This window comes from Paenibacillus sp. p3-SID867 (assembly GCF_025142895.1).
Taxonomy (GTDB): domain Bacteria; phylum Bacillota; class Bacilli; order Paenibacillales; family Paenibacillaceae; genus Paenibacillus_AQ.
Window position 1 is genome coordinate 57,672 of sequence record NZ_JAMBDM010000003.1, and the last position, 57,671, is coordinate 115,342.

At 49.8% G+C, this 57,671-nt stretch carries 50 protein-coding genes (2 of these 50 cut by a window edge); 49 read left to right on the top strand and 1 reads right to left on the bottom strand.

Annotated features, from left to right (window positions below; all coding sequences use genetic code 11):
- The 26 genes from rseP to M4D81_RS06570 form a co-directional block, all read left to right on the top strand.
- A protein-coding gene (gene rseP / locus M4D81_RS06445; protein WP_397376666.1) for an RIP metalloprotease RseP crosses the window boundary here: on the top strand, nt 1–698 show its 3' portion. The gene continues 571 nt to the left of window position 1, outside the view; 698 of the gene's 1,269 nt are visible here — the last part of the coding sequence; its start codon lies off the left edge, out of view; it ends in the stop codon at nt 696–698.
- 222 nt (nt 699–920) lie between these two features.
- On the top strand, nt 921–2,378 hold the full coding sequence (gene proS, locus M4D81_RS06450; protein ID WP_260065162.1) for a proline--tRNA ligase: 1,458 nt from the start codon (nt 921–923) through the stop codon (nt 2,376–2,378).
- A gap of 255 nt (nt 2,379–2,633) precedes the next feature.
- Complete coding sequence (locus M4D81_RS06455; protein ID WP_260065163.1) at nt 2,634–6,950, top strand: PolC-type DNA polymerase III; 4,317 nt, start codon at nt 2,634–2,636, stop codon at nt 6,948–6,950.
- Nucleotides 6,951–7,129: 179 nt separating this feature from the next.
- The gene (gene rimP, locus M4D81_RS06460; protein ID WP_194543551.1) at nt 7,130–7,591 is read left to right on the top strand and encodes a ribosome maturation factor RimP; all 462 of its coding nucleotides are present in this window, start codon (nt 7,130–7,132) and stop codon (nt 7,589–7,591) included.
- A gap of 32 nt (nt 7,592–7,623) precedes the next feature.
- Complete coding sequence (nusA, locus tag M4D81_RS06465; protein ID WP_071220118.1) at nt 7,624–8,721, top strand: transcription termination factor NusA; 1,098 nt, start codon at nt 7,624–7,626, stop codon at nt 8,719–8,721.
- A 25-nt stretch (nt 8,722–8,746) separates the two neighbouring features.
- Nucleotides 8,747–9,058 (top strand): RNase P modulator RnpM, encoded by a 312-nt coding sequence (gene rnpM, locus M4D81_RS06470; protein ID WP_053492673.1) that lies wholly within the window; start codon nt 8,747–8,749, stop codon nt 9,056–9,058.
- On the top strand, nt 9,051–9,374 hold the full coding sequence (locus M4D81_RS06475) for a YlxQ family RNA-binding protein (protein WP_181469797.1): 324 nt from the start codon (nt 9,051–9,053) through the stop codon (nt 9,372–9,374). The genes rnpM and M4D81_RS06475 overlap by 8 nt, the downstream gene beginning before the upstream one ends.
- Nucleotides 9,367–12,027, top strand: coding sequence for a translation initiation factor IF-2 (gene infB, locus M4D81_RS06480; RefSeq protein WP_216531887.1), 2,661 nt, complete (start codon nt 9,367–9,369; stop codon nt 12,025–12,027). The genes M4D81_RS06475 and infB overlap by 8 nt, the downstream gene beginning before the upstream one ends.
- A gap of 19 nt (nt 12,028–12,046) precedes the next feature.
- Complete coding sequence (gene rbfA, locus M4D81_RS06485) at nt 12,047–12,400, top strand: 30S ribosome-binding factor RbfA (RefSeq protein ID WP_071220121.1); 354 nt, start codon at nt 12,047–12,049, stop codon at nt 12,398–12,400.
- Nucleotides 12,401–12,430: 30 nt separating this feature from the next.
- Nucleotides 12,431–13,408 (top strand): DHH family phosphoesterase, encoded by a 978-nt coding sequence (locus tag M4D81_RS06490; protein ID WP_260065167.1) that lies wholly within the window; start codon nt 12,431–12,433, stop codon nt 13,406–13,408.
- Entirely contained in the window at nt 13,405–14,316 is a 912-nt protein-coding gene (gene truB / locus M4D81_RS06495) for a tRNA pseudouridine(55) synthase TruB (RefSeq protein WP_071220123.1), read from the top strand. The genes M4D81_RS06490 and truB overlap by 4 nt, the downstream gene beginning before the upstream one ends.
- Nucleotides 14,317–14,351: 35 nt before the next feature.
- On the top strand, nt 14,352–15,305 hold the full coding sequence (locus tag M4D81_RS06500; RefSeq protein WP_071220124.1) for a bifunctional riboflavin kinase/FAD synthetase: 954 nt from the start codon (nt 14,352–14,354) through the stop codon (nt 15,303–15,305).
- 165 nt (nt 15,306–15,470) lie between these two features.
- On the top strand, nt 15,471–15,740 hold the full coding sequence (gene rpsO / locus M4D81_RS06505) for a 30S ribosomal protein S15 (protein ID WP_006211281.1): 270 nt from the start codon (nt 15,471–15,473) through the stop codon (nt 15,738–15,740).
- A gap of 409 nt (nt 15,741–16,149) precedes the next feature.
- Nucleotides 16,150–18,255, top strand: coding sequence for a polyribonucleotide nucleotidyltransferase (gene pnp, locus M4D81_RS06510; RefSeq protein ID WP_113058664.1), 2,106 nt, complete (start codon nt 16,150–16,152; stop codon nt 18,253–18,255).
- 155 nt (nt 18,256–18,410) lie between these two features.
- A complete protein-coding gene (locus tag M4D81_RS06515) occupies nt 18,411–19,406 on the top strand; it encodes a polysaccharide deacetylase family protein (RefSeq protein ID WP_260065168.1) in 996 nt (331 codons plus the stop codon).
- Nucleotides 19,407–19,497: 91 nt separating this feature from the next.
- On the top strand, nt 19,498–20,766 hold the full coding sequence (locus M4D81_RS06520; protein WP_260065169.1) for a M16 family metallopeptidase: 1,269 nt from the start codon (nt 19,498–19,500) through the stop codon (nt 20,764–20,766).
- On the top strand, nt 20,741–21,187 hold the full coding sequence (gene dut / locus M4D81_RS06525) for a dUTP diphosphatase (RefSeq protein WP_181469793.1): 447 nt from the start codon (nt 20,741–20,743) through the stop codon (nt 21,185–21,187). Before M4D81_RS06520 ends, dut begins: the two co-directional genes overlap by 26 nt.
- A 239-nt stretch (nt 21,188–21,426) precedes the next feature.
- Nucleotides 21,427–22,323: a dipicolinate synthase subunit DpsA gene (dpsA, locus tag M4D81_RS06530; RefSeq protein ID WP_071220128.1), complete on the top strand. Its 897-nt coding sequence runs from the start codon at nt 21,427–21,429 to the stop codon at nt 22,321–22,323.
- Complete coding sequence (locus M4D81_RS06535; RefSeq protein ID WP_071220129.1) at nt 22,324–22,914, top strand: dipicolinate synthase subunit B; 591 nt, start codon at nt 22,324–22,326, stop codon at nt 22,912–22,914.
- An 83-nt stretch (nt 22,915–22,997) separates the two neighbouring features.
- Complete coding sequence (locus tag M4D81_RS06540) at nt 22,998–24,044, top strand: aspartate-semialdehyde dehydrogenase (RefSeq protein ID WP_260065172.1); 1,047 nt, start codon at nt 22,998–23,000, stop codon at nt 24,042–24,044.
- 70 nt (nt 24,045–24,114) lie between these two features.
- On the top strand, nt 24,115–25,329 hold the full coding sequence (gene dapG / locus M4D81_RS06545; protein WP_260065174.1) for an aspartate kinase: 1,215 nt from the start codon (nt 24,115–24,117) through the stop codon (nt 25,327–25,329).
- Between the two features lie 106 nt (nt 25,330–25,435).
- Entirely contained in the window at nt 25,436–26,317 is an 882-nt protein-coding gene (gene dapA, locus M4D81_RS06550; protein ID WP_260065176.1) for a 4-hydroxy-tetrahydrodipicolinate synthase, read from the top strand.
- Nucleotides 26,318–26,539: 222 nt separating this feature from the next.
- Nucleotides 26,540–28,219 (top strand): ribonuclease J, encoded by a 1,680-nt coding sequence (locus tag M4D81_RS06555; RefSeq protein ID WP_071220133.1) that lies wholly within the window; start codon nt 26,540–26,542, stop codon nt 28,217–28,219.
- A gap of 285 nt (nt 28,220–28,504) precedes the next feature.
- A complete protein-coding gene (locus M4D81_RS06560) occupies nt 28,505–29,263 on the top strand; it encodes a ClpP family protease (RefSeq protein ID WP_397376667.1) in 759 nt (252 codons plus the stop codon).
- The gene (locus M4D81_RS06565; protein ID WP_260065177.1) at nt 29,260–29,502 is read left to right on the top strand and encodes a YlzJ-like family protein; all 243 of its coding nucleotides are present in this window, start codon (nt 29,260–29,262) and stop codon (nt 29,500–29,502) included. The genes M4D81_RS06560 and M4D81_RS06565 overlap by 4 nt, the downstream gene beginning before the upstream one ends.
- Nucleotides 29,503–29,563: 61 nt before the next feature.
- Nucleotides 29,564–32,218 carry an FtsK/SpoIIIE family DNA translocase gene (locus M4D81_RS06570; protein ID WP_397376665.1) on the top strand — a complete coding sequence of 885 codons (2,655 nt, stop codon included), beginning with the start codon at nt 29,564–29,566 and terminating at the stop codon, nt 32,216–32,218.
- A gap of 77 nt (nt 32,219–32,295) precedes the next feature.
- On the opposite strand, the gene M4D81_RS06575 is transcribed toward M4D81_RS06570, so the two are convergent.
- Nucleotides 32,296–33,156: a helix-turn-helix transcriptional regulator gene (locus M4D81_RS06575; protein ID WP_260065179.1), complete on the bottom strand. Its 861-nt coding sequence runs from the start codon at nt 33,154–33,156 to the stop codon at nt 32,296–32,298.
- A gap of 195 nt (nt 33,157–33,351) precedes the next feature.
- Between M4D81_RS06575 and uxaC the strand changes: the two genes are divergently transcribed.
- The 23 genes from uxaC to miaB all read left to right on the top strand — a co-directional run.
- Nucleotides 33,352–34,776: a glucuronate isomerase gene (uxaC, locus tag M4D81_RS06580; protein WP_260065180.1), complete on the top strand. Its 1,425-nt coding sequence runs from the start codon at nt 33,352–33,354 to the stop codon at nt 34,774–34,776.
- 3 nt (nt 34,777–34,779) lie between these two features.
- Nucleotides 34,780–36,291, top strand: a complete 1,512-nt coding sequence (locus tag M4D81_RS06585) for a tagaturonate reductase (RefSeq protein WP_260065181.1) — start codon at nt 34,780–34,782, stop codon at nt 36,289–36,291.
- Entirely contained in the window at nt 36,288–37,802 is a 1,515-nt protein-coding gene (locus tag M4D81_RS06590) for a UxaA family hydrolase (RefSeq protein WP_260065183.1), read from the top strand. Before M4D81_RS06585 ends, M4D81_RS06590 begins: the two co-directional genes overlap by 4 nt.
- 42 nt (nt 37,803–37,844) lie before the next feature.
- On the top strand, nt 37,845–38,951 hold the full coding sequence (locus M4D81_RS06595) for a glycoside hydrolase family 88/105 protein (protein ID WP_260065185.1): 1,107 nt from the start codon (nt 37,845–37,847) through the stop codon (nt 38,949–38,951).
- A gap of 198 nt (nt 38,952–39,149) precedes the next feature.
- Nucleotides 39,150–39,962, top strand: coding sequence for a spore cortex-lytic enzyme (gene sleB, locus M4D81_RS06600; protein WP_260065187.1), 813 nt, complete (start codon nt 39,150–39,152; stop codon nt 39,960–39,962).
- A 125-nt stretch (nt 39,963–40,087) separates the two neighbouring features.
- Nucleotides 40,088–41,368, top strand: a complete 1,281-nt coding sequence (gene yfmF / locus M4D81_RS06605) for an EF-P 5-aminopentanol modification-associated protein YfmF (protein WP_260065188.1) — start codon at nt 40,088–40,090, stop codon at nt 41,366–41,368.
- Between the two features lie 3 nt (nt 41,369–41,371).
- Nucleotides 41,372–42,652: an EF-P 5-aminopentanol modification-associated protein YfmH gene (gene yfmH / locus M4D81_RS06610; RefSeq protein ID WP_260065189.1), complete on the top strand. Its 1,281-nt coding sequence runs from the start codon at nt 41,372–41,374 to the stop codon at nt 42,650–42,652.
- Entirely contained in the window at nt 42,652–43,422 is a 771-nt protein-coding gene (gene ymfI / locus M4D81_RS06615; protein ID WP_071220144.1) for an elongation factor P 5-aminopentanone reductase, read from the top strand. Before yfmH ends, ymfI begins: the two co-directional genes overlap by 1 nt.
- A 108-nt stretch (nt 43,423–43,530) precedes the next feature.
- A complete protein-coding gene (locus M4D81_RS06620; protein WP_009589302.1) occupies nt 43,531–43,785 on the top strand; it encodes a DUF3243 domain-containing protein in 255 nt (84 codons plus the stop codon).
- Nucleotides 43,786–43,989: 204 nt separating this feature from the next.
- Complete coding sequence (locus tag M4D81_RS06625; protein ID WP_113058682.1) at nt 43,990–44,757, top strand: DUF3388 domain-containing protein; 768 nt, start codon at nt 43,990–43,992, stop codon at nt 44,755–44,757.
- Between the two features lie 48 nt (nt 44,758–44,805).
- Complete coding sequence (locus tag M4D81_RS06630) at nt 44,806–45,840, top strand: helix-turn-helix domain-containing protein (RefSeq protein WP_260065190.1); 1,035 nt, start codon at nt 44,806–44,808, stop codon at nt 45,838–45,840.
- 77 nt (nt 45,841–45,917) lie between these two features.
- Nucleotides 45,918–46,091, top strand: a complete 174-nt coding sequence (locus M4D81_RS06635) for a DUF4175 domain-containing protein (protein ID WP_146746999.1) — start codon at nt 45,918–45,920, stop codon at nt 46,089–46,091.
- Nucleotides 46,092–46,240: 149 nt separating this feature from the next.
- Entirely contained in the window at nt 46,241–46,732 is a 492-nt protein-coding gene (locus tag M4D81_RS06640; RefSeq protein WP_260065193.1) for a YajQ family cyclic di-GMP-binding protein, read from the top strand.
- A 259-nt stretch (nt 46,733–46,991) separates the two neighbouring features.
- Nucleotides 46,992–47,579, top strand: a complete 588-nt coding sequence (gene pgsA, locus M4D81_RS06645; RefSeq protein ID WP_071220148.1) for a CDP-diacylglycerol--glycerol-3-phosphate 3-phosphatidyltransferase — start codon at nt 46,992–46,994, stop codon at nt 47,577–47,579.
- 103 nt (nt 47,580–47,682) lie between these two features.
- Entirely contained in the window at nt 47,683–48,945 is a 1,263-nt protein-coding gene (locus M4D81_RS06650) for a competence/damage-inducible protein A (protein WP_260065194.1), read from the top strand.
- Between the two features lie 287 nt (nt 48,946–49,232).
- Nucleotides 49,233–50,294 carry a recombinase RecA gene (gene recA, locus M4D81_RS06655; RefSeq protein WP_194544872.1) on the top strand — a complete coding sequence of 354 codons (1,062 nt, stop codon included), beginning with the start codon at nt 49,233–49,235 and terminating at the stop codon, nt 50,292–50,294.
- Between the two features lie 142 nt (nt 50,295–50,436).
- Entirely contained in the window at nt 50,437–51,174 is a 738-nt protein-coding gene (locus M4D81_RS06660; protein ID WP_260065195.1) for a regulatory protein RecX, read from the top strand.
- Between the two features lie 359 nt (nt 51,175–51,533).
- Nucleotides 51,534–53,075: a ribonuclease Y gene (gene rny, locus M4D81_RS06665; protein ID WP_071220152.1), complete on the top strand. Its 1,542-nt coding sequence runs from the start codon at nt 51,534–51,536 to the stop codon at nt 53,073–53,075.
- Nucleotides 53,076–53,211: 136 nt separating this feature from the next.
- The gene (locus tag M4D81_RS06670; RefSeq protein ID WP_260065710.1) at nt 53,212–54,006 is read left to right on the top strand and encodes a TIGR00282 family metallophosphoesterase; all 795 of its coding nucleotides are present in this window, start codon (nt 53,212–53,214) and stop codon (nt 54,004–54,006) included.
- Between the two features lie 129 nt (nt 54,007–54,135).
- Nucleotides 54,136–54,396 (top strand): stage V sporulation protein S, encoded by a 261-nt coding sequence (locus tag M4D81_RS06675; RefSeq protein ID WP_006211249.1) that lies wholly within the window; start codon nt 54,136–54,138, stop codon nt 54,394–54,396.
- Nucleotides 54,397–54,487: 91 nt separating this feature from the next.
- A complete protein-coding gene (locus M4D81_RS06680) occupies nt 54,488–55,444 on the top strand; it encodes a dipeptidase (RefSeq protein WP_260065196.1) in 957 nt (318 codons plus the stop codon).
- 178 nt (nt 55,445–55,622) lie between these two features.
- Nucleotides 55,623–56,195 carry a phosphate propanoyltransferase gene (gene pduL / locus M4D81_RS06685; RefSeq protein WP_071220154.1) on the top strand — a complete coding sequence of 191 codons (573 nt, stop codon included), beginning with the start codon at nt 55,623–55,625 and terminating at the stop codon, nt 56,193–56,195.
- A 313-nt stretch (nt 56,196–56,508) separates the two neighbouring features.
- Nucleotides 56,509–57,671, top strand: partial view of a tRNA (N6-isopentenyl adenosine(37)-C2)-methylthiotransferase MiaB gene (gene miaB, locus M4D81_RS06690; RefSeq protein WP_216531908.1) — the 5' portion only. It continues 397 nt past the right edge of the window; the window shows 1,163 of its 1,560 coding nt (coding positions 1–1,163); its start codon is at nt 56,509–56,511; its stop codon lies beyond the right edge, outside the window.

Sequence of the window (57,671 nt, forward strand, 5' to 3'; positions counted from 1 at the left end):
AAATGGCCGGCATACCGGTTGAGAACCCAACCTATGTGCAGATTGGCGAGATTACCAAAGGCATGCCTGCAGATGAAGCCGATCTGAAAGAGGGAGACATCATCGAGAGCATTAACGGAACCGCCATTGGTGCCGATTATCAGAAGATGATCGAATTGATTGCGGCTTCCAAGGACAAGCCGATGGAATGGACTGTACGCCGGGGTGAGGAATCATTTGATCTGACCTTAACTCCGCGGACGATGGAGGGACAGGAAGGCGGCAAGGTCGGGATTGTTCCTGAGCTTCCTACCCGATCCGCAGGGATTGGGGAGACAATTACCGGGTCCGGGACCGCAATGGTAGATACAACGAATATTATCTTCCAGGGCTTCAGACAGTTGATTCAGAAGTTCTCCATGGATGATCTTGGCGGTCCTGTACGGACATTCGAAGTGACGGGGCAAATCGCCAAGCAGGGTATCGAACAGCTCACCTATTGGGCAGCCATTCTAAGCTTGTATCTGGGCATATTCAATCTGCTGCCGATTCCGGCACTCGATGGAAGCCGGCTCGTATTCTTAGGAATCGAAGCTTTAAGGGGCAAGCCAGTTGATCCGAACAGAGAAGGCATGGTTCATTTTATCGGGTTTGCGATGCTGTTCCTGTTAATGATAGCCGTAACCTACAACGATATTTTGCGTTTGATCAACGGATAAAAACCTAGGGTACGGCTCGGTGCGCCAGCCGCAACGAAAAGCCGTACCTTTTCTATTGTTAGCAGATGTTCATGTTTAACGATATCTAGCGAATGGAGTTACTATAAATACAGGGCGGGCTATATAGCCGCAGCTTGTTCACACATATCGCCAATAACGCCAGTCAAGCCGTTAAACAGGGTTTAGACCATGCGTTTTACTAATGGGAGGCACACGATTTATATGTCTAAGGAATCGAAGGATAAACAATTCGTGACGGAGATTACCCCGCAAGCGGAAGATTTCTCGCGCTGGTATATCGATGTCATCAAAAAAGCGGACCTGATGGATTATTCTCCAGTCAGAGGCTGTATCGTCTTTAAACCGGACGGTTATGAAATTTGGGAGCATATCCAGGAAGAGTTGGATCGACGCTTTAAGGAAACGGGCCATCGGAATGCGTATTTCCCGCTGTTCATTCCCGAGAGCTTTTTCCAAAAGGAGAAGGAGCATGTCGAAGGATTTAATCCCGAGCTGCCATGGGTCACGGAAGCAGCTGGAGAGAAGCTGGAGGAACGTCTGGCGATCCGTCCGACTTCCGAAACGATGTTCGGGCACATGTATTCCAAATGGATTCAATCCTATCGTGATCTCCCTGTGCTGATTAACCAGTGGGCTAACGTGGTCCGCTGGGAAAAACGCACGCTGCCGTTCCTTCGCACGAGTGAGTTTCTATGGCAAGAAGGCCATACCGCTCACGAAACGGAAGTTGAGGCTAGAGGGGAAACCATGCAAATGCTGGATATCTATCAGCAATTCGTAGAGGACTACCTCGCGATTCCGGTAATCAAAGGGCAGAAGACACCTTCGGAGAAATTCGCTGGCGCCGTGGATACGTTCTCGATTGAAGCGATGATGAAAGACGGACGAGCTGTACAGGCCGGTACTTCGCATTATATGGGGACCAACTTCTCGCAAGCTTTTGACATCCAATATTTGAATCGTGAAAATACGCTGGAATATGCTCATACGACATCCTGGGGCGTGAGCACACGTCTCATTGGTTCGTTGATTATGGTCCATGGGGATGACCGCGGATTGGTGCTTCCTCCTAAAGTCGCGCCAACGCAAGTGATCATGATTCCAATTGGTCCGCCGAAGACGAGAGACGCGGTAGTGGGCCGTACGGACGAACTGTTCCTTGAACTGAAATCCGCAGGCATCCGCGTACGCGTTGACGACAATCCGGATGTGCGTCCAGGCTGGAAATTTAATGAGTATGAAATGCGCGGAGTACCGGTGCGTCTGGAGATCGGACCGCGTGACATGGAGAATGGTGTGTGCGTGCTTGTCTCTCGTATTACAGGCGAGAAGAAAATCGTAGAGCAAGCTAATCTGACCCAGGAAGTACAGAATATGCTGGAGCAGGTGCACCAGGAAATGTTCGAGCGCGCGAAGCAGTTCCGTGAGGATCATTTCTATTCGGTGGAGACACTGGATGAAATGAAGGACAGCATGGAGGAAAAACGCGGGTTTACCTTGGCTGGATGGTGCGGTTCGGAAGCTTGCGAAGATACCGTCAAGCAAGAAACCGGTGCTACGAGCAGAAACATTCCATTCGAACCGGCCGAGAAGAAAACCAAGTGTCTCGTATGCGGTGAAGATGCGAAACATACCGTGCTGTTCGCGAGAGCGTACTAGTAAATCGATAATATGAATGTCGGGCAAGTTTGGGTGAGGGAGGAGTCCTTCGTCCAGAACCGGGATTCATCATCTGGAGTAAGCTTCCGGATGGCAGTATGGCGGACGCTCTTACTTTTTGGGGCAGGACGAATGGGTGCTGCCGGCGGAAGCTTTATTCTATTTTTCACATCCGCTTAACGCGGTCTGATTTCTATGGGTGTATGTCGATAGAAGTTTTTCTTATAGCTTTATGTAATGCAGGGGGAGGGAACCATGGGCACAACAGAAGATAAAAGGAAGCGATTTGAACTGCTGATCAAGCAGGGAGAAGTTCCGGCCAATCTGGTGGAACCCTATTTTTTGGATGGTGTGATCGAGCAGGTAGAGATAAGCAAGGCCAGCAAAGACTGGAGAATAACCGTCCTGAAGGAGACCTTGGTCCCAGCTGAGGTCTATCGCACATTTTGTCTGAGAATTCAGGAGAAGATGGGGCATATCGCGAAGATCAAATTTGTGTTCCGATATGGAAGCAGCGTCCCCGAAGCAGATATCGTGCAAGAATACTGGGGTTTGTTTCTAGAATGGGCACATCGGGAGATCCCTTCGGTCAATGGATGGATGACAAGGGCTAAATACGAGGTGGAAGATGGGCAAGTCCTTCTCTCCATGTCGGATGGCATGTCGCTGGAGCTTGCCCGCAAGAAACAGATCGATTCCGCCATTACCCGCTTTTTCGGGCAATATTTCGATCTGACGCTGCGCGTGAAAATGCAGGTCGGCGATAATGGTCAGGCGGCTTACGAGGAGTTCGAGCAGAGGAAGCGGGAAGAAGAACGCGAGGTCATCGAGCAGATCATGAGCAGCATGGAAGCTGAGCTTGATGCCGAGGATGAGGAAGAGGGCGCGGTTCGGCTGCAGGTTGGGTATGATATCAAGGAACCGCCGGTTCCGCTTCAGGAAATCCAAGACGAAGAGAAGAAAATTACGATTCAGGGGACCATCTTCGGATTGGATCGTAAGGAGCTTCGTAACGGAAGTACGTTATTCACATTCTATCTGACGGATTTCAGCGATTCCTTGCAAATGAAAATGTTTGGTAAGACCAAGGAGGACTTGAAGGTCCTGAGCCTGCTTGAGAACGGCAAATGGGTGAAGGCACGCGGGCGTGTGGAATATGACCGGTTTATGCAGGTGCCGGAGCTGGTGATGATTCCGTCCGATCTTAATGAAGTGCCGGCGCCGCCATCTCGTAAGGATAATGCAGCCGAGAAACGGGTAGAATTCCACCTGCATACAACGATGAGCACGATGGACGCAGTCACGCCGATCGACCGATACATCAAGACCGCGGCTGCCTGGGGCCATAAAGCGATTGCCGTTAGTGATCATGGCGGGGTGCAATGTTACCCTGAAGCAGCCAAGAACGCAAAGAAACACGGGATTAAAATGTTGTACGGCGTCGAGGCCAACGTTGTGAATGATGCCGTCAATATCGTGGAACAGGCACAGCCGATTGAACTGAGCAGCGCGACTTACGTGGTATTCGATATTGAAACCACAGGTTTGTCCATCACCGCGAACAAGATTATCGAGCTGGCCGCAGTTAAGATGAACGAGGGCAAGGAAATTGGCCGATACGCCACTTTTGTCAACCCGCATGAGCGCATTCCATACCATATCCAGCAATTGACCAATATCAATGATGATATGGTTAAGGATGCTCCTGAACTGGAGCCGGTATTGAAAGAGTTTGTTGAATTCGTCGGGGATGCCGTGCTTGTGGCTCACAACGCTCGATTTGACATGGGATTCATTCAGGCAGCACTCAAGAATGCCGGGATGGATACGCTCGACAATCCCTACCTGGATACGCTGGAGCTGGCACGTCTGGTGCATCCGGGACTTAAGAATCATCGTCTTAACACGTTGGCTGACAAGTATAAGGTACTGCTCGAAAGCCATCACCGAGCGATTGACGATACGATTGCGCTGGCAGGAATCCTGAACGGGCTCCTTAGCGATGTGGACAAAACCAAAGGCGTTAAGATGCTGGACCGCCTCAATGATTACGTCGGTACGGATCTGTCCAATACCCGTCCTTTCCACTGCGGTATTTATGCTTTGAATATGACGGGCAAGAAAAACCTGTACAAGCTGATCTCCATGTCGCATACCGAATATTTCAAGCGAGTGCCGTGTATTCCTAAATCCAAGCTTCAAGAGATGCGAGATGGGTTACTGGTGCTTTCCGGCTGCGAAAAAGGGGAGTTCTTCGAAACGGTGCTGAACAAAACGGAGGAGGAAGCCGAAGAGATTGCGGACTTCTACGATGTTTTGGAGATTCAGCCGTTGACGATGTATATGCATTTGGTGGACAAAGGCTTGGTAGGCAGTCCCGAAGAGATCAAAACCGCAATTTCCAAAGTCGTGCGCATCGGCGAAAAGCTGAACAAGCCGGTCATCGCCACAGGAAACGTGCACTATCTAGAACCGCGGGATAAGCTGTTCCGGGACATTACCATCCATGGAATTACCGGTTTCAGCCCGCTCAAAGATATGCGCAAGCCTGACGCGCATTTTCGGACTACGGATGAGATGCTCGAAGAATTCGAGTTTTTGGGACAGAGCAAATGTTATGAAGTTGTTGTAACGAACACTAGCGAGCTGGCCGACCGCTTTGAAGAATTGGAATTGTTCCCGGACAAGCTGTTTACGCCGATTCTGGATGGCGCGGATGAAGAAATCCGCAACACCTGCTACGACACGGCCAAGTCCATTTATGGCGAGAACTTGCCGGAAGTCGTAGTGGCCCGGTTGGAGAAAGAGCTTGAGCCGATCATTAAATACGGTTTCTCAGCGAACTATTTGATTTCCGAGAAACTGGTTAAGAAATCGAACCGGGACGGCTATTTGGTTGGTTCTCGGGGTTCCGTAGGTTCATCCGTCGTTGCCACATTCCTTGGCATATCCGAGGTTAACCCGCTTCCCGCCCATTACATTTGCTTGAACGGCGACTGCAAACACAGCGAATGGTTCCTGGACGGCAGCGTGCCGAGTGGATTTGACTTGCCGGACAAAGCTTGTCCGGAATGCGGAAACATGATGAAAGGCGAGGGACAGGATATACCATTCGAAACCTTCCTGGGTTTTAAAGGGGATAAGGTTCCCGATATTGACTTGAACTTCTCCGGTGAATATCAGCCGCATGCCCATAATTTCACCAAAGAGATGTTTGGCGAGGAGAACGTATTCCGTGCCGGTACCATCGGCACCGTGGCAGAGAAGACGGCGTTTGGCTTTGCCAAAAAATATGAGGAACACAACAACAAGCGCTGGCGGGGCGCGGAATTGAACCGGCTGGCATCAGGCTGTACCGGCGTCAAGCGGAGCACAGGCCAGCATCCCGGCGGTATTGTCGTTGTGCCGGATTACATCGAAGTGGAAGAGATTACGCCGGTGCAATTCCCCGCGGACGATGTCAATGCAGAGTGGAAAACGACGCATTTTGATTATCACGCCTTTGAAGCGAATCTGCTCAAGCTGGATATTCTCGGACATGATGATCCGACGATGATGAGGATGCTCCAGGATTTGACCGGCGTGGATCCAACGACCATACCGATGAACGATCCGAAAGTAATGAGCATGTTTAACTCAACGGAAGCGCTGGGCGTCAGGCCGGAGCAAATACGCTCGCCGGTGGCCACCTTCGGCGTGCCGGAGATGGGTACCAAATTCGTACGTCAGATGCTGGTGGAATCGCAGCCGTCGAGTTTTGCCGACTTGTTGCAAATCTCGGGTCTGTCACACGGAACCGGCGTTTGGCTCGGCAACGCGCAAGAGCTCATCAAGAATGGTACATGCAACATCAAAACCGTTATTGGTTGCCGCGATGATATCATGTTGTTCCTGATTTATAAGGCTGGAATGGACGCGAGCCTCGCGTTTAAAATTACGGAAAGCGTACGTAAAGGCCGTGGATTGTCACAGGAATGGATTGACGAGATGAAGAAATGCAAAGTGCCGCAGTGGTACATTGATTCCTGTCTCAAAATCCAGTACATGTTCCCGAAAGCCCACGCCGCCGCGTATGTTATCTCAGCGGTGCGGACGGCTTACTTCAAGCTTTATTATCCGATCGAATATTATGCAACGTATTTCTCGGTGCGTGCCGAGGATTTCGATATCGAACTATGCTGTCAGGGTTATGAGGCGATTTATCGCCGGATTGAAGAGATTGAGCAGCTCGGCTTCGGAGCAAGCCCGAAAGAAAAGGGTATGCTGCCGATTCTGGAGATGGCGCTGGAAATGACAGCGAGGGGCTTCACGTTCAAGAACATCGATCTGTATGAATCGGATGCGCTCCGATTTAAGGTGGATGGAAACTCGCTCATTCCACCGTTCTCTGCGCTTGCTGGAATCGGCGATAACGCCGCCCGCAACATTGCTGCCGCGCGTGAATTTGGAGAATTCCTCTCCATCGAGGATTTCCAGCAAAAATCGAAGGCAAGCAAAACCGCCGTGGAGCTGTTAACCCAAATGGGATGCTTCCGCGGTCTGCCGGAGAGCAACCAGTTGTCATTGTTCTGATTCTTGTCATTCTTTCATGGCCGTGACGCCTTGACAGTCAAGGAGTCATACTTGTCACTATTACCAGACTATGTTATAATTTTTTTGGTAATCATGGAGATAAAACCGTTGTGTAAAGAGTGGGGCAACCCACTCTTTACTCTTTGGTATATAGGAAATCAACTTGGAGGTTATGTTCTTTGAGCACATCAAAGATTAAAACGACTGTGGAAGAAATGGTGCAGCCGTATTTGGACGAACACGGCTTTGAACTGGTAGATGTGGAATACGTGAAGGAAGGAAGCAACTGGTTCTTGCGCGTGTTTGTTGATAAAGACGGCGGCATTGACATTGACGATTGCGGTTTAATCAGTGAATACCTGAGCCAGAAGCTGGACGAGAACGATCCGATCCCGACAGCTTATTTTCTTGAAGTCTCTTCTCCTGGCGCGGAACGTCCCCTGAAGAAAAAAGAGGATGTTGCGAAGTCAGTCGGCAAGGACGTGTTTGTAACGGTATACGAGCCGATTAACGGGTTGAAAGAGTTTGAAGGCAAGCTGGAATCCTTTGATAACGAGGAGCTAGTCATTCAAACCGTCAAGAAACAGTACGTGATTCCATATGCAAAAGTAGCCAGTGCCAGATTGGCCATCATTTTTTAAACGGAAGTTTTGAAAGGGGGAACCGATTTTCAATGAGTATGGATTTTATTGAAGCGATGAATGAGTTGGAAAGAGAAAAGGGCATCAGTAAGGATGTGCTGTTTGAAGCCATTGAAGCGGCACTGATCTCGAGTTACAAGCGCAATTTCAACACGGCGCAAAATGTACGGGTAGACATGAATCGCAATACGGGTGTTATCAAGGTGTTCGCGCGGAAGCTGATTGTGGAAGAGGTGCTGGATCCGCGGACTGAAATTTCGCTGCATGCAGCCCGGGAAATCAATCCGCATTTTCAGATTGAAGATATAGCGGAAATCGAGGTTACGCCACGTGATTTTGGACGGATTGCAGCTCAAACGGCAAAGCAAGTTGTTACCCAGCGCATTAGAGAAGCCGAACGCGGCCTGATCTACAGCGCTTTTATTGACAAGGAAGATGATATCGTAACAGGTACGCTGCAGCGTCAAGATTTACGTAACATCTATATCGACCTTGGCAAGATCGAAGCGGCTCTGCCGCTTACCGAGCTTATGCCTAACGAGAAGTTCAAGCATGGCGACCGGATCAAAGCGTACATTACCAAGGTTGAGAATACCACCAAAGGGCCGCAGATTATGCTGTCCCGTACGCATCCGGGCCTCTTGAAGCGCCTGTTCGAGCTTGAAGTGCCGGAAATCTTTGACGGCGTTGTTGAAATTCGCTCGGTTGCGCGCGAAGCTGGATTCCGCTCCAAAATTGCGGTATTTTCCCGTAACGATGAAGTCGATCCGGTTGGCTCTTGCGTAGGACCTAAAGGCATGCGCGTACAGACGATTGTCAATGAGCTTCGCGGCGAAAAGATTGACATCGTGCGTTATTCCGATCAGGTTGAAGAATACGTGGCCAATGCGCTGAGCCCATCCAAAGTACTTGAAGTTCAAGTATTTGAAGATGAGAAGATGGCGCGTGTAATTGTTCCGGATTATCAACTCTCGCTTGCGATTGGGATCAAAGGCCAGAATGCTCGTCTCGCGGCGAAGCTGACAGGCTGGAAGATTGATATTAAAAGCGAAAGTCAGGCGGAGCAGGAATTTGGCAGACCGAAGTCCCAATCAGGTGAAATGCACCAGGATTCCGTCTCTGTCGATTAATTCCAAATGACAGGGGGTTGTCGTCTTGAAACAGAGAAAGATACCGCTGCGTAAATGTGTAGCGTGTCAGGAAATGATGCCGAAGAAAGAGCTTATCCGGATTGTTAGGACTCCCGAGGATGCTGTCCTGATCGATCTCACCGGCAAAAAGTCGGGACGGGGAGCGTATTTATGCGGCAAAGTTTCCTGCTTCAAGCTGGCACACAAAAATAAAGCACTGGATCGCGCGTTGAAACAACATGTGAAGCCTGAGATCTATGAACAGTTGGCACAGGATTTCATCAAGGTGGAAGATGAATTCCTGGCTGCAAAAGAGAGTGCTGCCGATGATGAATAGGGCGCTTTCTCAGCTCGGCCTGGCCATGAGGGCAGGTAAGGTGGTTACCGGGGATGAGATCGTGCTCAAAGCCATCCGGTCTTCTGAAGCAAAATTGGTTATTCTGGCGGGTGACGCCTCAGTGAATACTACAAAGAAGATCCGCGATAAATGCGGTTCTTACAATATCCCTCTGGTAATCGGATTTGACCGGGAAAGTCTGGGCACAAGTGTAGGTAAACCCGAGCGGGTTGTGCTGGCAGTTACGGATCAAGGATTCGCAGAAATGATCTCCAAGAAACTGGAGACAATGTCGGAGGTGGAGTATATTGAGTAAACAGGAAAACAAAGACAATAAACTTCGAGTATACGAATATGCTAAATCGTTGAACATGAGCAGTAAAGAAATCATCACGATCCTTAAACGTTTGAACGTTCCGGTCAATAACCATATGAGCGTAATGGAAAACGATACGGTGTCCAAGGTCGAGCAGTTCTTTAAAGATATCAAATCGAATGCAGCAGCCAAGCGGGATAGTGGCGACGCTTCCCGAACCGAGAATCGTAAACCGGCGGTTTCCGGAGCCAATGCGGCTGCAACTGTATCCAATGCAAAAACAGAAGGCACTTCCGCTAGCGTAAGTGCAGAAGGCAACCGTAATGGGCAGGACGGTATGCGTAATTCAGGACAGAGAGCAACAGGACAACAAGGTCAAAGCCAGCCCAAAAAACAACAGGAAAAGCAGGTAGGTATGAATAGTAGAACGAATCAAAACACTCAGAATGCTTCAGGTTCCCAGCGTCCCCAAGGAGGACAGGATACCCGAAGAAATCAGTCTGGCTCCGCACAAGGAAGTCAGCAGAACAATCGTAGCCAAGCATCCAGACCAGGCGGCAGCACGCAGACCGGATCACGTCCTCAGGGTGGAGGTCAAGGTGGCGCACGTCCGCAAGGCAATAACCAAGGTGGATCGCGTCCGCAGGGCAGCAACAACCAAGGCGGAGCACGTCCACAGAGCAAGCCGGGTGGAACCGGAGGCGGATTCACAAGCTCTAATAACAACAACAGTAACAGCCAGAACCGCGGTTCCAGAAACAACAATAACAATCGTTCAGACTCCAAGCGTTTTGATGACAACAACCGTCAAGGTGGATTCCGTGGCAACAATCGCGGTGGAAAGAACAACCGTGGCCGGAATCAACATAATCAGCAGCCGCCTCGTGAGAAAATCGACAACACGCCGAAGAAAATTATCGTCCGTGGCAACATGACCGTCGGTGAAACGGCGAAGCTGCTTCACAAGGACGCTTCCGAAGTCATCAAGAAGCTGATTTTCCTCGGCGTGATGGCCACCATCAACCAGGAGCTAGATATCGATACGATTCTATTGCTCGCTGGCGAATTCGGTGTAGAAGTCGAAGTGAAAATTCCGGTTGAGGAAGATCGTTTTGAGACCGTTGAAGAAAACGATGCTCCGGAAGAACTGAAAGAGCGTCCACCGGTCGTTACCATCATGGGTCACGTCGACCACGGTAAAACGACGCTGCTTGATGCGATCCGTTCCACGAATGTATCGAGTGGAGAAGCTGGCGGTATTACGCAGCATATCGGTGCTTATCAAGTCGAGATCAATAACAAGAAGATTACGTTCCTGGATACACCAGGCCACGAAGCGTTTACGGCTATGCGTGCCCGTGGTGCGCAAGTAACGGATATGACGATCATCGTGGTTGCGGCTGACGACGGCGTGATGCCGCAGACGGTCGAAGCGATTAACCATGCGAAAGCTGCAGGATTGCCGATCATCGTTGCCGTAAACAAAATCGATAAACCTGATGCTAACCCGGATAAAGTCAAACAAGAATTGACGGAATACGAGTTAGTCCCTGAAGAGTGGGGCGGAGACACCATCTTCGTTAACGTTTCGGCGAAACAGCGGATGGGTCTGGAGGACTTGCTTGAAATGATTCTTCTGGTAGCAGAAGTGAATGAATATAAAGCAAACCCTGACAAACGCGCACGCGGTACTGTTATTGAGGCGGAGCTGGATAAAGGCAGAGGCCCGGTAGCACGCATTCTCGTTCAGCATGGTACATTGAAAGTGGGCGACGCCTTCGTAGCGGGCAACTGCTTTGGTCGTATTCGTGCGATGGTGAACGATAAAGGACGTCGATTAAAAGAAGCGGGTCCTTCAACGCCGGTTGAAATTACCGGTTTGACTGAAGTTCCAGGCGCCGGCGATCCGTTTATGGTGTTTGAAGATGAGCGTAAAGCGCGTAATATCGCTGATAAGCGTGCGATTACCCATCGTCAATCCGAGTTGAACACAAATACCCGCGTGACGCTGGATGATCTGTTCCAACACATTAAAGACGGTGAGATTAAAGATCTTAACGTGATTATCAAAGGTGACGTACAAGGTTCTGTTGAGGCACTGAAAGGTTCCTTGAACAAAATCGAGGTGGAAGGCGTTCGCGTCAAAATTATCCACAGCGGTGCCGGAGCAATCACGGAATCCGATATTATTTTGGCCGCTGCTTCCAATGCGATTGTTATCGGCTTTAACGTTCGTCCGGACGTTCAAGCGAAGCAAACCGCCGAGCAGGAAAAGGTTGATATTCGTCTGCACCGTGTAATATATAATGTAATCGAGGAAATTGAGCAAGCTATGAAGGGGATGCTCGATCCGGAGTACAAAGAAACCGTGATCGGTCATGCGGAAGTCCGCAACACCTTTAAAGTGAGCAAAGTGGGTACGATTGCAGGATGTATGGTGACATCCGGTAAAATTGCGCGTAACGCAGAAGTTCGCTTGATCCGTGACGGCATTGTCGTTCATGAAGGCAAGATCGATTCCCTCAAGCGCTTTAAAGATGACGCTAAAGAAGTGGCACAGGGTTATGAGTGCGGTATTACCTTGGCAAGCTATAGCGACGTCAAAGAAGGAGACGTAATCGAAGCCTTCATCATGGAGACGGTAGAGCGCTAACGAATGAGGTGATCAGACCATGGCAAAAATCAGAACTGGGCGCGTAGGCGAGCAGATTAAAAAAGAGCTCAGCCAACTGATCCAAACGGAGATGAAAGACCCAAGAATCGGTTTTATTACAGTGACCGGTGTTGATGTTACAAATGACCTGTCTCAAGCGAAGGTATACCTGAGCGTGCTCGGCGACGACGAGCAGAAGGCAGCTTCCTTAAAAGGGTTGGAGAAGGCAAGCGGCTTTCTCCGTTCCGAGCTGGGCAAGCGGATTCGACTCCGGCATGTGCCGGAGCTGATCTTCAAATTCGATGATTCCATTGCGTACGGCAGCCATATTGAGAAGCTGCTGACCGAAATCGTGGATCGCGAAGAGAAATAGAGTAGTTCGTTTTTATAAAGGAGAGGGCGAATGCAGACCTATGAACAAGAGCTCCAGCAGGTGAAGTCATACCTGCTGGAGCACGATGATTATTTGGTTGTGTCGCATGTTCAGCCCGATGGAGATGCAGTCAGTTCCACCCTTGCGGTGGGCTGGCTTCTCTCATGTCTGGGCAAGAAATTCACGATGATTAATGAGGGGACCATTCCAAAACGCATGAAAATGTTGTGGCACGCAGAAGACATTCTCAATCTGTCTGAACAGCATCCTGGAAGAACGTTCTCACACGTCATTTGTGTGGATTGTGCGGATTTTGCTAGAGTAGGCTATACGAAACAAGTATTTGCCGATCATGCAAGCATCGTTAATATTGACCATCATCCAACGAATGATCGTTATGGAGCCGTCAACCTGGTCGCGCCGGACGCGGCAGCAACCGCTGAAATCCTTTATGATTTGCTGAATTTGTTTGAAGTGAACTGGGATGCCGATATTGCAACAGCGATATATACGGGATTGTTAACGGATACCGGCGGTTTTCGTTATTCGAATACATCGCCCAAGGTCATGAGTATTGCTTCGGATCTGTTGTCCTATGGCGTCAACGGTCCCGAGATTGCGGAAACGTTACTGGAGGAAATGACGCTTCCACAGATGAAGGTGCTGGTTCAGGCGTTAAACACGTTAAGTCTGTCGGAGGACGGCAAAATAGCCTGGGTGTACGTAACGCCTGAGTTTATGGAATTATGCGGCGCCGTTAGCGAGGATCTCGAGGGAATTGTCAATTACCCCCGCAACATTCAGGGAGTTGAAGTCGGCATTCTGTTCAAATCGCTGAAGTCCGGAATGGTTAAGGCGAGTTTGCGTTCAGCCGGAAAAGTGGATGTGGCGGCATTAGCCCAAATATTTGGAGGGGGCGGCCATGTGCGGGCAGCCGGTTGCAGCATTGAAGGCTCGCTTCATGACGTCATTCCTAGAGTAATAGAGCAGGTGAGATTAAAGCTATGACACAATTAGAAGGCATCTTGGCCGTTCACAAGCCGGCAGGCTGGACATCCCACGATGTGGTCGCGAAAGTTCGGGGAATGGTTCGTTTGAAGCGAATCGGACATACGGGCACGCTGGACCCCGAAGTAACGGGTGTGCTTCCGTTATGCTTGGGGAGAGCCACACGAGTTGTGGAATACCTGCAGGAACTGCCTAAAGAGTATCATGCGGTCCTCCGCCTCGGATATTCGACGGATACCGAAGATATTACCGGGAATGTAGTGGAGACGGCAGATGATGTCCATGTGACAAGGGAGGAAGCGCTTGAAGCGCTGCAATCTTTTACAGGCCAGATCTCGCAGATCCCGCCCATGTTTTCCGCTGTCAAAATCAATGGTAAACGATTATACGAGCTTGCCAGAGAAGGGAAGACGGTGGAACGCAAGAGCCGGACGGTAACGATTCACGAAATCGAAATGACGGATTTTGATGCTGAAGGGGATTATACGGAAATTTCGTTCCGCGTATTATGCTCCAAAGGTACATACATCCGCACGCTTTGCGTGGATATAGGGAAGAAGCTCGGCGTGCCATCTGTCATGGTTAAGCTGGTACGCACAGTATCAGCGGGAATCACGGAGGATCAGTGCTTAACCCTGGAGCAAATTGAGCAGTTCATGAAGGATGATATCCTGCACACCCGGCTTATTCCCGTGGATCAAGCGATTGATTATCTGCCGAAGCATACGGTTTCTGAAGAGAAAACCGATGCTGCCCTGCAAGGACAGCGCTTGTCCTCAAGAGCGGTGGAGCCGCCGGTTGACAGCTCGGAGCCTATTCGTTTGTATGATATAAAGGAAAACTTTCTGGGAATCTATAAGCGGCAAGAGGAGACAGGGGCTATCGTTCCTGTGAAAGTATTTTCCTAAGTACGACTGGATTTAGTGAGTGGAGGTGAGTAAGCATGAGGGTTGTTTCTTTATCCTATCCTGTATCTTCTGATATTGTACGAGAAGCTGCCGAGCCGAAGGTAGCTGCAATCGGCCAGTTTGACGGTCTTCACCTGGGACATGCCAGTGTGCTTTCGACGGCTGTTAATATTGCGCGGGAGAATGGAGTGCCGGCTGCACTCATTACCTTTTATCCTCATCCGAAAGACGTCATTGGTAAAGGGAGCTATGAGGGATATCTGACGCCTCAGCCTGACAAGCAGCAGCTGCTTGAGGCAATGGGCATCGATATTTTGTATGTTGTCGAGTTCAATAAGGAGTTCTCCCAGGTGAGTCCGGAAACGTTTGTTGAAGAAATGCTGTTTCCCTTGAATCTGCAAACGGCGGTTGTCGGATTTGATTTCCGGTTCGGCCATAAGGGCGCCGGTGACGCGGTCAAGCTTCAGGAACTCGGCGAAGGCAGGATGTCTGTAGTTACGGTTCCGCCGTTCCTGGTCGATGGCGAGAAGGTAGGAAGTTCATCCATACGGATTGCCTTGAAAACAGGACAGCTGTCGGATGCAAATCGCTGGCTCGGACGGAATTATCATATCCGCGGCACGGTTATTCATGGGGAGAAGCGGGGAAGAAAGATCGGTTTTCCTACTGCGAACCTGGAATTGACGGATCCGTTCGTGGCACCTGCATTAGGCGTCTATGCTGTCCGTGCTCGCACGGATAAGCATCACGACTGGATTCCGGGCGTCATGAACATCGGCGTGAAGCCGACGTTCCACGAAGGGATTACAGAACCGATCTTTGAGGTCCATCTGTTCGATTTTGAAGGGGATCTGTATGACCAGATCATGACGGTGGATATCGTTCAATATATCCGCAAGGAGCATAAATTCGAATCGGTTCAGGAGCTTGTGGAATGGATTCAGCGAGATGCCGTCGAGGCCCGCAAAATATTGAAAGTCAGTGAATAAACGGTTTGGGACAAATTGTTCGCAAACGGATTTTCTTTTTCAGGTAAAGTATGCTATACTCTTAGAGGTCGCCTGAAGATTGGGCGATTTTAACCTTGGCTTGGATGTTCGATCTCACCGTCGGTACCTGGGCCAATGGCGATTATAATGAGGGAGGTGAACAGGATGGCATTAACTCAAGAACGTAAACAACAACTGATTGACGAGCACAAAACTCATGAGTCCGATACAGGATCCCCAGAGGTGCAAATCGCTATCCTAACGGAAAACATTACGAACTTGACTGACCACTTGCGTACTCACAAGAAGGATCATCATTCCCGTCGTGGATTGTTGAAAATGGTCGGCCAACGCCGTAAGTTGCTTGCATACTTGAAAAACAAGGATGTTAAACGTTACAGTGCTTTGATCGAGAAGCTTGGATTGCGTCGCTAATCATCCATAAGATGTGCCGAAAACAGCCTGGTTGTCCACTGTCCTTCTTGGAACGACAGCGGCACAGCCGGGCTCTTTTCTAAGTATTGTACAATTTACCGTTTTCGAGCTTCCCCACAAAGTACTGCGTACGCTTCATAGCCTAAACTCCACTTTGTGGGGTTATCTTAATATAGATTCTTTATAGATTGTAGGCGTGGTCTGTTCGCTGAATTTCGCTTAATGGTATAACCAGGGGCAATCTATACGGAGAATGTTCTATACGGTTCGGGTTGTTCCTGTACATAGGTTTGCGATTTCGACCGTTTGGATGGCTCTGGTTAGGAAATGTGGACAGTGTTTTGCAAAAGACATGCTGATGGTAGAAGGAGATTTCAAAAAAAAATTTATCCCCATGAGGAGGGATTACATGGAAACACGTGTTGAAATGCAGCTTGGCGGAAGACCCCTCGTGTTCGAAACAGGGCGCCTTGCGAAGCAGGCAAATGCGGCTGTGATGGTTCGTTACGGCGAAACGGCAGTCCTGTGTACAGTGACAGCTTCCAGTGAACCGAAGGATTTGGATTTCTTTCCATTGACGGTCAACTATGAGGAGCGTTTGTACGCAGTCGGTAAAATTCCGGGTGGATTCATCAAACGCGAAGGCAGACCAAGCGAGAAAGCAATTCTTGCCAGCCGTCTGACAGACCGTCCGATTCGTCCGTTGTTCCCTGAAGGCTTCCGTAATGATGTGCAGGTTCTGAATCTCGTGATGAGCGTAGATCAGGATTGCGAGCCGGAAATCGCGGCAATGATCGGTACTTCCGCTGCCTTGAGCATCTCGGATGTGCCTTTTAACGGCCCGATCGGCGGCGTAGCCGTTGGTCGCGTTGACGGCAAATTCGTGGTGAACCCTAATATTGCCGAGCAGGAAGCGAGTGATATCTATCTGGTCGTCGCTGGCACCAAAGATGCGATCATGATGGTTGAAGCCGAAGCGAACGAGGTTCCTGAGGAAGTCATGCTGGAAGCGATCATGTTCGGGCATGAGGAAATCAAGAAAATCGTAGCCAAGATCGAAGAACTCGTAGCCGCTTGCGGTAAAGAGAAAATGGCGGTTAAACTTCATGCGGTCAATGAAACGGTGAATCGTGAAGTGCGCGATTTCGCCGAAGCTCGTCTTGTTGAAGCCGTTCGCATTGAGGAGAAACATGCTCGCCAGGATGCGATTGACGCTATCAATGATGAAGCGTACACCGTATTTGAAGAGAAGTATATCGAGACGCCTGAGTTGTTGAAGGATGTTAAAGAGGTGCTTCACGATATCGTGAAGGAAGAAGTTCGACGTTTGATCACGCATGACAAGGTTCGTCCGGACGGTCGTGGTCTGTCTGAGATCCGTCCTATCGATTGTGATACCAGCCTGCTGCCTAGAACGCATGGTTCCGGTCTGTTTACACGTGGACAAACCCAGGCTCTTAGCGTATGTACACTAGGTGCTCTAGGTGATGTACAGATTCTCGATGGAATCGATCTGGAAGAGACCAAGCGTTTCATGCACCATTACAACTTCCCGCCGTTCAGCGTAGGGGAAGCTCGTCCGCTCCGCGCTCCAGGCCGTCGTGAAATTGGACACGGCGCACTTGGTGAACGTGCATTGTCGAAGGTCATTCCGAATGAAGTGGAATTCCCGTACACGATTCGCCTTGTGTCTGAAGTTATCGAATCGAATGGTTCGACCTCTCAAGCGAGTATTTGTGCAAGCACGCTTGCTATGATGGATGCAGGGGTACCGATCAAAGCACCTGTAGCCGGCGTGGCGATGGGCTTGATTAAAGACGGAGATCATGTTTCCATCTTGACCGATATTCAAGGGATGGAAGACCATCTCGGCGACATGGACTTCAAGGTTGCGGGGACACCTGACGGGGTTACCGCCATTCAGATGGATATCAAAATCGACGGTATTGACCGCGCGATTTTGCAGGAAGCACTGCAGCAGGCCAAAGAAGGACGGATGCATATCCTTGGAAAAATGGCAGAAGCCATTCAAAAGCCAAGAGAAACGTTATCCCAATATGCGCCTAAGATTATTACGATGCAGATCAATCCGGACAAAATTCGCGATGTAATCGGTGCCGGCGGCAAGATCATCAACAAAATCATCGAAGAAACCGGCGTGAAAATCGATATCGAGCAAGACGGCCGCGTGTTTATTGCATCCTCCAACGATGAGATGAACAAAAAGGCTCTTTCGATTATCGAAGGCATTGTGCGTGAGGTAGCTGTTGGCGAAATCTATACAGGTACTGTTAAACGGATTGAGAAATTCGGTGCATTCGTTGAAATCCTGCCTAACAAAGACGGGCTTGTTCATATCTCCCAGCTCTCGACCGAGCGCGTAGCGAAGGTAGAGGACGTGGTTGCAATCGGTGACGTCATTACCGTGAAGGTTACCGAAATCGACCAGCAGGGACGGATTAACCTGTCTCGCAAAGCGGTTTTGACTGCGGAAACCAACAAGAGCGGATCGTAATCCGCGCTTGGTTTAACAGCATATAGATAGAAGGAAAAGAGGCAGAACCTATTATTCTGGCTCTTTTTTTTAATCATTCGGGCATCACTTTGCGGCACATATTTCCTCCTGAACCTACATAAAATGGGACAAAGCTTCTCAAGGGGAGGGTGGATATGCCCATGAATGGAAAAAAGATGGTCGTGCTGCTGACCGGTGCCGCAATGGTGTCGGCTGTTGCTGTGTTCAGCGGGGCCTGGGGATATGTTTCGGGACTGCAGAATAATAAACCGGAGGCGCAGCTCGCAAGCGGTTCAGAGAGGGCGGTAGACCTGGATTTATTGAGTCAAATTGAAGCCGCTGCGGCGAAGTCACGAATTGAGCCGGTGGATGCCAGGGTGGACTCCGTGTGGAAAGCGATACCCGGTTATAATGGACTCGAAATCGATATAGAGGCTACATACCAAGCTGCATCGTCAAAAAAACGAAAAGCCGGAGAAGCCATCCCGTACGTGTACCGGCAAATACCGGCCAAAGTAACGCTGAATGATCTCGGAGATCAACCAATCTATCGGGGCAACCCCAACAAGCCGATGGTATCTCTGATGATTAACGTGGCCTGGGGGAATGAATTTCTGGTGCCGATGCTGGACACGCTGGATGCGGAGAAGGTGAAGACGACCTTTTTCCTGGATGGGAGCTGGTTGAAGAAGAACCCTGAGCTTGCCGGCGAAATTCTGAAACGAGGTCATGAGGTGGAGAATCATGCCTATACGCATCCGAACATGAGCCGTCTCAGCAGGGATCGGGCGGAGCTGGAAATTGCGAAGACGCAGGACCTGCTCAAAGAAAGTTTGGGTGTAGAGAACAAATGGTTTGCTCCGCCTTCCGGCGATTTTAATCAGCAGACCGTATCCATCGCTAAAGCAAGGGGATTGAAGACGGTCCTATGGACGCTCGATACGGTTGATTGGAAGCATCCTGCACCGGATGCAGTCGTTCAGAAGATCTCCTCGAAGGTGGAGCCGGGTTTCCTGATTTTGATGCATCCCACCGATTCCTCGTCCCAGGCGTTAAAGGGAATGATTGACGGAATACGTGCCAAAGGGCTGGAAATAGGAACCGTTAGCCAGACGCTTTCTCCTGAGCGAATCATGCCGAAAGGAAGTTGAGCCGCATGGTAAAGTTTGATAGAATGAATGGATGGCATGAGGCTGGTAATCAGCTTATGTAAGCCTGGATGGAACAGTTAGGGGGGCCCTCGTGAAAAAAATACAATTGTCTAACGGCCTAAGAGTGGTTATGGAGCAAATCCCGACAAGTCGTTCGGTTTCATTCGGTATTTGGGTGAAGACCGGATCCCGTAATGAATCGGAGGACATCAACGGGATTACGCATTTTATAGAGCACATGATGTTCAAAGGGACGGAGCGTTTTGACGCCCGTGCCATTGCGGAGGAATTTGATGCCATCGGCGGCAACGTCAATGCTTTTACGTCTAAGGAATATACGTGTTATTACGCCAAGGTGCTGGATGAGCATTTTCCGATTGCGGTTGACGTGCTGTCCGACATGTTTTTCAACTCGAAGCTGGATGCGGGCGAGTTAGCCAAGGAGAAGAACGTCATTCTGGAAGAGATCGCGATGTATGAGGATACGCCGGATGATCTGGTGCATGACCTGATGTCGTTATCGGCGTACGGCGATCACCCGCTGGCTTATCCGATTCTGGGCACGAAGGAACGGCTTGAATCGATGGATTCACAAGCGCTGAGATCTTACATGGATAAACACTATACCATTGAGAATACGGTAATCGCCCTGGCAGGCAATATCAATGATGATGTGATTGAATTATTGGAGCGTCATTTTGGCGGCTTTGCCAATCACGGCAGCTCCGAGCCGCTGGCCGTGCCCGCCTTTTTGGACGGCGTTCAGTTCCGCAAGAAGAAAACAGAGCAGAATCATATCTGCATGTCGTTTCCCGGCTGCTCCATCGGAGACGAGCTTCAGTATGCAATGGCCCTGTTAAATAACGCCATTGGCGGCGGCATGAGTTCACGCTTGTTTCAGGAAATCCGGGAGAAGCGCGGACTGGCATACTCGGTATATTCATATCATAGTTCACACGCAGATAACGGGATGTTCACCATTTATGCAGGTACAGCGCCCAAGCAGACGAAGGAAGTCCTTCAGCTGACGACGGAAATGCTGCATGATCTGGCACAGAACGGGATGACGGAGGAAGAGCTGCGCAAAGGGAAGGAACAACTAAAGGGCAGTCTCATTCTAAGCTTGGAGAGCACGAGCAGCCGCATGAATCGCTTGGGTAAGAACGAATTGATGCTGGGCCGCCATTTCAGTCTGGATGAAATCATTAAGCGGATTGAACAGGTGGATATGAAGGATGTCGACGCGGTTCTTGACCGTATGTTTGGGACTCCATATGCACTAGCGATGGTTGGAACTTCAGATAAAGCACTGAATGTACTTAGGAGGAATGAATTTGTTGCACTACGTTCAAATCAATAGATTGCCAGGTAATGAAGATGTCAAACTTCCCGTGAAAATGTCCGAGCTGGCGGCAGGTTTTGACCTGCACGCAGCAGTTGCGGAGCCGGTGGTTCTGAATCCGGGCGAGCGCCAATTAATCCCGACTGGTTTTGCGATTGCCATGCCGGCCGAACTTGAAGCTCAAATCCGCCCGCGGAGCGGACTGGCTTACAAGCATGGCATTACCTGCCTGAATTCTCCAGGTACGATTGATGCCGATTATCGCGGAGAAGTGAAGGTGCTGCTGGTGAATTTGGGACAGGAGCCATTTGCGATTGAGCGCAATGAACGCATTGCCCAGATGGTGTTCAAGACCGTTCCGGCAGTAGAATTCATGGAAGTTGACGAGTTGTCCGACACCGTACGGGGTGCAGGCGGATTCGGTCATACCGGCAAGTAAACCCATTCATGATCCGTTATTCGGTATCCATCATCGTTTTACAAAGCACACCGCTCCGGCCTAGCCGGGCGGTGTTTTTTGCGTCAGCGTTCACCAAAATGGATTCGGATCCGGCTTCGCCCATAATAGCGGTATTTATTGCGTTAAGGCGGTAGTTTAATTGAAATACGCTCACCACCCTATAGGCGGCGGCATAAGATGGTTTATACGTTGGTTAGAAGAAAGGAGCGAGGCCTTCCATGCTGACTGGAGTCCGGACCGTCTTTGTTGGAGGAGACGCAAGGCAAATTGAGGTCATACGAAAATGCGCTGAGATGGATGCCTCCGTCATGATCGCCGGGTTTGAGAAATTGCAGGATTCTTTTCAGGGAGTGACTCGCGAGCCGCTCACGCCAGAGCTGTTATCGAATGCCGATGCTCTGATCCTGCCTGTCGTGGGATGTGATGACGAGGGACGTGTCAGCGCGCTGTTCTCAGAAGGGCCATTGCGATTGCAGGAGGAACATATCGCAGCGATGCCCGGACATGGAGTGATCTATACAGGCATGGCGAAACCCTATTTGCGCTCGCTATGTGACAAATATAAGATCAAGCTGGTAGAGATTTTGGAGAGGGACGATGTAGCCATCTATAATTCCATTCCGACAGCGGAAGGTGCGCTGATGATGGCGATCCAAAACACGGATTTTACGATTCATGGATCAACCAGCATGGTGCTTGGCATGGGACGGACAGGGTTCACCATGGCTCGCAGCCTGCAAGGGCTTGGTGCCAAAATCCGGATGGGCGTACGCAAATCGGAGCACTATGCCAGAGCGGAGGAAATGGGCTGGAAGCCCTTCCTGGTAAGGGATCTGGGTTCTTATGTGTCGGATATTGACTTGCTTTTTAACACGATTCCAACTATGATAGTCACAGCACAAATCATCTCGAAAATGCCTCGGGAGGCAGTCATCATCGACCTTGCCTCCGCACCTGGCGGATGCGATTTTCGCTATGCTGAAAAACGGGGTATCAAAGCCATGCTCGCACCCGGACTACCCGGAATCGTGGCTCCAAAAACAGCCGGCATCATTATGGCCAACACGCTGGTGGAGCTGATTTCTGAAGAAATCAAGATTCGGGGGGATGCGTAGATGAATTGGAATGGAATAACAGTGGGTTATGCCCTGACAGGATCGCATTGCACGCTTGAAGAAGTGATGCCGCAGATCCAGCGGTTTAAAGATGGTGGAGCAAATGTGGTGCCGATTGTATCCAGCACCATCATGACAACCGATACCCGATTCGGCACATCGGAGAATTGGCAGAAACAGTTGAAAGATATAACCGGGAATGATATTATTTCTACAATTGTGGAGGCGGAACCGCTAGGTCCATCCAAGCTTCTTGACGTTCTGGTTATCGCCCCATGCACGGGAAACACGACCAGCAAGCTGGCCAATGCGATGACTGATAGCCCTGTACTAATGGCAGCCAAGGCGCAGATGAGAAATTGCAGACCGCTGGTTCTGGCGATTTCTACGAATGATGGCCTTGGGCTGAATGCGGCGAATATCGCTAAGCTGCTTGTTACGAAAAACATTTATTTTGTTCCTTACGGACAGGATAATCCGCAGCAGAAGCCTAATTCGCTTGTCGCCAAAATGGATTTGATTCCGGAAGCGTGTTATGCGGCTCTGGAAGGGAAACAGCTGCAGCCGATGATCGTAGAATATTCGCATTAACCGCGATTTAGCCTTTGAACAACAAGGGCATCATAGAAAAGTGTGACAGCCGCGGTTTCATTCATGAAGGGGAGTTTAGACAGATGACCGAGCATCTTTATAATGTGGCCGTTGTTGGAGCAACTGGCGCAGTCGGGCAACAGATTCTCAAGCTGTTGGAGTCGCGTCATTTTCCGATTGCTGAGTTAAAGCTGTTGTCCTCTGCAAGATCTGCCGGTAAAGCATTGAACTTCAAAGGCCAAGCGATCCTTGTGGAAGAAGCAACCCCCGACAGTTTTGCAGGAATCGATATCGCGCTGTTCAGTGCGGGCGGCGATGTGAGCAAGGCACTTGCGCCACATGCGGTACGCCATGGAGCGGTATGCATCGATAACACCAACGCATTCCGCATGGATCCGGATAAAGTGCTGGTCGTGCCTGAGGTTAACCCTGAGAAGATTGACGAACATAACGGTATTATTGCGAATCCGAATTGCTCAACGATTCAGATGGTAGCAGCGCTGAAGCCGCTTCATGACGCATACGGCATATCCCGCATTATCGTTTCAACCTATCAAGCCGTTTCTGGCGCCGGACATCAAGCCATTGATGAAATGCTGCGCCAGAGCAAAGAGATTCTTGACGGCCAAAAGGTGCAGCCTGATATTTTACCTGTTGGATCGCTGCCTGTAAAACATCAAATCGCCTTTAACGCGATTCCGCAGATCGATAAATTTACAGAGAATGGTTATACCTTGGAAGAAATGAAGATGGTCCGCGAGACCAAAAAAATTATGGGCGACGAATCCATCGAAGTGACGGCTACCTGTGTTCGTATTCCAGTCGTTAGCGGGCATTCGGAATCCGTGTACGTTGAATTCAAGAATGACTATGATCTGGAAGAAGTTCATCGACTTCTGTCGAATGCACCCGGTGTTACGCTGGTTGACGATCCAGCTGCACAATCGTATCCGCTTGCTACGGAAGCCGTGGGAAAACCGGATGTATTCGTAGGAAGGCTTCGCCGCGATCTGGGACATAAGCGTGGACTTAACATGTGGATCGTTTCAGATAATCTTCTGAAGGGTGCAGCATGGAATGCCGTGCAAATCGCAGAAATCATCGTCAACAAACGGAACGGCCAGGCTTAGTAGCCGGCCGTTTCAGTCGGTCGGCCCGAAATTTACGTCTCCTGGGCATATACAAACGGAGGAATATTTTATGCGCATCTTAGTTCAAAAATTCGGCGGCACCTCATTATCCACACCGCAAGCAAGAACCCATGTTATTGGGCACATCCAGCGCGAACTGGCTAATCACTACCAATTGGTCGTAGTCGTATCGGCTATGGGACGCCGTGGGGAGCCTTACGCAACAGATACTCTTCTGGAATGGATCAATCATAATGGAAACGCGCTTCCAGACAGAGAGCGGGATTTGCTGCTCTGCTGTGGTGAGATTATCTCAGCTACAACGCTGTGCAGTCTGCTTCAGCATGAAGGGATAACCGCGACGGTGCTGACGGGTGCCCAAGCCGGATTTCTTACAGACGATCACTTCGGAAATGCACGCATTAAGGACGTAAAACCTGAACGGGTTTTGAAAGAGCTGGAGTCTCATCAGGTCGTTATCGTGACCGGTTTCCAAGGACAGACCGATTCGGGTGACTTTACGACGCTGGGGAGGGGCGGAAGCGATACGTCGGCTACCGCGCTTGGAGCCGCTCTTCGCGCCGAAATGGTTGATATCTACACGGACGTTAACGGTATTCTTACGGCGGATCCCCGCATCGTGGAAGATGCGAAGCCGCTCAGCTATGTAAGTTACACGGAGATTTGCAATATGGCTCATCAAGGTGCCAAGGTGATTCACCCTAGAGCAGTTGAGATTGCCATGCAATCCCAAATTCCGGTCAGAGTGCGGTCAACCTTCTCGGATAATGAGGGAACACTGGTTACCCAGCCGGAAGGTTTCAGAGATATACAATCCGGAATCGTGGACCGCTTTGTGACGGGAGTTGCTTATGTAAGCAATATTACGCAAATCTCAGTGGAGTGCGATCGCATGGAAGGTCTTCAACTGAAGGTTTTCAAATCGATGGCGGAACATTCCATCAGCGTGGACTTTATTAATGTTACCCCTACAGGAGTCCTTTATACGGTATTTGACAGCGATTCGGAGAAGGCGATTGAAGTGCTGCAAAGCCTTGATTTGAAACCAAAAAGCTTGTCCGGCTGTGCGAAGGTATCCGTCATTGGCGGCGGCATCAACGGAGTTCCGGGCATCATGGCCAAAATCGTGGAATCCTTGAGCGAGCACGATATTCCGATTCTGCAATCGGCAGATTCGAACACAACGATCTGGGTGCTTGTGAAGAAGGAAGATATGGCTCAAGCGCTGCGCGCTTTGCATCACAAATTCGAACTTCACCGATAAGGACCCGAGATGATCTGTTCGTTAAACGTTTGATAGGAAATACTATATATAAGATTACTTACGAAGAAAGCTTGCCCGCTTGGGACAGCTTTAAGGAGGAATCATTGTGGATTTCGGAAGATTGATTACGGCTATGGTAACCCCATTTGATCAGAACGGCGAGATCAATTGGGACGAGACTGCGAGATTGATTGAGCACCTGATTGTGGAACAGAAGTCGGACTCCCTTGTTATTGCAGGGACAACGGGCGAATCGCCAACGCTTCGCGAAGACGAAAAGCTAGAATTGTTTAAGTTCGCAGTGAAGCAGGCGGATGGACGGAGCAAGATCATCGCAGGTACCGGCAGCAACGATACGGCACATTCTGCAGAATTGACGAAAAAAGCGGAAAGCTGCGGCGTCGACGGTATTTTGCTTGTCGCTCCGTATTATAATAAGCCGAACCAGGAAGGGCTCTACCAGCACTTTAAGGCGATCGCTGAGGCAACTTCCTTGCCTGTCATGCTGTATAACGTACCGGGGCGGACGGGCATCAGCCTAAGCACGGCCACTACCTTGCGTCTGGCTGAAATACCGAACATCGTTGCGACCAAGGAATGTGCTTCGATTGACCAGGTCACGGGCATTGCCGCAGGGGCTCCGGACGGGTTCATCGTATATTCCGGCGACGATTCCGCAGCACTGCCTGCTCTGGCCGTTGGTGCTTACGGGATCGTAAGCGTGGCCAGCCATATCGCTGGTGCCCGTATGAAGGATATGATCCAAGCTTATGTGGAAGGAAACGTTAAGGAAGCTGCCAAGCTGCATCAATCCTTGTTTCCGCTGTTCAAGGGCCTGTTTGAGTGTCCTGACCCGCTTCCGAATCCGGCGGCGGTTAAATTCGCTCTGAATGAGCGGGGCTTTCAGGTCGGCGGCGTTCGCCTGCCGCTCGTTTCTCCTAGCGAGAATGAGGCTGCATTTATCCGTAAGATGCTGTCATCCTTGTAACCTGCGCACCCACATACTCAGCCACTGCCTTCGATGAAGGCAGTGGCTTTCTTCGTTTTAAACCCTTCTGTTTCTGGGTATCCTATGGCTCACGAAGGTGGTTGACTTGTGTTTTCACTTTTTCATCATGTATAATGAATTCAAGTGACTGGGTGCGGTATTTTTTTGAAATTTAATATAACAATGGTACGACGTCCAAAACTATAGGAGGGTTAGATACATTTGTCTAAGAAAATAAGCAACGATAAACTATCGATTTTTGCCTTGGGCGGCGTCGGTGAGATCGGGAAGAACATGTATGTCATTCAATATGCCAATGACATCGTTGTCGTGGATGCGGGATTGAAGTTCCCAGAAGAAGATATGCTTGGGATTGATATTGTTATTCCTGATATTAGCTATTTAACGGAGAATCGAGACAAAGTGAGAGGGATTTTGCTGACTCACGGTCACGAGGACCATATCGGCGGCCTCCCTTACGTATTGAAACACTTGAATGTTCCTGTATACGGAACGAAATTGACGCTCGGACTCGTGGAAAACAAGCTCAGAGAAGCGAACTTGCTTGGTGAGACGAAACGGATTCTGATCCATGCGGATTCGGAAGTACAACTCGGAAACACATTGAAAGCGACCTTCTTCAAGACTAATCACAGTATTCCGGATTCCGTCGGAATCTGTATCGAAACACCGGAAGGCAATGTAGTGCATACAGGAGACTTTAAGTTCGACCATACTCCGGTAAATGACCAATATGCGGATCTGCAGCGTATGGCTGAGATCGGGAGCAAGGGAGTATTGGCTCTTCTGTCAGACAGCACGAACGCAGAAAGACCAGGCTTCACACCTTCCGAGAAGAACGTGGGCATCGTGCTGGAAGATATTTTCCGCAAGGCCGAGCAGCGGGTGGTTGTTGCAACGTTTGCATCCAATGTGCACCGCATCCAACAGGTTGTCAACGCAGCTGAATCCACGGGCCGTAAAATTACGGTTATCGGAAGAAGCATGGTCAACGTGGTGTCCATTGCCGCTGAGCTTGGATACTTGTACATTCCGGACGGCATGCTGATCGAACCTGAAGAGGTTAACAAAATGGCGGCCGATCGCGTTGTCGTATTGTGTACAGGCAGTCAAGGAGAGCCGATGTCAGCGCTCACACGCATGGCGCGTTCCACTCACCGCAAGGTGGATATTCTGCCGGGGGATACGGTTATCATTGCAGCGACACCGGTTCCAGGTAATGAAAAATATGTCGGCCGTACGATTGATGAGTTGTTCCGTCTTGGAGCAGACGTGATTTATAGTGGATCCAATTCGGGCGTCCACGTATCGGGTCACGGCAGCCAGGAAGAACTTAAGCTGATGCTGAATCTGATGAAACCGCAATTTTTCATCCCTGTCCATGGCGAATACCGGATGCAGCGCCGACACGCTCTGTTAGCAGAGTCCGTTGGTGTTGATCCCGATAACATCTTTATTACCGATATCGGTGAAATTGTGGAAATTCAAGGCGGCTCGGCCCGCAAAGCCGGCAAAGTTACCGCTGGCAATGTTCTGATTGACGGACTTGGCGTTGGTGACGTAGGAAACATCGTACTGCGCGATCGCAAGCTTCTGTCCCAGGACGGAATTCTGGTCGTTGTCGTTACCTTGAGCAAGCAAAACGGTTCCATCGTATCCGGTCCTGATATTATTTCGCGTGGATTCGTATACGTACGGGAATCCGAAGGGCTTCTGGATGAAGCCAATCGTATCGTTTCCAGCACGCTTCAGAAGCTGATGAGTGAAAACGTGAATGAATGGGCGTCACTGAAGACCAGCGTAAAAGACGCTTTGGGACGCTTCTTGTATGAACAAACACGTCGCAGACCGATGATCTTGCCGATCATTATGGAAGTCTGATACAAGATAACAACATTAATCAGGCACACAGTCGCCCCTTTTTCGCAGGTAATAATTGGACGGTTCCCGCGAAAGAGGGGCTTTTTATAGGTTAATCCTAAAACTTCTCCGAGTCATTTCGGCAGAAGTTTTTTTGTGGTTTATGCAATGTCGACCTCATGCTGAAGCATCAGATAAGCATAAAATAGTCCCGTCATTTGCCATACTAAGGTTTAGCTATGTGTTGGTTGCAGCAGCTAGACATTAAGATAAAGGCAGGGATGCGCAGTGGACAACGATCAATGGATGACCGGCAGCAGAAAAGGAGAATGGACTGGTGAGACGGAGGCTCCTCAGGTCATCCCCACCGAGGAAGCCAAGAAAGCGGCCGTGACGGAAACCATACAGCAGCTGGGACAGACGGGGCTTCCGACCGGTGGGGAATCGAACGTATTTTGCATGACGATAATTGGACAAATCGAGGGCCATATCGTGCTGCCTCCGCAAAATAAAACGACCAAATACGAGCATATGATTCCACAGCTCGTGGCAGCTGAACAAAACCCACGGATCGAAGGTCTCTTGATCATTCTCAATACCGTTGGCGGTGACGTGGAAGCCGGACTTGCCATTGCCGAGATGATTGCATCGCTCAGCAAACCGACCGTAACGGTAGTCATTGGAGGCGGGCATAGTATCGGCGTCCCGATCGCTGTAGCGGCAGACCACTCGATCATCGCGGAGAGTGCGACGATGACCATTCACCCGATACGCATGAGCGGGTTAGTCATTGGCGTGCCGCAAACCTTTGAATACATGGAGAAAATGCAGGAGCGTGTCGTTCGTTTTGTGACGAGCCATTCGAGGATAACAGAGGAACAGTTTAAGGATCTGATGTTTAAAACCGGTGAATTGAACAGGGATATCGGTACCGCGGTTTCGGGTACAGACGCCGTCAAATATGGCCTCATGAACGAAGTGGGGGGAATCGGGCAGGCCTTAAGCCGGTTGAACAGTATGATTGCAGAACGTAAAACGATAAGCCCTGGGGGGATCACGCAATGATATGGTACAGCGTCATCCCTTTGGATTCAGCCGGGCTGCTGCAAGGAGATCAGGCAGCCGTTACGTCCAGGGAAATTCGGGTTGAAGGAATACTGATGGAAGTTGAACCGATGTCAGAGGATCAGGCGAAAATTGTCCGTTTACTCGACTGCGGGCTTCAAGATTACTTGAATCCACGCTATTCTCCGGGGGCAATGATTCGCTATATTCCGACGGTAGAAAATGAGGCTAAAGGCTGAAAACAGAACATAGGTACGCCACCGAATATTATGCTATAATATGGATTCGGGGGTGACACTTTTGGCAAAACGGAAAAGAAAGAAGAAGGCAGCCTTTGCAGCCGTTTTGAAGTATGAAATTTATGGGATTGTATTGATGACACTTTCGGTCATTGCATTATCCGGAGAAGCACCGGTGGGGCGTTCCCTGTCCAAGATGTCGGGATATCTGCTGGGCAAGTATTATTTTATCATCCCCCTAATCGGCATTTATTACGGGTTAATGGTGATGATTCACCGGAAATGGCCCAAACGCTGGAACAGCAGACGCACCGGTGTCCTTCTCTTGGTGTTATCGCTAACTTTAATGAGCAGTATTGCAGGTTTGGAGTCGAAGCTGGCCCCGATTGGACAATTGAATGCGTCAAATGCGATGAGCCAGATACATAGTGATTTGCAAGGCGAGCTTCTTCATGCCGGGGCAGATGATGGACATCATCCCGTCATGGGCAGAGACATCAGTGGCGGTTACATTGGAGCGTTGCAGTTTGCCTTTCTGTTAATGCTGTTTGGCAGCATAGGGGCCAAGTTGATTGTAATTGTCATGCTGGTTATCAGCTTCATGCTGATCACCAACCTGTCCTATGTTGATTTAATGCGGATGTTCCGCGTGAGGGTTGTAAAGGCCGGAGAACGGATTCAGAAAAAAGTGAACAGCCACCAGACCAAATCAAGAGCGGCAGCAAAATCAAGCGCGAAGGAACAACGTATGCAGCTGCCGGAGGATCTGGATGAGGACGATGATCTGGATGATATGGAGGGCATGAGGCTGCCACGCCGCAAGGCACCGCAATTCTTCCAGCTGTTCGGTTCCAAAGTGGGCAAAAGGGACGAAGCAGTGGAAGAGGCCGGGGATGCTGCGGATGACGCGTCTCCGGTATTTACGGTTGGTAACGGACATGGTGCTAAGGAGAAAGAGGAGGTCGTCCTGTTCAACAGTCAGGTTCAACCGGAGGAAGAAGCGGACGTGATCTCACCTGCAGTGGAATCCGTGCCTTCATCGCCGATTATTCGCGATTTCTTCGAGCAAGTGAAACAAGAAGGCCGCCTGGATGACGAGTACGATGATCACGAAGCGGTGATACCTTCGGCACAAGAGGAATCTCCGGGGAATACCGCCGCGATTCCTGAGCCCCTCGTTGGCAGCCTTGAAGCTTCAAATGGCGAGTTGAGTGGAGTTACACCTGCTGCTGCGGATAACGGAGGGCAGGAGGGAACAGCACCGGCAGCACCGCCGGCTCCCCCACCCAAGCCGTACAAGCTGCCTCCATTCCGGCTGCTATCCAAGCCCAATAACGGCGGTAAGGGTGGAGACCAGAACGATTATATGCAGACAGCGCGCAAGCTGGAAGCCACACTGGAAAGTTTCGGGGTTCGAGCCAAGGTGCTGGAGGTTGTTCGGGGGCCGTCGGTAACCCGCTATGAAATTCAGCCGGACATCGGGGTTAAAGTCAGTCGGATCGTCAATCTGACCGATGATATTGCACTTGCGCTTGCGGCCAAGGATATTCGGATGGAAGCGCCGATTCCCGGCAAATCAGCCATCGGGATCGAAGTGCCGAACAACGAAGTTTCACTAGTTACGATGAGAGAGGTTATGGAGACGCCGACGTTCCAGGACGCGGAATCGAAGCTTTCGATTGCATTTGGTCGTGATATTTCAGGCCAGACCATTGTCGGTAACTTGGCACGGATGCCCCATCTTCTTGTTGCAGGTGCAACGGGTTCGGGTAAATCCGTATGTATCAACGGCATTATTACCAGCATTCTGTATAAAGCGAAGCCGGATGAGGTTAAATTCCTGATGGTCGATCCGAAGATGGTTGAGCTCAATGTCTACAACGGGATTCCGCATTTGATGGCACCGGTGGTAACCGATCCGAAGCGGGCATCCTTGGCACTTAAGAAAATCGTGGTAGAGATGGAGAAGCGGTATGAGCTGTTCTCCAAATCCGGGACGCGAAATATTGAGGGCTACAACAATCTGATGAAGGATAATTTGCCGGCAGTGTTGCCGTATATCGTCGTTATCGTGGACGAGCTGGCCGATTTGATGATGGTTGCAGCCAACGATGTGGAAGACGCGATCACGCGACTGGCCCAAATGGCCCGTGCTGCGGGGATCCATTTGATCATCGCGACGCAGCGTCCATCAGTCGACGTTATTACCGGGGTCATTAAAGCGAACATTCCGTCGCGCATTGCCTTTGGTGTGTCATCGCAGGTTGATTCCCGGACGATTCTGGACATGGCGGGGGCGGAGAAGCTGCTTGGCCGCGGAGATATGCTGTTTATGCCGATGGGCTCCTCCAAGCCGATCCGCGTCCAGGGTGCTTTCATGAGTGATCATGAAGTCGAGAATATTGTGGATTTTGTCCGTGACCAAGGACAGGCGGAATATGACGAGTCGCTGGTGCCTGAGATAGAGGAATCCGCCGGCGCGGACGAAGAAGAATTGGATGAGTTGTATGAACAGGCGGTGACTATCGTTTTGGAAGCTAAGCAAGCGTCCGTATCGCTGCTGCAGCGGAGAATGCGCGTAGGTTATACCCGTGCAGCGCGTCTCATCGATTCGATGGAGGCACGTGGGGTTATCGGACCTTATGAGGGAAGCAAACCGCGGGAAGTGCTGATGTCCATGGAGCAATATCAACAACAGCAGAATCGAATCAGTTAAGGGAGCCGATCCCACAACTTCAAACAAAGGAAGCGAACAACCAGACTGCTGGGTTGATCGCTTCCTTTTTTGTTGGTTCACGTGGTGCTATTCATTTTGCGGTATTTGCTTGCCGTCAGTTTCATAATTTTCTTAAAGGTTCGGTCAAAATGCGTCAGGCTTTCAAAGCCGATGGATTCGGCGATGTCCACAATTTTCAGGTCCGTATCCGTTAGAAGGCGCTGCGCTTCGCGAATACGGGTGAGGTTCAAATAATTAATGATCGTAAAGCCCGTAATTTCTTTGAATATCCGGGACAGGTAGAACGGGCTGATGTAGAAGCTTTCGGCTAATTGCTGCAGCGTGATTTTGTCTGCATAATGGACGTGAATATACTTAACGACGTCCGTGATTTTCTGATGGAGCGGATTCATGGACGTGTGAGCAGGCAGCGAGGCGGAATGGGTTAACCGAGAGGTTTTAATGAGTAACTCCGTAAGCAGCACCTGCAGCATATACTCGTACGAAGCGGCGCTTTCTCGGATTTCATCGGCCATCTTATTCAAAATTTGCATGATGATTGCTTGCTCTGGAACGGTTAAACGCAGCAGTGGTCTATCCTGATTAAACATGCTCAGCAATCCGGATGCCAGCAAGGGATGGCCTTTCCCCAGAAAAGAATCGCTAAAATTAATGACGATACGTTCATGCTCCGGATCGCCTTGTCCCGAGGTTTTATGAACGTCGAATTTATTGATGAGAATGAGGTCTCCCGCCTGGATGGTATACAATTTTTCTTTTATAAAATAATGACGCTCGCCTGAAACCAAATAGTAGATTTCATAGGTTCCGTGATAATGGTTATTTCGTTCAAAGGGCTTAGTGCGATGAATGCGATGGTAGTAAAATTCCCCTTCTTCTTCCCCGTAGGTTACGGTATGGGTATCGCTGGATATCATAATCTGCCCCCGCTTCGTTTCAATTCATTCATGATCAGGTCATTCTAATCCTTCAGTTATATTGTACCAACTTCTATTAAGCAAAACAAAGCAAGATATGTTGAATGAGCCTTCAATTTCGCAATAAAAGTGAAGAAATCCAACTGATGATGCTGTAGCATAGTAGGTAAATCTACAGAAATGGACGGTGTTATCATGAGACCTTTTATGGATGAACATTTTTTGCTCAATAACGAGACTGCACGCACCTTATACCATGATTATGCAAAAGACATGCCAATCATCGACTACCACTGTCATCTGAGCCCGCAGATGATCGTTGACAATCACCGGTTTGAGAACTTGACCGAAGCGTGGATTAACGGCGATCACTACAAATGGCGGGCAATGCGGGCCGCTGGAGTAGAAGAGGCATACATCACGGGTGGGCCGGGTGTGAGTGATTATGACCGCTTCTTGGCTTGGACGCGCACCGTTCCGATGACGATCGGCAATCCGTTATTCCATTGGTCTCATCTGGAGCTGCAAAGACTATTCGGCATTCAGGATATCATTAATGAACAGAATGCTCCGCAGATATGGGAGGCGGCAAACAAGCGTCTGCAGGAAAATGATTTGACCACACGGGGATTGATCGTTTCAAGTCGCGTGAAAGTGGTCTGTACGACGGATGATCCGACGGATAGCCTGGAATATCATATCAAACTGGCGGAGGAAGGCGATCCCGATTTTCAGATGCTCCCGTCATTCCGTCCCGACAAGGGACTGGAGATTAACCGGGAGACGTTCCTTCCTTGGGTGAAATTGTTGGAGGACCGAAGCCGGATGGAGATTACGGAGTATTCGGCATTCCTGAAGGCACTCGAACAGCGGGCTGAGTTTTTCCATTCGGTTGGCGGTCGTGTATCCGATCATGCGCTGGATTACGTGCCCTATCAAGAGGTGACCGAGACTCAAGCGGCTGACATATTCCTGAAAGCGCTTAATAGGGAGCGTGTTTCCCGTCAGGAAGAGGAACAATTCAAAACGTATACGCTGCTTTATCTTGGCCAAATCTACGCAAGACTCGGCTGGGTCATGCAATTTCATATTAACGCCCAGCGCAACAATAACACCCGGATGTTCCGACAATTGGGTCCGGATACCGGTTATGATTCCATTCACGACAGTCCAATCGCCGTACCGCTTGTAAAGCTGATGGATCGGCTTGATCAAGAGCGGTCACTTCCACGAACGATTCTTTATTCGCTTAACCCAAGCGATAACGATATTCTCGCAGCACTTATCGGCAGTTTTCAAGGCGACGGTATTCCGGGCAAAATCCAGTTCGGTTCCGCGTGGTGGTTCAACGATACCAAAGACGGTATGGTCGACCAGATGAGCAAACTCGGCAATATGGGATTATTAAGCCGATTTGTCGGCATGCTGACCGACTCCAGAAGTTTCTTGTCTTATACCCGTCATGAGTACTTCCGGCGGATTCTTTGCAATCTCCTCGGTGAGTGGGTTACACGGGGAGAAGCACCGGATGATCTTCCATGGCTCGGGGGAATCGTCCAGGATATTTGTTACAACAACGCCGAGAGTTATTTTCGATTTGGTCGGACGGAAGGGAGATAAGACATGGATGCGAAGACAGATCGTGGCCGGGTATTGAGGTTGGTAGGACGCGATTCTTTACAGAAACAACAGCGGCATGACCAGGATATGTTGAACCTTCCCGTTAAAGTGCTGCAAATAGGCGAGGGCAATTTTCTGAGAGGGTTCTTCGATTGGATGATATATGAATGCAACCGGCAGGGTCTGTTCCAGGGAAGCGTGGCCGTCAGTCAGCCAAGACCTGGGGGAGCACGCAAGCTGGAGCAGCTTCGGGAACAGGAAGGGATTTACGGCTTGCTGACTCGAGGCCTGCAGGATGGCCGGAAGATCGAGGAGGAGTTATGGATCCCGGTGTTCTCGGAGATGATTGACCCCTATGCGGAATGGGGGCATTTCTTGAGTGTGGCCGAGCTGGATTCCCTGGAGATCATCGTCTCCAATACAACGGAAGCGGGTCTCGTTTATCAGTTTAGTGAATGGAATCCGACGGAAGCGCCGATGTCATTCCCTGCTAAGCTTACCATGCTTTTATATCGGCGTTATGAGCGTTATGAAGGCTCGCCGGACAAGGGCCTGTTGATCCTCCCATGCGAGCTGCTGGAACGAAACGGGGATATCTTGCGATCGATTGTACTGCGGCATGCGGAGGATTGGGGACTTTCGCCGGCTTTTCGGAGCTGGGTTGAGGAATGCAACCTGTTTCTGAACTCGCTTGTGGATCGGATCGTAACCGGATATCCGGAAGAGGCCGAGCGCTATTTTGACCAATGGGGTTATGAAGACCGAATGTTGAACACGGCGGAGCCCTATTATTTCTGGGCTATTGAGGGCGACCCCTCATTGGAGTCCAGGCTGCCACTCCAGTCGGCAGGTCTTCAGGTAAGCTGGGTGCCTGATCTGACGCCGTACCAGGTAAGAAAAGTAAGAATCTTGAATGGAACGCATACGCTGATGGCTTCCATCGGCTTGCTTCACGGTTTCACTGAAGTGAAAAAAATCGCAGAGAGCATGGAATGGGGAGAAGATATTCGCAGCGCAATGCTGCAAGAAATCGTCCCCTTGGTGCCTCTCCCGCCGGAAGAGGTTACGGCTTATGCCGAAACCGTGTGGGAGCGATTCCGCAATCCTTTTCTTCGGCATAAGCTCCAGGATATTGCCATGAACAGCATCTCCAAGTTCAAGGTGAGACTTTTGCCAAGCTTAAAGGAATATGCCAGTACGCACAATAGGCCCCCAAGCCTCATAACTCGGGGATTGGCCTCTTTGATCCGTCTGTATCATGCCAAACAAGTAGAAGGGCAGTGGTACGGAACGCGTCTTGATGGAGAACGGATGCTGTTAAGAGATGATCCGGACAGTCTGATGACATTCTATCAAGCGTGGCAAAAGGTAGAAGACGGGGAATGGAGTATACGTCAGCTTGTGGCATCCATTCTTGGCGATCAGGCTTTATGGGGCGAGGATTTGAACCGGATACCCAATCTTCATGAAGCGGTAAGCCGTTATATCGAAGAAATGGAGCTGATCGAAACATGAGCGACATCGTCATACTTCATCACAAGGATGACGTCGGTATCGCGCTTCGTCCTTTGTCGGCAGGAGAACATGCCATCGGGCTTCTGAACGGGAAGGAGCATGCGATCGAGGTAACCGAGAATGTGCCAAAAGGTCACAAGGTAGCTCTTCGATTAATAGAGCCGGGCAGCCATGTTTTGAAATTCGGCTATTCGATCGGATTGGCGAAGGAAGTCATTTTGCCGGGGAGATGGATCCATACCCACAATTTGAAAACCGGACTATCCGGTGAAGTGGAGTATCAGTATAAGCCTGGCGCAGAAGCAGCGGCTCAGGAATCACCGACGATTATGGAGTCCCCAACGTTCCAGGGGTATATCAGACCCAACGGTCAGGTTGGGATCCGCAACGAAATTTGGATCATCAACACCGTCGGCTGCATTAACAAAACCTGCGAGCTGTTAGCGCGCATGGCTGGCGAGCAGTTCCAGGGGAGAGGCATTGATGGGGTTTATCACTTCCCGCATCCCTACGGCTGTTCGCAGCTTGGAGATGATCTAAGCCATACCCAGCGCCTGCTCTCGTCCCTGGCCCAGCATGGCAATGCGGCAGGCGTACTTATTATCGGGCTCGGCTGCGAGAACAACCAGATCGATCAAATGCAGGCGATGATTGGCGAGCAGGAAGGGAAACGGATCCAATATATGCGTGCTCAGGACATGGAGGATGAATTGGAGGAGGGGTTGTCCCTCATCTCGGAGCTCGTGGAATATGCCGAGACTTTCAAACGGTCTGCGGTTCCTCTGTCCAGGCTGAAGATCGGACTGAAATGCGGCGGGTCGGACGGTCTGTCGGGCATTACAGCCAATCCGCTGGCGGGCCGTATTGCGGATACCATCACCGCTCACGGTGGTACTGCTCTTCTGACAGAGGTGCCGGAGATGTTCGGAGCCGAAACGATCCTGATGGACCGGGCCGCCAACGAGCAGGTGTTCCAGGATATTACGTTGCTCATTAACAATTTCAAGCAATATTTCGTATCGCACGGACAGGAAATCTATGAAAATCCTTCTCCCGGTAATAAGGACGGCGGCATCACAACCCTGGAGGAGAAATCGCTGGGGTGCACTCAAAAAGGGGGGAATGCCACCGTATCCGATGTACTCCGTTACGGCGTAAGATCAACGAAGCCGGGGTTAAACCTGATCGAGGCGCCAGGCAACGACCTTGTATCGGTTACGGCCCTGGCTGCAGCGGGGGCCCATCTCGTGCTGTTCACGACGGGGAGAGGGACGCCGTTTGGCGGTCCGGTTCCCACAGTCAAAATCGCCACAAATTCCGAACTGGCCGCTCGTAAAAAGCATTGGATTGATTTTAATGCAGGTGCTTTGCTGGAAGGTAAAACCATGGATGAGCTTCATGAGGAACTCATGCATCGTATTGTCCAATTAGCCTCGGGCGTTGAACAGACGAGAAACGAACGCAATGGCTTCCGGGAAATATCCATTTTTAAGGATGGCGTCATTTTATAGCGTGTGCTGTTGGAACAAGATTAAAAAAGAGGAGGAGCCTATATGTCCAATCCCATTCAGCAGCAAGAACAGTTGACCATGTCACCCCTAGAACTCGGCACCAAGGCTTGCCAATCGATCATGAAAATGTATTCGCCGGAGCAACTGCCGCCCGCAGGACGGTGGCATTACCACCAGGGTGTATTTCTGGTTGGAATGTCTCAATTATGGAAATTTAGCGGTGAATCAAAGTTTTTGGATTACGTTAAGGGCTATGTCGATCATTTGGTGGATTCCAACGGGAATCTGCTGCTGGAGCGGGGGGAGCTGGATTCCGTTCAAGCGGGCCTGCTCCTGATGGAGCTGGATGCTGTATGTCCCGAACATCGGTACAGGGCTGCCGCGGATAAACTACTCCGTCTGTTATCTACTTTGAATCGGACCACCGATGGAGGATACTGGCATAAGGATCGCTACCCTTACCAGATGTGGCTGGACGGCTTGTATATGGGCGGCGTGTTCACGATGAAATATGCCCAGCAGTATAATAAACCCCATTTATTTGATGAAGTGCTGTTCCAGGAGAGGTTGATGCGCTCCCATACCAAGGATCAGGCAACCGGGTTATTTTATCATGCCTGGGACGAGAGCAGGACGATGCCTTGGGCTGATCCGGTTAGCGGGCAATCTCCGGAATTTTGGGGACGCGCCTTAGGCTGGTATGCGTTGTCGATCGTGGAGTTCCTTGATTTACTGCCAGAGGACCATCCGGCGAGGGAAGAACTGGCTGTTGTGCTCCGTGAATTAAGCGAAGCGCTGGTGCGTTATCAGGATCCGCTTACCGGACTGTGGTATCAAGTTATAGATAAAGGGGACCGGGAGGACAATTGGCTGGAAACCTCTTGCTCCAGTCTCTTCATATATACCTTGGCTAAAGGGATTCGACTCGGTTACCTGGATTCATCCTTGATCTCCCATGCAAGACATGGATATAACGGCCTGGCTCAATCCGTATATATGGATGGTCAGGGGCATCTGGTCATGCCTAAGATCTGCATCGGTACAGGTGTCGGCGATTATAAGCATTATGTGGAAAGGCAGCAATGCGAGAATGACCTCCATGGTGTTGGGGCGTTGGTCATGGCGTGCGTTGAGCTTGGCAGGATGTAAGGATTAATCCTTGGTCGAGCGTTAAATCTATTCTGAACATTAAAGAGCTGTTCCTCTGAGGAACAGCTCTCTTTGTGCTGCGATGATGTGCTGTCTTCGTTCAGTCCTCTCGCCGAACAGGTGCATAGGAAACTGGCAGGCTTGTCATAATAACGGTAGCGAGGCTTGTTAAACCACAAGAGAAAGGTAGAGCGCAGCATGAAAAACTCAAGAATCTGGATCCTAATGAGCATTGCGATTCTGTTGTCTGCCGTTGTCTTCGCTCAGGGAGGCCTGGGAACAGATCATTCGAATCTTCAGGAAGCTTTGCCAACCTTTAGCCAGCAGACCATCAAATTTGGTTCTACCGGCGAAGATGTGTATGAGCTGCAAGGCCGTCTGAAACACCTGGGCTTTTATCACGGGAAAATTGACAGCGTATTTGGCTCCAAAACCCAAGGAGCCGTTAAATGGTTCCAATCGGAGTTTGGCATGAAGGTAGACGGTATCGTAGGACCGAAGGTCAAGCTTAAACTGTATAATGCAACCAAGGATTTCCGTCCGACTGCTCCGAAGGCTCATGAAGGTGGAGGCGGTGCAGCTGCCGGTGGTGGCGGAGGTTCAGCAAACAATGAAAGCGGCAATAACAACTTAGCTTCATCTGATTCAATGGGCCTTTCAGAGAACGATTTGAGAATCATGGCGAATGCCGTATATGGCGAAGCGCGAGGAGAGCCGTTCGAAGGCCAGGTTGCCGTAGCGGCGGTTATTCTCAACCGGGTAAAATCACCAAGCTTCCCGAATACGCCGCATGGGGTTATATTTGAGCCGAGAGCCTTTACCGCGGTAGCCGACGGTCAAATATGGCTTGAACCGAACGAGCAGGCGAAGAAAGCAGTACAGCAGGCGCTGAGCGGCTGGGATCCGACAGGAGGCTGCCTGTACTATTTCAATCCGAAAACGGCCACCTCGCCATGGATTTGGACCCGCCCTCAAGTCAAAACCATCGGTCAACATATATTCTGTATGTAAGCCGTAAACAACAGCAACCGGGGCCTGTCTTCGGTTGCTTCTTCACTTTGCAATGGGTTAGAATGAAAGTTATCGATGAAGTAAATTTTGGCAACGACAATCCATGATGTAAGGGGATATGGACCTTGACGAAAACGGAATTTGAACACGGTACAGTCGGAGGAATTCGGATTCACGTATTACCGACCAACCGATTCAAGACATTTGCGATATCGCTTTACGCCGGAAGTCCGTTAGCAGAAGAAACCGTGACCTCGACCGCGCTTACACCTTTTGTGCTGCGCAGAGGGACCGTTTCCTATCCGGAAACGCGAGCTTTTCGAGAACAGCTGGAGCAGCTGTACGGCGCCGGATTTGGATTTGACGTGTATAAGCGCGGCGATTATCAGATCGTGCACTTTCGCATGGATACGATCAATGACTCTTTTGTTAAGAGTCCGGAGAGCCTTCTGCGCTCTTCATTTGCTTTTTTGGGCGAAGCTTTCACCCAGCCCGTGTTAGAGAATGGAGCATTCCGCAAATCTTATGTACAGACCGAGAGAGACACGGTCCGCAAGAAGTTGGTGTCCATCGTCAATGATAAAATTCGTTACGCTGCGGAGCGCTGCATCGAGGTTATGTGCAAGAACGAACCGTATCGGCTGCATCCGTTAGGAGAACGGAAGGATCTTGACGGAATCACGCCGGAAGGCTTGTATGAGTCCTATCAGAACTGGCTTAATGAATCCGTTCTGGATCTGTATGTAGTTGGCGATACGAGTTTGGATGAGGTGAAGAAGCTCGTAGAGGAGCATTTTAAACTGAACAGAACAGCAAGCAAGGATTATGTTCCTTCCTCCACGCGAACGGCAGCGAGCGGGACGCAGACGGTCGTGGAGAAGCTGGACATTAATCAAGGCAAACTCAACATGGGTCTGAGAAGCACCATTACTTACGGAGATGACGAGTATGCCGCCGCGCTGTTGTATAACGGGATTTTGGGCGGTTACCCGCATTCAAAGCTGTTCGTTAACGTGAGGGAGAAGGAAAGTCTGGCGTATTACGCGTCGTCCCGTTATGACGGCCATAAAGGAATCGCAACCATCCAGTCCGGCATCGAGGTTCAAAATTTCGAGAAGGCTGTCCAAATTATTCAACAGCAGCTCGATGACATGGCCAAGGGTGCCATTACGGATATCGAAATGACCCAAACGAAAGCCATGATCCGCAACGTTATTAAGGAAATGCAGGATTCGGCCTTTGAGATGATTGCGTATGATTTCAACCGCACGCTGTCGGGCCGGGAACGTACGCCGGATGAGCTGCTGCAGCAGGTGGAAGGCATTACAGTGGATGATGTGAAGCAAGCGGCTTCGGCATTTTCGCTGGATACGATCTATTTCCTGAAAGGTCAAAAGGAGGAATAGCCGGTGGAGAGCATTCATTATGACAACTTGCAGGAAACGCTGTATTACGAAGTGATGGATAACGGTCTGCACGTGTATGTGCTGCCTAAACCCGGCTTCCAGAAAACCTATGCGACCTTTGCAACCAAATATGGTTCGGTGGATAACCATTTTAAGGTTGAAGGCGAATCTGAAACTCGCGTTCCTGATGGCATTGCGCATTTTCTTGAACACAAAATGTTTGAGGAGCCGGAAGGCGATATTTTTGCCAAGTTTGCCTCGAACGGCGCCTCGGCGAATGCCTTTACTAGTTTTGACCAAACGGTGTATCTCTTTTCTGCGACGGAGAACATCCATGAAAATTTGGAGACGCTGATCAATTTCGTGCAGAATCCTTACTTTACCGATCAGAACGTAGAGAAGGAAAAAGGGATTATCGGGCAGGAAATCAACATGTATCAGGACAATCCGGACTGGCGCGTATACTTCGGTCTGATCGAAGCGATGTACAAGGTGCATCCGGTGCACATCGATATTGCCGGTACGGTGGAATCCATCGGAACGATTACGAAGGAAGATCTGTATACGTGTTACAATGCCTTTTATCATCCGAGCAATATGCTGCTGTTCGTGGTGGGCGGCGTAGATCCTGTTGAAACGATGAACCTGATCCGTTCGAATCAAGCCGGAAAATCGTATGAGAAGCAAGGCTCCATCGAGCGTTTATTCGATCCGGAGCCGCAGGGAGTTGAAGAGAATCGGCGAGAGAGCCGGCTGGCCGTATCCCTGCCGAAATGCCTGTTCGGCTTCAAGGAGAAGCAGGTCGGTTTAACAGCCGAGGAGCAGCTGCGCCGAGATTTGACAACGAAGCTGATGATGGACCTCCTGTTTGGATCCAGTACGGAATTGTATCAGCAGCTGTATGACGAGGATTTGATATCCGACAGCTTCGGCCATGAATATAACAGTTCACCCCAATATGCGTTCTCTGCGGTGGGCGGAGACACGAAGGATCCGGACCAACTTCTGGAGCGCATCCGCACAGAGGTGGATAAGTTAAAAGCAACCGGATTTCAGGCATCCGACTTTGAGCGTGCCCGCAAGAAGAAAATGGGCGGATATTTGCGCATGCTCAATTCCCCTGAAAATATTGCTCATGAATTCACTCGCTATCAGTTCCGCGGGGCGGATTTCTTTAAGGTTCTACCGGTTTATGAATCCATTACCATAGATGATGTAAACCGCCGTCTGCAGGAGCATATCGACTGGGATCAATTGGCCGTATCGATCGTTGTGAGTCCGTAATGAAGCAAGACATGGGAAGAGAATTGAAACCGATCGGGGAAATGACGGTACTGATCACGGGTGCTAGCAGAGGTATTGGAGCGGCTGTTGCCGAGCGTTTTGCTTCGGTACGCATGAATGTCGTTATCCATTACATGAATTCGCATGAAGCGGCCAATGAAGTTGCCCGCCGCTGTATGGCCTATGGTGCTAAGGTGTTAACTGTATCCGCGGATCTTCGCGACAAAGAGCAAATATTGCGCATGAAAGAGAAGCTTCAGAGTCATGATATGGAGCCGGATATCCTGGTTAACAACGCCGGGGTATCCCATTACGGGCTTCTGTCTGACGTGACGGAAGAGGAGTGGGACACTTTGATGTCCATCAACCTGAGAGGGATGTTTCTGTGTTCCCAGGCGTTTATGGGGCGTATGATCTCCCAGCGATTTGGCAGGATTATCAATGTCTCCTCGATCTGGGGGTTGTCGGGTGCCTCCTGCGAGGTATTGTATTCAACAAGCAAGGGTGGCGTTAACGCTTTTACGAAGGCCCTTGCGAAGGAGCTTGCCCCATCAGGCGTGACGGTGAATGCCGTTGCCCCCGGCGCGGTGGATACGTCCATGCTGGGGCATTTGGAATCGGATGAGATCCGCATGCTGGAGGATGAAATTCCGGTCGGCAGATTGGCGCAGCCGGATGAGATTTCATCACTGGTGTATTTTCTGGCGCTGCCCGAGTCGGGCTACATTACCGGGCAAGTGATCAGCCCGAATGGCGGTTGGGTGACCTGATCGTCATTCGTGGTGCAATTCACCACTCATAAGGTATTGGTTACGGGGACATATTACTATTGTTACTTTAAATCTGAATTGCCACCACGCAAAAGGAGGATTTAATTCATGTCATCCGTAATCAAAAACTTTGATTCCTGGAAGAAATTTCTGGGCGAGCGCGTCGTTCAAGCCGAGAAAGCAGGTATGAGTGAAGACACCATTTCTCAGCTGGCTTATGAGATCGGTGATTTCCTCGATGAGAAGGTCGACCCGCAAAACTCATCTAACCGGGCACTGAAAGAATTGTGGGATGTAGGTAACGAGGAAGAACGCCACGTTATCGCGCGTCTGATGGTGAAACTGGCCAAGAACAACGCATAACCCTCTTGCAAAAAGCCCCCCGCGAACGGGGGCTTTTTGTCAAGAAAAAAGAATGTAATTTTCATGTCATCGTTAATACTTGCCTTTCATTTTTATTTTATATATCATTAACGTGACCCATTTTTCATTTGACCTGTTTTTGCGTGCAATTTTCGCTGGAATTTGTCGAATATTGATGGAAAAGAAGTGCAAAGAGGTGTCTTTGTGGAATCGAATCAATGGTACATGGAATACAAGATACATAAGAACCGGCCTGGTCTGCTCGGCGATATTGCTTCCGTATTAGGTATGCTCGAAGTAAACATACTGACCATTAACGGGGTTGAAGGCCAAACTCGCGGAATGCTGCTGGAAACGGATGATGAAGAAAAAATTATCCTGATGGGCAAAATGTTAAACAAAATGAAAAATATTACGGTAACAGCCTTGAGACCGCCAAAACTGGTCGATATTTTGGCTGTCCGACATGGACGATATATTGACCGGGACTCGGATGATCGTAAAACGTTCCGTTTTACGCGTGATGAGCTCGGTTTACTTGTTGATTTTTTGGGTGAATTGTTCAAAAGGGAAGGTAATCAGGTTATCGGTCTTCGCGGAATGCCCCGCGTCGGCAAAACCGAGTCCATTATCGCCGGCAGCGTCTGCGCGATGAAGCGCTGGACCTTTGTTTCCTCTACGCTGCTCCGTCAAACCATTCGCAGTCAACTCTCCGAGGACGAGATGAATTCGAACAATGTTTTCATCATTGACGGCATTGTGAGCACGATCCGATCCAACGAACGTCATTATCAGCTCCTGCAGGATATCATGGGGATGGAGAGCACGAAGGTGATCGAGCATCCGGATATTTTTGTTCGCGAATCCGAATATTCCTATGAGGATTTCGATATTATAATCGAATTGCGAAACAATCCGGAAGAGGAAATCGTTTATGATACGTTCACGGGCTCTTATAGTGACGATTTATAATATTGTTTTTGACTTTGACCACGAATTTCTAAAGTAGGAGGTGATGGCATGTCCGAACTGGGACAGCAATTAAGGGAGGCGCGTCTACAAAAAGGGATGAGCCTTGATGATGTGCAGGAAATGACAAAAATACGCAAGCGATACTTGGAAGCCATCGAGGCAGGGGATTACAAAGTACTTCCCGGCAGTTTTTACGTGCGGGCATTCATCAAAACCTATGCGGAAGCGGTGGGGATTGACCCGGACGAACTGCTTGAAGGCCATAAACAGGATGTGCCAAAATCCGAACCGGAAGCGACGATGGAACCGGTTATTCAAAAACGTGCCACCAGACCTTCAGCCGAACGGAACATGAAATGGCTGCCTACACTGCTGATGTGGACATTCCCGATTCTGATCGTTGTTGTCATTTACTTGGTGGCCATTAATTCGAATGAGCCTAAGGATGAACCTCCGGTAAGCAATAATGATCAGACGCAGACGGATCAAGCGCAAAAGCCGGAAGACCCGGGCAATACGGATCCCGCCACGCCAGGTGACGGAGCGCAGGGCGGCGACAACACCCCAGACGGCACGGCTAACGAAGGCACGGACGGAGAAGGAACAGACGCCCCGGACGGAACAGATGGCACAGAAGGAACGGACGTCGATGAACCGGGTGATTCAACGCCTGGAGTAGCTACGGTGACGCAGGACCGGACGGAAGGCAAGAACACCGTATTTAAGGTAACAGGCTCGTCTGTGAAGGTTGAGATTGTAGCAACGAGCGACGGTAAGAGCTGGGTAGAAGTGTATCGTGGCTACAATACCTCCGGGGAGAAGCTGGCTTTCCAAATGCTTGAGAATGGTGATTCTCTGAGCTTTGACCTGGATAGCCAGGGACTTTACGTGAAATCAGGGAACTCCGCTGCAACCACTATTACGGTTGGCGGCCAGCCTGTAACGGATGGAAAATCAACGTCGCGCATCTTGCTGGAGCCGGCTGATGGTTCCGCAAGCACGATGGACAACACGGGTACTACGGATGCCACAGGTACTACCACAGATACTACAGGTACATCGGATACCACAGATATCGAATAATTGCCTGTTCTCCAGGCCATCATAACAGCATGCAGCTGCATGCTGTTATTGCACTTCCTGGAAGAGGTGATGCTCGCGTGACGGTCAACTGGATTATATTCGGATTAGGCGTTATCGTCAGCCTCTTGGGCTACTATTTGATTCCAAGTGACTGGGGATATGGCATATTAGGCTTTGGACTGGCACATATTTTGCTCGGTATATTGAGCATGTTCCGCCGTCCGGTGCATGATGAGAAAGCTAGCAGTTGACGGAGCAGGCTTCGTTTTCGCCGGATGTTGGCGATAAGCGGAGTCTTTTTCGTTCACATTTATCCCGCTGATCTCGTAGAGGATTAGACTTGGCTCACGGTTTTACCTATAATAGAAGCATTATCGCCAAATGAAAGGAAGGATTCACCATGGCTTCAGAAAACTCATTTGATATCGTATCCAAAATGGATATGCAGGAACTTAGCAATGCGGTTAATCAGGCGGAGCGGGAGATCGAGAACCGTTTTGACTTCAAGGGCAGCAAGAGCAGCTTGAAGCTGGACAAGGACGCACTGGTCATTGCATCCGATGACGAGTACAAACTCAACGCCGTTATTGATATTTTGCAAACCAAGATGGTGAAACGGGGCTTGTCGCTGAAAAATGTGGAGCACGGCAAGATCGAGCCGGCTTCCATGGGTACCGTTCGCCAGCGCCTGACCTTAAAGCAAGGAATCGATCAGGAAAATTCGAAAAAGATCAACATCTTGATCCGTGATTCCAAGCTGAAGGTCAAGAGTCAGATTCAAGGTGACCAAATTCGGGTAACCGGAAAAAGCAAGGATGATCTTCAGCAGATCATGCAGCTGCTTCGCAAAGCGGATCTTTCTCTAGACCTGCAATTCACGAATTTTAAATAAACGCCGCCACAGGCTCATATAGGATTGGATGGACAGGTTTGTTTCTTTTGACAGGGCGTGAGCGGAAATATTATACTAAAAAACGATATATAAGGATTAACGTATACATAGATTACTGGGGGATGAATATGACAGACAGCGCTTCACGCTTCGAACCCTTTAGGCTCTTGGGAAGAGCGACCCTATTGAAGTACAGATGGATAACAGTCGCGGGGTCTGCGAAAATTTCAAGACAACCCGTTGCAAGGGAGGTTGCCCCATGAATTTACCCAATCGTATCACGTTGGCCCGCATTTGCTTGATCCCTGTCATGATGATTTTTCTGCTGGTGGATTTTGATTTTTATCCGGCTCCTATTGTGTGGAATGATTTTGTCCTTCCCTACAACCAATTAATTGCAGCATTGATATTCATACTTGCAGCAAGTACGGATGGGATTGACGGATATTTGGCCCGGAAAAACAATATGGTGACGAACCTGGGTAAACTTCTGGATCCGCTCGCGGACAAACTGCTGGTGGCAGCCATCCTCATATCGCTTGTGGAGATGGGCAAATGCGAATCCTGGATTGCTGTAGTCATCATCAGCAGAGAATTCGCGGTTACTGGCTTGAGACAAATTGCACTCCTGGAAGGTTCCGTCGTTGCAGCAGGTCAATCGGGGAAAATCAAGACGGTGATTCAGATTGTGGCGATTGTCGCGCTTCTGATCAATAATTTCCCGTTTGTATTCTTGGGAATTCCGTTTGATGTCATTGCAATCTGGGCTGCCGCGGTGATTACGATCTATTCGGGAATCGAATATTTTGTCCAGAACAGGCACCTTCTCAAAGGTGCCGGGGCATAACGGCAATAGGAGCAATCCTATTGCTTTTTTCTTCCGCAGGGTAAGAACATAGTGAAAGCGAGTATTTGTGAAGAGATAGCAGACACAGGAGGATGGACGAATCATGAAAGCAGAAATCATTGCAGTTGGAACCGAACTTCTACTTGGACAGATTGTGAATACCAATGCACAGTATTTGTCCAGACAGCTTGCTTCAATGGGAATCGATGTATACTATCAAACCGTTGTCGGGGATAACATGGAGAGACTCAAGGAGGCCTTGCGGCTGTCCAGCAGCAGAGCCGATATCGTTCTCCTGTCCGGCGGTCTGGGCCCCACACAGGATGACCTGACAAAGGATGCGCTCGCATCTTTTCTAAATCGGTCATTGCATATTGATCGGATGGCCATGGATCGGATTGAACGCTTCTTCCATGAACGGGGTTCCGTAATGACCGAGAACAATCGGCGCCAGGCCCTGGCCATCGAGGGAGGGACTCCGCTTCCGAACGAAACAGGCCTCGCCGTCGGGAATGCGGTATCCTATGAAGGGACTCATTACATTGTGTTGCCGGGACCGCCGAAAGAGCTGATGCCGATGTTTGAGCAGGAGGCCAAGCCTTGGCTTCTGCAGCATGTGCTTACGGGAGAGCTTCCCATCTATTCAAAGATGCTCAAATTCGCAGGCATCGGGGAGTCCGCGCTTGATAAGCGCCTGGAGGACCTGATTACGGCCCAGACCGATCCAACGATTGCGTTGTATGCCAAGGAGGGGGAGGTCACCGTCCGAATCTCCACGAAGGCAGCCAGCGAGGCTGAGGCCATGGTTCGGCTGAATGAACTGGAAGCCCGGATCCAGGAGAGAGGCCCGGAATTTATGTATGCTAACGAGGATGTGCCCATTGAGAAGGTCATCGTGGATATGATGGCGGATCATAACTGGACGCTGAGCGCTGCGGAGAGCTGCACGGGAGGCCTTGTAGCGGAGACGCTGACCTCTATCCCTGGGAGCGCGTCCATGTTCCTTGGCGGGATCATCTGTTATACCAACCAGATCAAGGAGAAGCTTGTGCATATCCCGCATGCGCTGCTTGAGGGGGATGATGCGCCGGGAGCCGTCAGTGCAGAGGTTGCTGAAGCGCTTGCGGATCATGTCCGGATGGTAACCGACAGCGACTTTGGTTTATCGGTAACGGGCGTGGCAGGTCCAGGGTATGCTGAACGAAAGCCTATAGGTCTTGTTTACATTGGATTGTCTCAACGGGGAAAAGAAACGGAAGTGCACGAGCTGCACCTTCAGGGTAACCGTGAAACGATCCGGCTCCGAGCTGCGAAGGCGCTGCTCTACCGGCTTTGGCAGCGTCTTGTTGCCTCTAAACAGGTTTAGGGTTGCGGAATAGGGATATCCGCTATTCGAAAAAAGTAAATAATTTACACCTTGCTTGGCAGCTCTTCTTGAATTAACGAACAGTTCCAAGTATAATGGGAAATACGGAAGAACCGTGGCATATCGTATGATGTTGCCACGGTTCTTGTTGTTTATACATAAGGCATGGAGCATATACGGGAAGGGGTGCCGAATAAAAAAAACGAATGTATGTTCGAAAAAAAGCTTGGCAAACGTGTCAAAACAAGGTATGATATGACTATCAACAGTGAAGGGTTGTGGAACAATTGTCAGATCGTCGTGCTGCGCTGGAAATGGCGCTTCGTCAGATAGAGAAACAGTTCGGAAAAGGTTCCATCATGAAACTGGGTGAATCCACCCACATGCAAGTAGAGATTGTGCCGAGCGGATCGTTGGCATTGGATATAGCTTTAGGAACCGGCGGCTTGCCTAGAGGCCGGATTATTGAAGTATATGGACCGGAATCCTCCGGTAAAACAACAGTAGCCCTCCATGCGATTGCGGAAGTTCAGAAGGCTGGTGGACAGGCTGCATTTATCGATGCCGAGCATGCTCTGGATCCATCGTATGCAAGCAAACTGGGCGTTAACATTGATGAATTGCTGCTCTCCCAACCGGACACGGGTGAGCAGGCGCTGGAAATTGCGGAAGCTCTGGTACGCAGTGGTGCAGTTGATATCATCGTTATTGACTCGGTTGCTGCACTGGTACCAAAAGCTGAAATTGAAGGCGACATGGGTGACTCCCACGTAGGTCTGCAAGCTCGTCTGATGTCCCAGGCTCTTCGGAAATTGTCGGGTGCTATTAATAAATCGAAAACAATTGCCATCTTTATCAACCAGCTTCGTGAGAAGGTTGGTGTTATGTTCGGTAACCCTGAGACGACTCCAGGTGGACGTGCTTTGAAGTTCTACTCGACGGTTCGTTTGGACGTGCGTCGAATTGAGAGCATCAAGATGGGGAACGATGTGGTGGGTAACCGCACACGGATTAAGGTTGTTAAGAACAAGGTAGCGCCACCTTTCAAACAGGCTGAGCTTGATATTATGTACGGTGAAGGCATCTCTAGAGAGGGAAGCCTGATCGATATCGGAACGGAACTCGATATCGTGGATAAGAGCGGCGCATGGTATTCTTATTCAGGTGACCGTCTTGGCCAAGGACGGGAGAATGCAAAGCAATTCTTGAAAGAGAATCCGGAGATCGCTAGTGTTATCGAGAACAAAATTCGTGAAGCGAGCAATCTGACCACGGCTGTTCCTGAGCCTTCCGAGAAGGATAAGGAACAAGAGGAATTAGAAGAGCAAGAGTTGTTTAAAGTAGAGTAGTACATTGCTGGTTATCGATTACAGTGTTGAGGACCGTCCGGTGTTTGTAACGCCAGACGGTCTTCTTTGCATTTATTCAGACTTCCAGATGCAGTCTTGGTTATTTTACTCAGAAATGGTGCGGTAGTGAGAGGAGCGACATATGGAAGAAGAGAATAAGGAAATGTCGGAGCAGGCAGAAGCATCAGGTATAGGACATTTTCCCGACCATGAGGATTTGATTGTAACGTCAGTTGAAATGCTGAAAAAGCCCAAGCACCGATACCAAATCGCGTATGGTCCGTACCTCATGACCGTTCATGAAGATGTGATGCTGAAATACCGGATGTTCAAGGGGAATGTTTTTCGCAAGGAAGAGCTTGAAGAAATTATCGTGGCGGATGAACGACAGAGGGCTTATGTAGAGGCACTGAATCATCTGTCCAGGAAACCCAGAACAGCCAAGGAGATCACCCAGCGTCTGCAGCAAAAAGGTTTTGAGCCGAGCTGCATAGAGACGACGCTGGAGCGATTGGAGAAGGACAAGCTGATTGATGACGCATTATACGCCAAGATGTGGACAGAGCAGCGAATGACCAGCCATAAGAAGGGACGGCTGTGGGTCAAACAGGAGCTGAGACAGAAGGGAATCGGCACGGAGCTGATCTCCGAGGCTCTGGGCGAGATCAGTGCAGATGCCGAATTGGAGAGCGCGCTTGCCGTGGGACGGAAAAAATGGCAGCAAACCCATGGAGAGATGCTGGATCGCAAACGTAAAACGGGAGCATATTTAATGCGTAGAGGCTTCGGCGGGGATCAGGTGCGTCAGGTGCTCAAGCGTTTGGTTGACGAGGATCAGGAAAAGGGCGAGTGGGACGACGAGCTGGAAGATTTCGAATAAAGGGCAGTTTGGGTACTTTTTCGCGAAAGAAATGGTTTCATTGGATGAAACTGACGTTTACCCATTGCTTTCCCTTGACAATATCTTTTTATAAATACTAAAATAAATATGAATCTTTTTATCATAAATTAGAATCCTTTTTCCTTCCAAAAAAGTGACTACTTTGTGAAAGATTCTTTAATCGCCAATTCATAGTGAAATGTATTCCGCTGGCTAAGGCGGGATTTGCGTACGTGATACGGCGTGCGCAGTATGGACGGCAGCTTCCACTGCCGGAAAATTTTATGTATGAATGAGTAACCTGACAATTGCACATTTCCCAAGGAATGCCTTGGAGGAACCAACGAGGAGGTGATCAGATGGATTCCATTTGGTGGATCATAATCGTTCTCGTTGTAGCCGCTATATTCTTTGGGTTCGGTTATTTTATTCGCAAATCCCTTGCAGAAGCTAAAATTTCCAGTGCCGAGCATGCCGCTTTGCAGATCGTAGAAAGTGCGAAGAAGGAAGCAGAAGCATTGAAGAAAGAAACGGTTCTCGAAGCTAAAGACGAAGTTCATAAAATTAGAGCCGAAGCTGAAAAAGACACTCGTGAGCGCCGGAATGAAATTCAACGGCAGGAGCGCAGATTGTTGCAAAAGGAAGAGTCGCTGGATAAAAAAATAGAATCTTTGGAACGTAAAGAAGAACAAGTGGCGAACAAAGAGAAACGAATAGAAGAGACACAGCAGCAAATCGATGCCATTTACAAGAAACAAACGACAGAACTGGAGCGCATCTCCAACCTGACGATGGAGGATGCCCGCAGCATTATTCTCAGTAATGTTGAGCAGGAAGTTCGTCATGAAACCGCTCAGATGATTAAAGAAATCGAGCAGCAGGCGAAGGAAGAGGCAGATAAGAAATCACGCGAGATCATTACGCTGGCTATTCAGCGCTGTGCGGCTGATCACGTCGCGGAGACCACGGTATCTGTTGTCACTTTGCCGAATGAAGAAATGAAGGGCCGGATTATCGGACGTGAAGGCCGGAATATTCGTGCGCTTGAGACCCTTACAGGGATTGACCTTATTATCGATGATACTCCGGAAGCTGTTATTCTCTCCGGTTTTGATCCGATTCGCCGTGAAATTGCCCGTACAGCTTTGGAAAAGCTCGTGGCGGACGGACGGATTCATCCGGCTCGTATCGAAGAAATGGTGGAGAAATCCCGCAAGGAAGTGGACGAACGCATTCGCGAATACGGAGAACAAGCCACTTTCGAGGTTGGCGTTCACGGTTTGCACCCAGATTTGATCAAAATTCTGGGCCGACTGAAATTCCGTACAAGCTATGGACAAAATGTGTTGAAGCACTCCATGGAAGTGGCCTATTTGACTGGCCTGATGGCCGGCGAACTGGGTGAAGACATCGTGCTTGCGAAACGGGCAGGACTGTTGCATGACATCGGGAAAGCGCTGGATCATGAAGTGGAAGGATCGCACGTTGAAATCGGCGTGGAGCTGGCGAAGAAGTATAAGGAACATCCGGTGGTTATCAACAGCATTGCCTCTCATCACGGTGATTGTGAAGCAACTTCGGTTATTGCCATGCTGGTTGGCGCAGCTGACGCATTGTCTGCTGCAAGACCGGGAGCACGCAGAGAGACGCTTGAGACGTATATCCGCCGTCTTGAGAAGCTCGAAGAAATTTCCGAATCCTTTGAAGGCGTTGAGAAATCCTACGCCATTCAAGCGGGACGTGAAGTTCGCGTCATGGTACAGCCTGAGAAAATCGACGATGCCGAAGCATTCCGCTTGGCGCGTGACATTACCAAAACCATTGAGAATGAACTGGATTATCCGGGTCATATCAAAGTCACCGTCATCCGGGAAACCCGAGCGGTGGATTACGCGAAATAGAGTTTGGACCTTAAAAAGTGGCCGCAATCCGGCCACTTTTTATCTTTCAAGTACCGAAAATACAGATTTGGACATTTATGAATCGGGAACGGTCCTGCCGGGAATCAGGACAAGCATCCCTGAAGGAGTGATTGACATCAACGTATTATTCATCGGAGACATTGTCGGCAGTACAGGGCGTAAAGCTTTGAAGGCTTCTCTTCCAGAGCTGAAGTCCAAATATAATCCGCACATCATTATTGCCAATGGGGAGAATGCTGCTTCAGGACGCGGCATTACCTCGGCCATCGCCAATGAATTTTTCAATTGGGGCATTCATGGCATCACCTTGGGTAACCACACCTGGGATAACAAGGACATTTTTGAGTTTATTGATGATGAGCCGCGCATGATTCGTCCGGCAAATTTTCCGCCCGGCACCCCGGGGCGTGGATACACAATCATCAAAGCGAACGGCAAACAGCTGGCGATCGTGAATCTACAAGGACGAACCTTCCTGCCAGCCATCGATTGCCCGTTTCGCGCAGCCGATTTCATTGTGGATGAGCTTCGCCAGAAGACGAAGTGCATTCTGGTGGACTTCCATGCTGAGGCGACGTCGGAGAAGATTGCCATGGGATGGCATCTGGAAGGCCGCGCCTCGATGGTGGTCGGAACGCACACCCACGTGCAAAGCAATGACGATACCATACTGCCGGGAGGAACAGCTTATATTACGGATACCGGCATGGTGGGCTCCAAGGAAGGCATCCTCGGCATGCAGCGTGATGCGGTGATGTATAAGTTCAAGACCCAGCTTCCTGCCCGTTTCCAGGTCGACGAAGGTAAATGGCAGTTCCATGCGGTATGCGTGGATATGGATGAGGACACGGGAAGAGCCCGGAAGATACAGAAAATCCGCATGTACGAAGACGAATGGCGGATGGATTAAAAAAGGCGGAATCCGTTTAATTAAATTAGGAACGGATGGTAAAAAGCAGGAATTTTTTCCCCTCTCACGAATAACATCTAGTAAGCGGAAGCAAACCATCACTCAACATTCCCAGGGGAGGTACTTACCATGGAAGTATTAAAAGTTTCAGCAAAATCCAATCCTAATTCAGTTGCAGGGGCGCTCGCTGGAGTTCTTAGGGAGCGGGGCGGAGCGGAACTGCAAGCGATTGGGGCGGGAGCACTGAACCAGGCCATTAAAGCGGTAGCGATTGCCCGGGGATTTGTAGCACCGAGCGGGGTGGATTTGATTTGCATCCCTGCTTTTACGGATATTGTGATTGATGGCGAAGACCGGACGGCAATTAAATTGATCGTAGAACCTAGATAAATTTCGAATGTTGAGGTATTAGCCTGTTTACTCTACTTGGTGTAAACAGGCTTTTTGCTGTGACAAGTTCAGAAGGGAGATGAGCGGCGCGATGCGTACGGTTGATTTTCACTGTGATGTTTTGAGCAAAATGTGGGAAGCTCCCCAAGCCTCCTTTGTGGACGACCCGCATTTGGATGTAACGCTGCAGCGCATGGAGGAGGGCGACCTGGCCCTTCAGGTGTTCGCAGTTTTTTTATCTGAGAAATGGGGTAGACCATCCTTTGAACGGGTGCTGGCACAACTCGATACATATCGCAGCCGCATCGTTAAACCGGGACATCTTAAGCCCCTGCTCTGGCGGGAGCAGCTCCAAGAGATCAGACAAGGGCAGCATGGACGGTTCGGCGTTCTGTCCTTGGAAGGCGTTGCCGGGCTGGAGGGGAATTTATATTACGTCCAGCTCTTGTTTGAGATGGGCGTGCGTTTGATGGGGGTTACCTGGAATTATGCGAACTGGGCTGCGGATGGAGCATTAGAGCAGCGAAATGGGGGATTCACGGAACGGGGACGGCAGCTGATAGAGCTATGCCATTCGACGGGCATCATTCTGGATGTGTCTCATCTGTCCCAAGCTGGCTTCTGGGAGCTCGTGGAGCTGACCAAAGGGCCTATCATCGCCTCGCATTCCAATGCGTACTCCGTCTGCCAGCATCCCCGGAATTTGAATGATGAGCAGATAAGGGCACTAATTGCGCTAAACGGAATGATTGGAATCACGTTTGTGCCCTGGTTTATCCGCAGCGGAGTAGATCGTGTGAAGCCGGAGGACATATTGCCGCATATCGAGAAGATTTGTGAGCTGGGCGGTGAAAAGCACATCATGTTTGGTTCGGACTTCGACGGGATTGATCAATGGGTTGCCGGGCTTGAGCATCCGGGCCGGTATCCTGAATTTCAGGAGCTGCTGCTTAAACATTACCCGGAATCGATGGTAAAGGGCTGGATGTCGGAGTATGCCCTCCATTTTCTTGAGCAGAATTTACCTTCATTGTCAGCCCAAGCATAGTAACCTTTCGCATAACGACCATGATTCGAGGATAACTTTGACAATCCTGTTGCAGATTGCTCGTGAATCGGAAGAAGGCGGCCTGAATCACCCGGGTTGCCTTTTTATTTTTGGGTAATAGAGAGTATAATAGGTGATGGCATGTACAGCATATAGAGAAAAACAAGGAGTGAGACAGATGAGTAAAACTGTACCTGTGGGTGTATCCGCCCGCCATATTCATTTAACCCAAGAGCATATTGAGGCATTGTTCGGCCCTGGATATCAGCTGACAGAGTTCAAACCATTGTCCCAGCCAGGACAATTCGCAGCCAACGAAACGGTAGCGGTTATTGGAACGAAGGGACAATTCGATAAAGTAAGAATTTTGGGACCTGCACGTCCTGCAACCCAGCTGGAGATTTCCCGCACGGATTCCTTCGCCATCGGTGTGAAAGCACCTGTACGCGAATCCGGAAACATCGCTGGAACCCCGGGAATCACGATTAAAGGTCCGGCTGGTGAAGTAACGGTGGATGAAGGTGTCATCGTAGCCGCTCGTCATATTCACTTCCATACATCCGATGCGGATCAATGGGGTATTAAAGACAAGGACCTGCTGAAGGTACGCTTAGGCGGCGAACGCGGTCTGGTTCTGGAGAACGTCATTGCCCGCGTATCCGACAATTTTGCGCTCGACATGCATATCGATACCGATGAAGCTAACGCTGCCGGCGCCAAAAACGGAGACACTGCTGAAATTATTGATTAATCTATAGCTTCAGTAAACTTGATGAACATACTGTATGTGTCACGCATGTGCTGCTGTTAAGCGTTTTTAGTGTTCACAGCTGGAAGAGCCTGAGTCGATTCATTTCGATTTCAGGCTCTTTTTTGAAATTTTCTACGGGTCCATGTTTCGGAAGGCCTATTTTGAAGGAGAGAGCGTCTGTTAAGGTTTGGACTCATTAATGCCCAAGGTGGTAGCTTAGGCAATAAGATCATGATATAATTTAAAACAGTGCCTATTTAAGATATTTTGTCATGTAAACCAGAGATTTTGCGGATCTAAGGAGTGACCTAGCATGTCCAAAGAAAGTAAGGACTACTCCAAGTATTTTGATTTTTCAGGAGCCAAAGTTCTCTCCGAAGATGAACACGGGAAGAGAATTCGCATCAATGGCCGGGAAATCAACATCCTTTCGGAGCCTAATCATAGACAGGAAAAACAGCGCGGCAAGCAGAGTGTCGAAGTCTTGTACGATACCGAGCTGCCGGAAGCGTTTCGAACCCTCGGGGCTGGCAAGCATTATATCGTGTATACGTACGGATGTCAGATGAATGAGCATGATTCCGAAACGATTAAAGGATTGCTGGAGCAGATGGGCTACCGGGCAACCGAGGATCGGAAGCAGGCGGACATCATCTTGCTCAATACATGTGCCATTCGTGAAAACGCGGAGGATAAAGTGTTTGGCGAACTCGGCCATCTGAAGCATTTGAAGACGGAAAAGCCGGATATGCTCCTTGGCGTTTGCGGCTGCATGTCGCAGGAAGAATCGGTTGTTAATCGAATTCTCCAAAAGCATGGCTTCGTGGATTTGATTTTTGGTACGCATAACGTGCATCGTCTGCCTCATCTTATTCAGGAAGCGCTCTTCAGCAAGGAAATGGTGGTTGAAGTGTGGTCCAAAGAGGGCGACATTGTTGAGAATCTACCGAAAAAGAGAGAAGGTCTCCGCGGCTGGGTCAACATTATGTACGGCTGTGATAAATTCTGTACATACTGCATCGTCCCATATACCCGCGGCAAGGAACGCAGCCGGCGTCCGGAGGATGTCATTGCTGAGGTTCGTGAATTAGCCCGGCAAGGTTATAAGGAAATTACGCTGCTCGGTCAGAACGTGAACGCATATGGCAAAGACTTTGAAGATATCGAATACCGTTTCGGCGATCTGATGGATGATATTCACAAGATCGATATCCCGCGTGTTCGCTTCACTACATCCCATCCAAGGGATTTCGATGATCACCTGATTGAGGTGCTGGCGAAGGGTGGTAACCTGGTCGAGCATATTCACCTGCCGGTACAGTCGGGAAGCACGCAAGTGCTCAAAAAAATGAGCCGCAAATATACGCGTGAGACGTATTTGGAGCTGGCCCATAAGATTAAGAAGGCGATTCCCAATGTAGCATTCACCACCGACATCATTGTCGGATTCCCCGGTGAGACCGATGAGCAGTTTGA

What these genes read in the sequence shown, in the direction of transcription:
- M4D81_RS06515 (WP_260065168.1), top strand. Translation starts at nt 18,411, where the DNA reads ATGCCCATGAATGGAAAAAAGATGGTCGTGCTGCTGACCGGTGCCGCA.
- uxaC (WP_260065180.1), top strand. Translation starts at nt 33,352, where the DNA reads ATGAGACCTTTTATGGATGAACATTTTTTGCTCAATAACGAGACTGCA.
- sleB (WP_260065187.1), top strand. Translation starts at nt 39,150, where the DNA reads ATGAAAAACTCAAGAATCTGGATCCTAATGAGCATTGCGATTCTGTTG.
- nusA (WP_071220118.1), top strand. Translation starts at nt 7,624, where the DNA reads ATGAGTATGGATTTTATTGAAGCGATGAATGAGTTGGAAAGAGAAAAG.
- M4D81_RS06575 (WP_260065179.1), bottom strand. Translation starts at nt 33,156, where the DNA reads ATGATATCCAGCGATACCCATACCGTAACCTACGGGGAAGAAGAAGGG.
- M4D81_RS06540 (WP_260065172.1), top strand. Translation starts at nt 22,998, where the DNA reads ATGACCGAGCATCTTTATAATGTGGCCGTTGTTGGAGCAACTGGCGCA.
- M4D81_RS06535 (WP_071220129.1), top strand. Translation starts at nt 22,324, where the DNA reads ATGAATTGGAATGGAATAACAGTGGGTTATGCCCTGACAGGATCGCAT.
- dapG (WP_260065174.1), top strand. Translation starts at nt 24,115, where the DNA reads ATGCGCATCTTAGTTCAAAAATTCGGCGGCACCTCATTATCCACACCG.
- ymfI (WP_071220144.1), top strand. Translation starts at nt 42,652, where the DNA reads ATGAAGCAAGACATGGGAAGAGAATTGAAACCGATCGGGGAAATGACG.
- M4D81_RS06500 (WP_071220124.1), top strand. Translation starts at nt 14,352, where the DNA reads ATGAGGGTTGTTTCTTTATCCTATCCTGTATCTTCTGATATTGTACGA.
- rbfA (WP_071220121.1), top strand. Translation starts at nt 12,047, where the DNA reads ATGGCAAAAATCAGAACTGGGCGCGTAGGCGAGCAGATTAAAAAAGAG.
- pduL (WP_071220154.1), top strand. Translation starts at nt 55,623, where the DNA reads ATGAGTAAAACTGTACCTGTGGGTGTATCCGCCCGCCATATTCATTTA.
- dpsA (WP_071220128.1), top strand. Translation starts at nt 21,427, where the DNA reads ATGCTGACTGGAGTCCGGACCGTCTTTGTTGGAGGAGACGCAAGGCAA.
- rpsO (WP_006211281.1), top strand. Translation starts at nt 15,471, where the DNA reads ATGGCATTAACTCAAGAACGTAAACAACAACTGATTGACGAGCACAAA.
- truB (WP_071220123.1), top strand. Translation starts at nt 13,405, where the DNA reads ATGACACAATTAGAAGGCATCTTGGCCGTTCACAAGCCGGCAGGCTGG.
- M4D81_RS06640 (WP_260065193.1), top strand. Translation starts at nt 46,241, where the DNA reads ATGGCTTCAGAAAACTCATTTGATATCGTATCCAAAATGGATATGCAG.
- M4D81_RS06680 (WP_260065196.1), top strand. Translation starts at nt 54,488, where the DNA reads ATGCGTACGGTTGATTTTCACTGTGATGTTTTGAGCAAAATGTGGGAA.
- pnp (WP_113058664.1), top strand. Translation starts at nt 16,150, where the DNA reads ATGGAAACACGTGTTGAAATGCAGCTTGGCGGAAGACCCCTCGTGTTC.
- M4D81_RS06595 (WP_260065185.1), top strand. Translation starts at nt 37,845, where the DNA reads ATGTCCAATCCCATTCAGCAGCAAGAACAGTTGACCATGTCACCCCTA.
- M4D81_RS06560 (WP_397376667.1), top strand. Translation starts at nt 28,505, where the DNA reads ATGACCGGCAGCAGAAAAGGAGAATGGACTGGTGAGACGGAGGCTCCT.
- M4D81_RS06650 (WP_260065194.1), top strand. Translation starts at nt 47,683, where the DNA reads ATGAAAGCAGAAATCATTGCAGTTGGAACCGAACTTCTACTTGGACAG.
- M4D81_RS06620 (WP_009589302.1), top strand. Translation starts at nt 43,531, where the DNA reads ATGTCATCCGTAATCAAAAACTTTGATTCCTGGAAGAAATTTCTGGGC.
- M4D81_RS06565 (WP_260065177.1), top strand. Translation starts at nt 29,260, where the DNA reads ATGATATGGTACAGCGTCATCCCTTTGGATTCAGCCGGGCTGCTGCAA.
- M4D81_RS06660 (WP_260065195.1), top strand. Translation starts at nt 50,437, where the DNA reads ATGGAAGAAGAGAATAAGGAAATGTCGGAGCAGGCAGAAGCATCAGGT.
- M4D81_RS06585 (WP_260065181.1), top strand. Translation starts at nt 34,780, where the DNA reads ATGGATGCGAAGACAGATCGTGGCCGGGTATTGAGGTTGGTAGGACGC.
- M4D81_RS06455 (WP_260065163.1), top strand. Translation starts at nt 2,634, where the DNA reads ATGGGCACAACAGAAGATAAAAGGAAGCGATTTGAACTGCTGATCAAG.
- M4D81_RS06675 (WP_006211249.1), top strand. Translation starts at nt 54,136, where the DNA reads ATGGAAGTATTAAAAGTTTCAGCAAAATCCAATCCTAATTCAGTTGCA.
- M4D81_RS06475 (WP_181469797.1), top strand. Translation starts at nt 9,051, where the DNA reads ATGAATAGGGCGCTTTCTCAGCTCGGCCTGGCCATGAGGGCAGGTAAG.
- M4D81_RS06630 (WP_260065190.1), top strand. Translation starts at nt 44,806, where the DNA reads ATGTCCGAACTGGGACAGCAATTAAGGGAGGCGCGTCTACAAAAAGGG.
- M4D81_RS06590 (WP_260065183.1), top strand. Translation starts at nt 36,288, where the DNA reads ATGAGCGACATCGTCATACTTCATCACAAGGATGACGTCGGTATCGCG.
- rny (WP_071220152.1), top strand. Translation starts at nt 51,534, where the DNA reads ATGGATTCCATTTGGTGGATCATAATCGTTCTCGTTGTAGCCGCTATA.
- pgsA (WP_071220148.1), top strand. Translation starts at nt 46,992, where the DNA reads ATGAATTTACCCAATCGTATCACGTTGGCCCGCATTTGCTTGATCCCT.
- M4D81_RS06490 (WP_260065167.1), top strand. Translation starts at nt 12,431, where the DNA reads ATGCAGACCTATGAACAAGAGCTCCAGCAGGTGAAGTCATACCTGCTG.
- proS (WP_260065162.1), top strand. Translation starts at nt 921, where the DNA reads ATGTCTAAGGAATCGAAGGATAAACAATTCGTGACGGAGATTACCCCG.